General features: G+C 73.0%; 45 protein-coding genes, 1 tRNA gene and 1 riboswitch (1 of these 47 running past the window's edge). Of the genes, 14 read left to right on the forward strand and 32 right to left on the reverse strand.

Annotated elements, in window-relative coordinates; all coding sequences use genetic code 11:
* Nucleotides 1-61 precede the first annotated feature (61 nt).
* Entirely contained in the window at nt 62-1,726 is a 1,665-nt protein-coding gene (hutU, locus tag HN013_RS04490) for a urocanate hydratase (protein WP_171163159.1), read from the reverse strand.
* 155 nt (nt 1,727-1,881) lie between these two features.
* On the opposite strand from hutU, the gene HN013_RS04495 reads away from it, so the two are divergent.
* Nucleotides 1,882-3,243, forward strand: coding sequence for a diaminopimelate decarboxylase (locus tag HN013_RS04495; protein WP_171163160.1), 1,362 nt, complete (start codon nt 1,882-1,884; stop codon nt 3,241-3,243).
* On the opposite strand, the gene HN013_RS04500 is transcribed toward HN013_RS04495, so the two are convergent.
* The 3 genes from HN013_RS04500 to HN013_RS04510 all read right to left on the reverse strand — a co-directional run bounded on the left by HN013_RS04500 (nt 3,227) and on the right by HN013_RS04510 (nt 6,831).
* Nucleotides 3,227-3,826 (reverse strand): hypothetical protein, encoded by a 600-nt coding sequence (locus tag HN013_RS04500; RefSeq protein ID WP_171163161.1) that lies wholly within the window; start codon nt 3,824-3,826, stop codon nt 3,227-3,229. The genes HN013_RS04495 and HN013_RS04500 overlap by 17 nt on opposite strands.
* A 691-nt stretch (nt 3,827-4,517) precedes the next feature.
* Nucleotides 4,518-5,369 (reverse strand): MurR/RpiR family transcriptional regulator, encoded by an 852-nt coding sequence (locus HN013_RS04505; RefSeq protein WP_171163162.1) that lies wholly within the window; start codon nt 5,367-5,369, stop codon nt 4,518-4,520.
* An 85-nt stretch (nt 5,370-5,454) separates the two neighbouring features.
* Nucleotides 5,455-6,831, reverse strand: coding sequence for an AMP-binding protein (locus HN013_RS04510; RefSeq protein ID WP_171163165.1), 1,377 nt, complete (start codon nt 6,829-6,831; stop codon nt 5,455-5,457).
* A 103-nt stretch (nt 6,832-6,934) separates the two neighbouring features.
* On the opposite strand from HN013_RS04510, the gene HN013_RS04515 reads away from it, so the two are divergent.
* On the forward strand, nt 6,935-7,354 hold the full coding sequence (locus HN013_RS04515; RefSeq protein ID WP_171163167.1) for a hypothetical protein: 420 nt from the start codon (nt 6,935-6,937) through the stop codon (nt 7,352-7,354).
* Nucleotides 7,355-7,689: 335 nt separating this feature from the next.
* Here HN013_RS04515 and HN013_RS04520 read toward each other — a convergent pair whose 3' ends face one another.
* Nucleotides 7,690-9,093: a cystathionine beta-synthase gene (locus tag HN013_RS04520; protein WP_171163169.1), complete on the reverse strand. Its 1,404-nt coding sequence runs from the start codon at nt 9,091-9,093 to the stop codon at nt 7,690-7,692.
* Nucleotides 9,094-9,276: 183 nt separating this feature from the next.
* Here HN013_RS04520 and HN013_RS04525 point away from each other — a divergent pair, with 183 nt between their 5' ends.
* The 3 genes from HN013_RS04525 to HN013_RS04535 all read left to right on the forward strand — a co-directional run bounded on the left by HN013_RS04525 (nt 9,277) and on the right by HN013_RS04535 (nt 12,814).
* Nucleotides 9,277-10,323: an SGNH/GDSL hydrolase family protein gene (locus HN013_RS04525; protein WP_171163171.1), complete on the forward strand. Its 1,047-nt coding sequence runs from the start codon at nt 9,277-9,279 to the stop codon at nt 10,321-10,323.
* Between the two features lie 177 nt (nt 10,324-10,500).
* Nucleotides 10,501-11,721 (forward strand): acetyl-CoA C-acetyltransferase, encoded by a 1,221-nt coding sequence (locus HN013_RS04530; RefSeq protein WP_171163173.1) that lies wholly within the window; start codon nt 10,501-10,503, stop codon nt 11,719-11,721.
* Nucleotides 11,722-12,013: 292 nt separating this feature from the next.
* A complete protein-coding gene (locus tag HN013_RS04535; protein WP_212763969.1) occupies nt 12,014-12,814 on the forward strand; it encodes a hypothetical protein in 801 nt (266 codons plus the stop codon).
* A gap of 53 nt (nt 12,815-12,867) precedes the next feature.
* Here the strand turns inward: HN013_RS04535 and HN013_RS04540 are convergent, their stop codons facing one another.
* Nucleotides 12,868-13,194 carry a hypothetical protein gene (locus HN013_RS04540; RefSeq protein WP_171163176.1) on the reverse strand — a complete coding sequence of 109 codons (327 nt, stop codon included), beginning with the start codon at nt 13,192-13,194 and terminating at the stop codon, nt 12,868-12,870.
* 97 nt (nt 13,195-13,291) lie between these two features.
* On the opposite strand from HN013_RS04540, the gene HN013_RS04545 reads away from it, so the two are divergent.
* Nucleotides 13,292-13,522 (forward strand): DUF4287 domain-containing protein, encoded by a 231-nt coding sequence (locus HN013_RS04545; protein WP_004951205.1) that lies wholly within the window; start codon nt 13,292-13,294, stop codon nt 13,520-13,522.
* A 102-nt stretch (nt 13,523-13,624) separates the two neighbouring features.
* On the opposite strand, the gene HN013_RS04550 is transcribed toward HN013_RS04545, so the two are convergent.
* From HN013_RS04550 to HN013_RS04565, 4 genes are all read right to left on the reverse strand, one after another.
* Nucleotides 13,625-14,497 (reverse strand): Bax inhibitor-1/YccA family protein, encoded by an 873-nt coding sequence (locus HN013_RS04550; protein WP_171163185.1) that lies wholly within the window; start codon nt 14,495-14,497, stop codon nt 13,625-13,627.
* A 216-nt stretch (nt 14,498-14,713) separates the two neighbouring features.
* Nucleotides 14,714-15,940 carry a crotonyl-CoA carboxylase/reductase gene (ccrA, locus tag HN013_RS04555; protein ID WP_212763933.1) on the reverse strand — a complete coding sequence of 409 codons (1,227 nt, stop codon included), beginning with the start codon at nt 15,938-15,940 and terminating at the stop codon, nt 14,714-14,716.
* A gap of 66 nt (nt 15,941-16,006) precedes the next feature.
* Nucleotides 16,007-20,047 carry a type I polyketide synthase gene (locus HN013_RS04560; RefSeq protein ID WP_171163186.1) on the reverse strand — a complete coding sequence of 1,347 codons (4,041 nt, stop codon included), beginning with the start codon at nt 20,045-20,047 and terminating at the stop codon, nt 16,007-16,009.
* A gap of 201 nt (nt 20,048-20,248) precedes the next feature.
* The gene (locus HN013_RS04565) at nt 20,249-20,953 is read right to left on the reverse strand and encodes a LuxR family transcriptional regulator (protein ID WP_171163188.1); all 705 of its coding nucleotides are present in this window, start codon (nt 20,951-20,953) and stop codon (nt 20,249-20,251) included.
* Nucleotides 20,954-21,384: 431 nt separating this feature from the next.
* Between HN013_RS04565 and HN013_RS33575 the strand changes: the two genes are divergently transcribed.
* Both HN013_RS33575 and HN013_RS04575 read left to right on the forward strand, forming a co-directional pair.
* A complete protein-coding gene (locus HN013_RS33575) occupies nt 21,385-22,011 on the forward strand; it encodes a TetR/AcrR family transcriptional regulator (protein ID WP_171163190.1) in 627 nt (208 codons plus the stop codon).
* A gap of 83 nt (nt 22,012-22,094) precedes the next feature.
* Nucleotides 22,095-23,159, forward strand: a complete 1,065-nt coding sequence (locus HN013_RS04575) for a hypothetical protein (RefSeq protein ID WP_171163193.1) — start codon at nt 22,095-22,097, stop codon at nt 23,157-23,159.
* A gap of 129 nt (nt 23,160-23,288) precedes the next feature.
* Here HN013_RS04575 and HN013_RS04580 read toward each other — a convergent pair whose 3' ends face one another.
* On the reverse strand, nt 23,289-23,603 hold the full coding sequence (locus HN013_RS04580) for a MazG-like family protein (RefSeq protein ID WP_171163195.1): 315 nt from the start codon (nt 23,601-23,603) through the stop codon (nt 23,289-23,291).
* Between the two features lie 170 nt (nt 23,604-23,773).
* Here HN013_RS04580 and HN013_RS04585 point away from each other — a divergent pair, with 170 nt between their 5' ends.
* Nucleotides 23,774-23,947 carry a DUF397 domain-containing protein gene (locus tag HN013_RS04585; protein ID WP_171163197.1) on the forward strand — a complete coding sequence of 58 codons (174 nt, stop codon included), beginning with the start codon at nt 23,774-23,776 and terminating at the stop codon, nt 23,945-23,947.
* Nucleotides 23,948-23,988: 41 nt separating this feature from the next.
* On the opposite strand, the gene HN013_RS04590 is transcribed toward HN013_RS04585, so the two are convergent.
* Genes HN013_RS04590 through HN013_RS04605 form a run of 4 tightly spaced genes read right to left on the reverse strand, consistent with a single transcriptional unit; the run spans nt 23,989 to nt 28,669 of the window.
* Nucleotides 23,989-24,804, reverse strand: a complete 816-nt coding sequence (locus tag HN013_RS04590) for a cyclase family protein (protein ID WP_171163199.1) — start codon at nt 24,802-24,804, stop codon at nt 23,989-23,991.
* 45 nt (nt 24,805-24,849) lie between these two features.
* Nucleotides 24,850-26,415, reverse strand: coding sequence for an AMP-binding protein (locus tag HN013_RS04595; protein ID WP_171163200.1), 1,566 nt, complete (start codon nt 26,413-26,415; stop codon nt 24,850-24,852).
* A complete protein-coding gene (locus HN013_RS33580; RefSeq protein WP_171163202.1) occupies nt 26,412-27,647 on the reverse strand; it encodes a thiolase family protein in 1,236 nt (411 codons plus the stop codon). The genes HN013_RS04595 and HN013_RS33580 overlap by 4 nt, the downstream gene beginning before the upstream one ends.
* Nucleotides 27,644-28,669: a fumarylacetoacetate hydrolase family protein gene (locus tag HN013_RS04605; protein WP_171163205.1), complete on the reverse strand. Its 1,026-nt coding sequence runs from the start codon at nt 28,667-28,669 to the stop codon at nt 27,644-27,646. Before HN013_RS04605 ends, HN013_RS33580 begins: the two co-directional genes overlap by 4 nt.
* 335 nt (nt 28,670-29,004) lie before the next feature.
* On the opposite strand from HN013_RS04605, the gene HN013_RS04610 reads away from it, so the two are divergent.
* On the forward strand, nt 29,005-29,607 hold the full coding sequence (locus tag HN013_RS04610; RefSeq protein ID WP_171163206.1) for a TetR/AcrR family transcriptional regulator: 603 nt from the start codon (nt 29,005-29,007) through the stop codon (nt 29,605-29,607).
* 93 nt (nt 29,608-29,700) lie between these two features.
* Here HN013_RS04610 and HN013_RS04615 read toward each other — a convergent pair.
* Nucleotides 29,701-29,783: transfer RNA gene (locus tag HN013_RS04615), tRNA-Leu, on the reverse strand.
* 427 nt (nt 29,784-30,210) lie between these two features.
* Here HN013_RS04615 and HN013_RS04620 point away from each other — a divergent pair.
* Both HN013_RS04620 and HN013_RS04625 read left to right on the forward strand, forming a co-directional pair.
* On the forward strand, nt 30,211-30,993 hold the full coding sequence (locus tag HN013_RS04620) for an ABC transporter ATP-binding protein (protein WP_171163207.1): 783 nt from the start codon (nt 30,211-30,213) through the stop codon (nt 30,991-30,993).
* Between the two features lie 59 nt (nt 30,994-31,052).
* Nucleotides 31,053-33,563, forward strand: coding sequence for an ABC transporter permease (locus HN013_RS04625; protein ID WP_171163208.1), 2,511 nt, complete (start codon nt 31,053-31,055; stop codon nt 33,561-33,563).
* A 57-nt stretch (nt 33,564-33,620) separates the two neighbouring features.
* On the opposite strand, the gene HN013_RS04630 is transcribed toward HN013_RS04625, so the two are convergent.
* The 15 genes from HN013_RS04630 to HN013_RS04700 all read right to left on the reverse strand — a co-directional run bounded on the left by HN013_RS04630 (nt 33,621) and on the right by HN013_RS04700 (nt 51,904).
* Complete coding sequence (locus tag HN013_RS04630; RefSeq protein ID WP_171163209.1) at nt 33,621-34,931, reverse strand: cyclopropane-fatty-acyl-phospholipid synthase family protein; 1,311 nt, start codon at nt 34,929-34,931, stop codon at nt 33,621-33,623.
* Nucleotides 34,932-35,169: 238 nt separating this feature from the next.
* Entirely contained in the window at nt 35,170-36,552 is a 1,383-nt protein-coding gene (locus HN013_RS04635; protein ID WP_171163210.1) for an NAD(P)/FAD-dependent oxidoreductase, read from the reverse strand.
* A gap of 422 nt (nt 36,553-36,974) precedes the next feature.
* Nucleotides 36,975-37,943, reverse strand: coding sequence for a Ppx/GppA phosphatase family protein (locus HN013_RS04640; RefSeq protein ID WP_171163211.1), 969 nt, complete (start codon nt 37,941-37,943; stop codon nt 36,975-36,977).
* Between the two features lie 59 nt (nt 37,944-38,002).
* Nucleotides 38,003-38,530, reverse strand: a complete 528-nt coding sequence (locus HN013_RS04645) for a DUF501 domain-containing protein (RefSeq protein ID WP_171163212.1) — start codon at nt 38,528-38,530, stop codon at nt 38,003-38,005.
* Nucleotides 38,531-38,577: 47 nt separating this feature from the next.
* Complete coding sequence (locus tag HN013_RS04650; protein ID WP_171163214.1) at nt 38,578-39,045, reverse strand: septum formation initiator family protein; 468 nt, start codon at nt 39,043-39,045, stop codon at nt 38,578-38,580.
* A gap of 139 nt (nt 39,046-39,184) precedes the next feature.
* Nucleotides 39,185-40,468, reverse strand: a complete 1,284-nt coding sequence (eno, locus tag HN013_RS04655) for a phosphopyruvate hydratase (protein ID WP_171163216.1) — start codon at nt 40,466-40,468, stop codon at nt 39,185-39,187.
* A gap of 345 nt (nt 40,469-40,813) precedes the next feature.
* Nucleotides 40,814-41,542 carry a transglycosylase family protein gene (locus tag HN013_RS04660; RefSeq protein ID WP_171163218.1) on the reverse strand — a complete coding sequence of 243 codons (729 nt, stop codon included), beginning with the start codon at nt 41,540-41,542 and terminating at the stop codon, nt 40,814-40,816.
* A 4-nt stretch (nt 41,543-41,546) separates the two neighbouring features.
* A riboswitch (cyclic di-AMP (ydaO/yuaA leader) is annotated at nt 41,547-41,721 on the reverse strand.
* Between the two features lie 260 nt (nt 41,722-41,981).
* Entirely contained in the window at nt 41,982-42,980 is a 999-nt protein-coding gene (locus tag HN013_RS32675) for a transglycosylase family protein (protein ID WP_283247508.1), read from the reverse strand.
* A 205-nt stretch (nt 42,981-43,185) separates the two neighbouring features.
* A complete protein-coding gene (locus tag HN013_RS04670; RefSeq protein ID WP_171163222.1) occupies nt 43,186-44,469 on the reverse strand; it encodes a cytochrome P450 in 1,284 nt (427 codons plus the stop codon).
* Between the two features lie 62 nt (nt 44,470-44,531).
* Nucleotides 44,532-44,963, reverse strand: coding sequence for a DUF6479 family protein (locus tag HN013_RS04675; RefSeq protein ID WP_171163224.1), 432 nt, complete (start codon nt 44,961-44,963; stop codon nt 44,532-44,534).
* Between the two features lie 79 nt (nt 44,964-45,042).
* Nucleotides 45,043-46,068, reverse strand: coding sequence for a nucleoside triphosphate pyrophosphohydrolase (locus HN013_RS04680; RefSeq protein WP_171163226.1), 1,026 nt, complete (start codon nt 46,066-46,068; stop codon nt 45,043-45,045).
* Nucleotides 46,069-46,118: 50 nt separating this feature from the next.
* Nucleotides 46,119-46,736: a SurA N-terminal domain-containing protein gene (locus tag HN013_RS04685; protein ID WP_171163228.1), complete on the reverse strand. Its 618-nt coding sequence runs from the start codon at nt 46,734-46,736 to the stop codon at nt 46,119-46,121.
* Nucleotides 46,737-46,898: 162 nt separating this feature from the next.
* Nucleotides 46,899-48,503, reverse strand: coding sequence for a protein kinase domain-containing protein (locus HN013_RS04690; RefSeq protein WP_171163230.1), 1,605 nt, complete (start codon nt 48,501-48,503; stop codon nt 46,899-46,901).
* Nucleotides 48,500-49,465, reverse strand: coding sequence for a hypothetical protein (locus HN013_RS33585; protein WP_171162812.1), 966 nt, complete (start codon nt 49,463-49,465; stop codon nt 48,500-48,502). The genes HN013_RS04690 and HN013_RS33585 overlap by 4 nt, the downstream gene beginning before the upstream one ends.
* Before the next feature lie 372 nt (nt 49,466-49,837).
* Entirely contained in the window at nt 49,838-51,904 is a 2,067-nt protein-coding gene (locus HN013_RS04700) for an N-6 DNA methylase (RefSeq protein ID WP_171163232.1), read from the reverse strand.
* Nucleotides 51,905-52,086: 182 nt separating this feature from the next.
* Here HN013_RS04700 and HN013_RS04705 point away from each other — a divergent pair, with 182 nt between their 5' ends.
* Together HN013_RS04705 and HN013_RS04710 are read left to right on the forward strand one after the other, a co-directional pair.
* The gene (locus tag HN013_RS04705) at nt 52,087-52,800 is read left to right on the forward strand and encodes a hypothetical protein (protein ID WP_171163234.1); all 714 of its coding nucleotides are present in this window, start codon (nt 52,087-52,089) and stop codon (nt 52,798-52,800) included.
* Between the two features lie 97 nt (nt 52,801-52,897).
* On the forward strand, nt 52,898-54,346 hold the full coding sequence (locus HN013_RS04710; RefSeq protein WP_171163236.1) for a DUF2079 domain-containing protein: 1,449 nt from the start codon (nt 52,898-52,900) through the stop codon (nt 54,344-54,346).
* Nucleotides 54,347-54,403: 57 nt separating this feature from the next.
* Here HN013_RS04710 and mfd read toward each other — a convergent pair whose 3' ends face one another.
* Nucleotides 54,404-57,671, reverse strand: the 3' portion of a protein-coding gene (gene mfd / locus HN013_RS04715) for a transcription-repair coupling factor (RefSeq protein WP_171163238.1). 260 nt of this gene lie beyond the right edge of the window; 3,268 of the gene's 3,528 nt are visible here — the last part of the coding sequence; its start codon lies off the right edge, out of view — the gene reads right to left on this strand; its stop codon occupies nt 54,404-54,406.

Consider the following 57,671-nt stretch of genomic DNA (forward strand, 5'->3'; position numbering starts at 1 on the left):
CCGGGGTCCGGGGCGGAGCCCCGGTGACGGGAAGGGGCGGGGCTGGGGAAGGAATCGCCGGTCACGCCCGATCACCCTCCCGCATCGGGATGCGGACCCCGCGGTCCTCGGCCACCGACTCCGCGATGTCGTAACCCGCGTCGACATGCCGAATGACGCCCATACCCGGGTCGTTCGTCAGCACACGCCGGATCTTCTCCCCCGCCAGCGGCGTACCGTCGGCGACCGTCACCTGACCGGCGTGGATCGAGCGGCCCATGCCGACCCCGCCGCCGTGGTGGATGGACACCCACGAGGCACCGGAGGCGACGTTGACCATGGCGTTGAGCAGCGGCCAGTCGGCGATCGCGTCGGAGCCGTCGAGCATGGCCTCGGTCTCGCGGTAGGGCGAGGCGACGGAGCCGCAGTCGAGGTGGTCGCGGCCGATGACGACGGGGGCGGACAGCTCGCCGCTCGCCACCATGTCGTTGAACCGCTCGCCGGCCCGGTCGCGCTCGCCGTAGCCGAGCCAGCAGATGCGGGCGGGCAGGCCCTGGTAGTGGACGCGCTCACCGGCCATGGTGATCCACCGGCGCAGGGACTCGTTCTCCGGGAAGAGGTCGAGGATCGCGCGGTCGGTGGCGGCGATGTCCTTGGGGTCGCCGGAGAGGGCGGCCCAGCGGAAGGGGCCCTTGCCCTCGCAGAAGAGCGGGCGGATGTAGGCGGGGACGAAGCCGGGGAAGTCGAAGGCCCGGGTGTATCCGGCGAGTTGGGCCTCGCCGCGGATGGAGTTGCCGTAGTCGAAGACCTCGGCGCCCGCGTCCTGGAAGCCGACCATCGCCTCGACGTGCCGGGCCATGGACTCGCGGGCGCGGCTGGTGAAGTCGGCGGGCTTCTCGGCGGCGTAGGAGGCCATCTCGTCGAAGTCGACGCCCAGCGGCAGGTAGGCCAGCGGGTCGTGGGCGCTGGTCTGGTCGGTGACGATGTCGATGGGGGCGTTCATCGCCAGCAGCTGCGGGACGAGTTCGGCGGCGTTGCCGAGGACGCCGATGGACAGCGGGCGGCGGGCGTCGCGGGCCTCGACGGCGAGCTGGAGGGCGTGGTCGAGGGAGTCGGCCCGGACGTCCAGGTAGCGGTGCTCGATACGGCGCTCGATGGCGCGCGGGTCGCAGTCGATACAGATCGCGACGCCGTCGTTCATGGTGACGGCGAGGGGCTGGGCGCCGCCCATGCCACCGAGGCCGGCGGTCAGGGTGATGGTCCCGGCCAGGGTGCCATTGAACTTCTTCGCGGCGACGGCGGAGAACGTCTCGTACGTGCCCTGGAGGATGCCCTGCGTGCCGATGTAGATCCACGAACCGGCCGTCATCTGGCCGTACATGGTGAGGCCGAGGGCCTCCAGGCGGCGGAACTCCTCCCAGTTCGCCCAGTCGCCGACCAGATTGGAGTTGGCGATCAGGACGCGCGGCGCCCACTCGTGGGTCTGCATGACGCCGACCGGACGGCCCGACTGGACGAGCATCGTCTCGTCCTGCTTGAGCGTCCGCAGGGTGCGGACCATGGCGTCGAAGGAGCGCCAGTCGCGGGCGGCCCTGCCCGTGCCGCCGTAGACGACGAGCTGGTCGGGGTGCTCGGCGACCTCGGGGTCGAGGTTGTTCTGCAGCATCCGCAGGGCGGCTTCCTGCTGCCACCCCAGGGCGTTGAGCTCGGTGCCTCGCGGTGCTCGCACGGGTCGCGGTCCTGACATGGGCCCTGCCTCCCTGACTCCGGACTCCGGAACATGAACGGGAACTGAATAGAACTTCTGCACATACTGGGCCGGTGAATACGTCTAGTCAACAGGTGGCGCGGCGGTCCGCCCGCACCATGGCGCGGCCCCCGCTTCGGTGGTGAAGTAGGAGCGTGAGCCTTGAGGGGAACGGTCCGGCTGGTCCCGGCCCCGCGGCCCGGCGGGACGCCGCCGTCCGGGCGGCGGTGGCCCAGGGGCTGCTCGGGGAGGACGAGCCCGTGGCCGGGCTGCTGGACGTGGCCGGGATCCGGGGCGCGGCGGCCGCCCTCCGGGAGGCGTTCGACGAGGTGCGGACGGGCGACTGCGGGGTGCTGCACGCCTTCGCGGTGAAGGCCGCCTCCCTGGTCCCCGTCCTGCGGCTGCTCGCCGACGAGGGGCTGGGCTGCGAGGTGGCGAGCCCGGGGGAACTGGCCCTGGCCCGCGCCGCCGGCGTGCCCGCCGCGCGCATCGTCCTCGACTCCCCCGCCAAGACCCCCGCCGAACTCCGCGACGCGCTCTCCCTCGGCATCGCCGTCAACCTCGACAGCCGCGCCGAGCTGGACCGGCTGGACGCCCTGGTGGGCCACGGCGGGCCACCCGCCTCCCCGTTGGGCCTCCGGGTCAACCCGCAGGTGGGCGGCGGCAGCATCGGCGCGATGAGCACCGCCACGGAGCGTTCGAAGTTCGGCGTGGCCCTGCGCGACCCGGGCGCCCGCGCCTGGCTGCTGCGGGCGCACGCGGACCGGCCGTGGCTGACCCGGCTGCACGCCCACGTGGGGTCGCAGGGCTGCCCGCTGGAGCTGATGGCCGAGGGCGTGCGGATCGTCTACGAACTGGCCGAGGAGATCAACGAGCTCGCCGGGCGGCAGCAGATCGACACCCTCGACATCGGCGGCGGCCTGCCCGTCAACTTCGCCTCCGACGAGGTGACCCCGGACCACCGGGACTACGCCCGGCTGCTCGCGGCCACCGTGCCGGGGCTCTTCGACGGGCGGTACGGCCTGGTCACCGAGTTCGGCCGGTCGCTGACGGCCAAGCACGGCATGGTGGTGGCCCGCGTCGAGCACACCAAGTCCGCCGGGGGGCGCAGGATCGCGGTGACGCACGCGGGCGCGCAGGTCGCCACCCGCACCGTCTTCGCGCCGGGCGCCTGGCCGCTGCGGGTGGCCGCGTACGACGCCCGGGGGCTGCCGAAGACGGGCCCGCCCGTGGCCCAGGACGTCGCGGGGCCCTGCTGTTTCGCGGGCGACCTGGTGGCGGTCGACCGGGCCCTGCCGCCGCTGGAGGCCGGCGACCACATCGCCCTGCTCGACACCGGCGCCTACTACTTCTCCACCCACTTCGCCTACAACTCGCTGCCCCGGCCCGGGGTGCACGGCTGGCTCGCGACCGCGGACGGGGTGCGCTTCGCGCCCGTCCGCGCCCCGCAGACCCTCGACGAGCTGGTCGCCGAGAGCGGTGGCGCGCACGCGGCGGAGCTCAGCTCGCTGCGCTGACCGCCGTCCGCGCCGCCGGGCGCCGCGCGCCTCCCGGGGCGGCGTCGCCCGCCGCCAGACCGGTCGTCAGATAGCCGCGGACGCCCTTGGCCGCCGGGCTGCCCTTCGCCCACTCCGTCCGCACCCACAGCAGCCCGCCCGTCCGGCGCTCCAGGTCGCCCAGCCAGCGGGCCTTCGCCCACAGGCCCGCCCCCAGGCCGGCCAGCAGCATGCCGCCTGCGGCCGGGACGGCCAGCGACGACGCGACGGCCGCCGGGAAGGCGAGCGCCAGCCACCAGCGGCGGCCGCGCCGCCACGTGCGCGCGGTCACCGCGCGGTCCTGCAGGAAGACCGACTTCCCCGCCCGCGACGCCGCCCGCGCCAGCCTCGCGTACCTCCCGCGGCGCGCCCCGAACGCCGCCGCCGCGGCCACCACGAACAGCGCCGCCCCCGCGTACACCCCAATCCGGCGCCCCGTCAGTCCCGGGAGTGCCGCCCCGATCCCGGCCGCCAGGAGGCCGGCCCACCACAGCCAGCCGGCCGGGGCTCGTACGATCACCGCTACGCGGGCGAGTGTGCTGTTGCCGTTGTTGCTGTTGCCCATTGCGAACCTCCTCACATGGGGCGATTTCTGGGCGCAGGGTAGCCAACGAATCTGAGAAGAAGCTGAGGGTGGGGTGAGAGGGGGGTTGTTGCCCCGGGCCCGCCCTTTCACCATTTCTGCGGGGAGGCCCCGCACCCCCTGAAACCGCGCTCCGCGCGGTTGTCCTCAAACGCCGGACGGGCTGGATGGCGTGCCGCTGCCCCGCGCCCCCGAGCCGCGCTGCGCGCGGCGTCCTCAAGCGCCGGACAGGCTGGGTTTCGCGCCCGGGCCCGCACTTCAGCCCGTTGGGGGTGCCCCCTCTGGGGGAGGTTGAGGACGCGCGCCGCAGGCGCGCTCGGGGGGTGCGGGGGCTTGCCCCCGCAGAAACGGTGAAAGGGCGGGACCGGGGCCCCCTTCATGACCGAACGATGACAACCACGTCATACCCCGGTATCACCCACCACTCCACCCCCCGGTGTGACGTTCCCCCACCCCCACACCCGCTACCGTCGAACCGTCAGCACGGGGGCAAGCACAAGCGAAGGAAGGGCCGAAATGACAGTCGACGGCCGGGGATTAAGGCGGCGAGCCGTAGTGGCCGTGGTGGCGCTGGCGTTGGCGGGGGTGATGGGGTTCCTGGGGTCGGCCACGGAGGCGAGCGCGCACCCGGAGCAGCGGACAACCGTCACAGGAAGCGGCAGCTGACGCGGGGTCACTCCACGAAGAGCCCCCGCGCCGCGGCGCGGGCGTCGAACTCCTCGAGCCGCGCCTGGGCATCGGGAAGCGCGTCGCACATCGCCTCCAGCAGCACCCGCCCCAGCAGCATCGGCGCACAGGCCGTGTCGAAGACCAGGCCGGTGCCCACGGCGGCGGGCAGCAGGAGGTCGCTGTGACGGGCCACGGGCGCGAAGGTGGAGTCGGCGACGGTGACGACGGTGAGCCCGGCGCCCCGGGCGTACTCCAGGGCCTCGACGACCTCGCGCGGATGGCGGGGCAGGGCGAAGCACAGGAGGGCGCTCGCCCCGGCCCGTACCGCGTCGTCGATGCGGTCGAAGAGGAGGCTGCCGCCCTCGTCGAGCAGCCGGACGTCGGGGTGCACCTTGCGGGCGAAGTAGGTGAAGCCGGTCGCCTGGGCGCCGGCGGCCCGCAGGCCGAGCACCGGCAGCGGCCGGGACGCGGCCAGCACGCGCCCGGCGCGGGCGACGGGCTCGGGGTCGGCGAGCAGCGAGGCCAGGTGGCGGAGGTTGTCGATCTCGGCGTGGACGGCCTGCTGGTACGCGTTGTGCGCGTCCGAGGCCGTCACCGGCGCCGCCGGGACCGCCTCGCGCAGGTGGCGGCGGAGCGCCGGGTAGCCGTCGAAGCCGAGGGCCACGGCGAAGCGGGTCACGGACGGCTGGCTGACCCCGGCGAGCTCGGCCAGCTCCACGCTGGAGAGGAAGGGCGCGTCGGCGGCCCGGCGCACCATGCAGTGGGCGATGCGGCGCTGGGTGGGCGTCAGCCGGTGGCCCTCGAAGAGCTTCTGCAGCCGTGCGGTGGCCTCCGGTGCCGCGCCGGTCTCCGTCATCGGCCCTCCCTCTCGGTTCCGCCGGGCCATTCAGCCGGCCCGGCTCTGCATGGAATTATGCAGGCGCGCGGGACGGACCGCCGCCCTACCGTCCTTCCAGGAGCCTCTTCTGCGGCTTGCCCATCGCGTTGCGGGGCAACGCGTCCAGGAAGCGGACGCGGCGGGGCCGCTTGTGGACGGACAGCTGCGCGGCGACGAAGTCGATCAGCGCCTGCTCGGTCACGCCGTCGGCCACCACATAGGCGACGATCTCCTGCCCCAGGTCGTCGTGGGGCACCCCCACCACGGCGGCCTCGGCGACCGCGGGGTGGTCGAGGAGGGCGTTCTCGACCTCCCCGGCGCCGATGCGGTAGCCGCCGGACTTGATGAGGTCGGTGGAGGCGCGGCCGACGATGCGGTGGCCGCCGTCGGGGTCCAGGGCGGCGATGTCGCCGGTGCGGAACCAGCCGTCGGCGGTGTGCGCCCGGGCCGTCTCCTCGGGGCGGCCGAGGTAGCCGGAGAAGAGCGTCGGGCCCGACACCTCCAGTTCGCCGATGCCGCTGCCGTCCTCGACGGCCGCGAGCCGGGTGCGCGTCCCCGGCAGCGGCACCCCGACGCGGCCCGGCAGGCGTTCGCCGTCGGGGCGGGCGGCGACGGTGATCAGCGTCTCGGTCATGCCGTAGCGCTCGACGGGCCGCTGCCCGGTCAGCGCCTCCAGCTCGCGGAAGACGGGCGCGGGCAGGGCGGCGCTGCCGGAGACGAGCAGCCGCGCCCCGCCCAGCCGCCGGGCGGACGAGGGGTCGCGGGCGATCCGGGACCACACCGTCGGCACGCCGAAGTACAGGCTGCCGCCCGCCGCCGCGTACGCCTCGGGGGACGGCCGCCCGGTGTGGACCAGCCGGCAGCCGGTGCGCAGGGCGCCCAGCACGCCCAGGACGAGGCCGTGGACGTGGAAGAGCGGCAGCCCGTGGACGAGGGTGTCCTCGGCGGTCCACTGCCAGACGTCGGCGAGCCCGTCCAGGCAGGCCGCGATCGCACCGTGCGGCATCAGCACGCCCTTGGGCGCCCCGGTCGTCCCCGAGGTGTAGAGGATCAGCGCGGCCCGCTCCGGGTCCCCCGCCGGCACCGGGTGGTCGGCCCGTTCCCGGAGGTCCACCGGGACGTCGACTCCCTCCCCCGCCGCGCCCAGGACGAGCTCGGCTCCGGAGTCCCGCAGGATGTGCTCCCGCTCCACGGGCCCGGCGTCCGGCGGCAGCGGCACCACGGGCACCCCGGCGAGCAGCCCGCCGACGACCGCGACGGCCGTCTCGGCCGTGGCCGTCGCGTGCACGGCGACGGCGGCCGCCCCCGAGATCCGGTGCGCCACGGCACCGGCGGCGCCGAGCAGCCGCTCCCGTGAGAGGACGCGTCCGGCGAAGGAGAGGGCGTCCGGCCGGTCGGGGACATCGCCTCCGGCGAGGGACGACAGGAGGGCGGCGGTCACGGGCTGCTCCTTCCACGGGCCCGCCCGGCGGGGACGGCCCTACGGCGGATACGGGTGCTGACCCCACTGACGCGGGTTCCGGGGCGACCGTACCGTTATGGGTATGACCGGCCATGACCGAGACCTCAAGAAGGAACTCGACGCGACCCTCCAGACCCGCAAGGAGCTGGGGGCCGAGTACGAGGCCGAGCTCGTCGACTCCTTCCTGGAGAAGGTGGAGACCAGGCTCGACAGCGCGGTGGAGCGGCGGATGCGCCGCCAGGCCGCGGAACAGCAGATGACGGCCGCCCGGGGCGGGCGTCCCGGGGGCGAGAGCGAGTTCGGCACCTTCGGCGAGCGCTTCGGCTTCGCCGCGGTGTCGCTGGTGCTGGCGATCCCGCTGTCCGCGATCGGCGCGGCCAACGCGGGGCTGGCCGGCCTGCTGGTGACCTGGGCCGGGATCGTGGGGGTCAACGCGGTGCAGGTGGCCCGGGGGTTCCCGTGGCAGCGGAAGCGCGACCGCGGCGACTCCGAATGGACCTGACGGGCCCCGGGGAGGAACTGCGCGGGGGCCGCCGCACCCCGGCCGAGGCCGGGGTCGGGACGGCGGCGGTCCCCCGCGGGGACGCGGCCCGGGCCGTCGGGCACCGGCCACCGCGTCCGGACGGCCGTGGAGTCCGGGAGCCGCTCCGGAGGTCCTGCCGTCGCACCGAGGTGCCGCCCCGGACGGACCCGTCCGCGCGGCACCTCTCCAGTGTGGCCGCCCGTTGTTAAGTCCGTGCTGCCGTCACGTGACGCATACGTACCTTTTACGGGACGGGCCTTCTACGGGACGGGCGGTGCGGAGACGCCGGCCGCCCTCCGCACCGCCCCGGCGCCCTACTTGCCGCCGTTGCCGCCGTTGCTGCTCTCGGCCAGGAAGGCCAGCAGGTCCTGACGGCTCACCACGCCGGTGGGCTTGCCCTCGACGATGACGATCGCGGCGTCCGCCTGCCCGAGCACGGCCATCAGGTCGCCGACCGGCTCACCGGAGCCGACCTGCGGCAGCGGCGCGCACATGTGCTTCTCCAGCGGGTCGGAGAGCGAGGCACGCTTGGTGAACAGGGCGTCCAGCAGCTCCCGTTCGACGACCGAGCCGATGACCTCGGCGGCCATCACGTCCGGGTGCCCGGCGCCCGGCTTGACGATCGGCATCTGCGAGACGCCGTACTCGCGCAGCACCTCGATCGCCTCGCCGACCGTCTCCTCGGGGTGCATGTGCACCAGCGAGGGCAGGCCGCCGTCCTTGCGCCGCAGCACGTCACCGACGCGGGCGGCGTCGCCCGGCTCCTCCAGGAAGCCGTAGTCCGCCATCCACTCATCGTTGAAGATCTTGCTCAGGTAGCCGCGGCCGCTGTCCGGCAGCAGGACGACCACGACGTCGTCCGGGCCGAGCCGCTCGGCCAGCCGCAGCGCGCTGACCACCGCCATGCCGCAGGAGCCGCCGACGAGCAGCCCCTCCTCGCGGGCGAGGCGGCGGGTCATCTGGAAGGCGTCCTTGTCGGAGACCGCGATGATCTCGTCGGTCACCGTGCCGTCATAGGCGGTCGGCCAGAAGTCCTCGCCGACGCCCTCGATCAGGTACGGACGGCCGGAGCCGCCGCTGTAGACGGAGCCCTCCGGGTCCGAGCCGACGACCTTGACCCGGCCCTCGCTGACCTCCTTCAGGTACCGGCCGGTGCCGCTGATCGTGCCGCCCGTGCCCACGCCCGTGACGAAGTGGGTGATCTTCCCCTCGGTCTGCTCCCAGATCTCGGGGCCCGTGGAGTGGTAGTGCGAGAGCGGGTTGTTCGGGTTGCTGTACTGGTCGGGCTTCCAGGCGTTCGGAATCTCACGCACCAGGCGGTCGGAGACGTTGTAGTACGAATCCGGGTGCTCGGGATCGACGGCGGTCGGGCAGACCACGACCTCGGCACCGTAGGCCCGCAGCACGTTGATCTTGTCCTGGGACACCTTGTCCGGGCAGACGAAGACGCACTTGTAGCCCTTCTGCTGGGCCACCATGGCGAGGCCGACCCCCGTGTTGCCCGATGTCGGCTCGACGATGGTGCCGCCCGGCTTCAGCTCCCCGGACTTCTCGGCGGCCTCGATCATCCGCACGGCGATGCGGTCCTTCACCGAACCGCCGGGGTTGAAGTACTCGACCTTGGCCAGCACGGTGGCCTGAATGCCTTCGGTCACGCTGTTGAGCTTCACGAGCGGGGTATTGCCGATGAGCTCGAGCATCGAATCGTGATACTGCACGGTGATCTCCGCGGTCGGGGGCACTAGCGGTTCGTCGCGTGCCCGTACAACCAGCCTATTCGGACGATTCGAGGGCCGAGTGCACGAGTCTCGCGTTGAGGTCGCCCGCGCTCGGGGCACGTAGCTATCAGCACGGTCGAGCAAGGGTGCACAGCGCTCGTGGAGCGGGAGGAGACCCGCCTTATGTCCATGTCGAGGGCGAGGGCCGCGCGACGGATCGCGGCGGCGGCGGCGTACGGAGGCGGCGGCATCGGGCTGCTGGGCGGGGCGGCCCTGGGGCTGCTGCTCACCGAGGTGGCGCTGGCCAGGCGGGTCGTCGGCGGCAACAACGACACCCCGCCGCCGGCGGACGGCCGCTACGGGTCGGCGTTCGTCCACCGGACGGGGAACGAACCCCTGTTCCTCGGCATGCTCGGCGACTCCACGGCCGCCGGGAAGGGCGTCCACCGGCCCCGGCAGACGCCCGGCGCCCTGCTGGCCTCCGGGCTGGCGGCCGTCGCCGAGCGGCCGGTCGAGCTGCGCAACGTGGCGCTCTCCGGCGCGCAGTCCTACGACCTGGAACGTCAGGTCACCCTGCTGCTCGCCGGGCACGAGCGGGCGCCCGACGTCTGCGTCATCATGATCGGCGCCAATGACGTCACGCACCGGGTGCCGGCCGCCCGGTCCGTCCGGCTGCTGGCCGAGGCGGTGCGCAGACTCCGCGAGGCGGGCTGCGAGGTGGTGGTGGGCACCTGCCCCGACCTCGGCACGATCGAGCCGGTGTACCAGCCGCTGCGCTGGCTGGCCCGGCGGCTCAGCCGCCAGCTGGCGGCGGCGCAGACGATAGGGGTGCTGGAGGCGGGCGGACGCACCGTCTCGCTGGGCGACCTGCTCGGTCCGGAGTTCGAGTCCAACCCGCGCGAGCTGTTCGGGCCCGACAACTACCACCCCTCGGCGGAGGGCTACGCGACGGCTGCGATGGCCGTGCTGCCCACGCTGTGCGCGGCGCTCGGCCTCTGGCCGGAGGACGAGGAGCGGCCGGACGCCGCCCGCCGTGAGGGCATCCTGCCGGTGGCCAGGGCCGCCGCCGAGGCGGCCGCCGAGGGCGGCACCGAGGTGACGGCCGCCCGCGGCCGCTGGGCCCTGCTCAAACACCGGCGCCGCCGCCAGCTCCCGTCGGCGGAAGGCCCGGAGGGGCCGGGGGACGACGGGCCGGAGCGGCACCACGTGTGGCACCGGGTGGGGCGGTGATGCGGGTACCCGCGGACACTCCCCGCGGGTACCGGCCGGCGCGACAATGGTCCTCCGGACCACCGGAACGCACGCTTCCGTCGCATGAGTCCCGCATCACAGCCGCGGGCCCGTGACCTCGACCTTACGTGCGGGTAACTTCACCGGAGTCCTGCCGTCGCGCCGACTGGAGCCGTGATGCCCGAAGCCGTGATCGTCTCTGCCGCCCGCTCCCCCATCGGCCGGGCCTTCAAGGGCTCGCTGAAGGAAGTGCGGCCGGACGACCTGACCGCCACGATCATCCGGGCCGCCCTCGACAAGGTCCCCGGCCTGGACCCGCGCGACATCGACGACCTGATGCTCGGCTGCGGCCTGCCCGGCGGTGAGCAGGGCCACAACCTCGCCCGGATCGTCGCCGTGCAGATGGGCATGGACCACCTGCCCGCCACCACGATCACCCGCTACTGCGCCTCGTCCCTCCAGACCTCGCGCATGGCCTTCCACGCGATCAAGGCGGGCGAGGGCGACGTCTTCCTCTCGGCCGGCGTCGAGACGGTCTCCCGCTCCGTCAACGGCTCCTCCGACGGCATGCCCGGCACCCACAACCCGTTCTTCGCCGACGCCGAGGCGCGCACCGCCGCCCGCGCCGAGCAGGGCGGCGAGGGCTGGCACGACCCGCGCGAGGACGGCCTCGTCCCGGACGCGTACATCGCGATGGGCCAGACCGCGGAGAACCTGGCCCGGCTGAAGGGCATCACCCGCGAGGAGATGGACGAGTTCGGCGTCCGGTCGCAGAACCTCGCCGAGGCCGCCATCGCCAAGGGCTTCTGGGAGCGGGAGATCACCCCCGTGACCACCCCCGACGGCACGGTCGTCAGCAAGGACGACGGGCCGCGCATGGGCGTGACCATCGAGGGCGTCCAGGGTCTCAAGCCGTCCTTCCGGCCGGACGGCCTGGTCACGCCGGGCAACTGCTGTCCGCTCAACGACGGCGCCGCCGCCCTCGTGATCATGTCGGACACCAAGGCGCGCGAGCTGGGCCTGACGCCGCTCGCCCGCATCGTCTCCACCGGCGTCTCGGCGCTCTCCCCCGAGATCATGGGCTACGGCCCGGTCGAGGCGACCCGCCAGGCGCTGAAGCGGGCCCGCATGACCATCGACGACATCGACCTCGTCGAGATCAACGAGGCGTTCGCCGCGCAGGTGATCCCGTCCTACCGGGACCTGGGCATCGACATCGACAAGCTCAACGTCAACGGCGGCGCCATCGCCGTGGGCCACCCGTTCGGGATGACGGGCGCGCGGATCACGGGCACGCTGATCAACTCGCTGCAGTTCCACGACAAGCAGTTCGCGCTGGAGACGATGTGCGTGGGCGGCGGGCAGGGCATGGCGATGGTGCTGGAGCGGCTGAGCTGAACCGCAGCGGAGCGGAGGTGAGGCTCAGCGCGACCGACAGAGGTGTGCGGCTGAGCTGAGCTCCCTTTACTGCAACGAGCAATCCTGTTCGTGACCCAATCTCCCCCAGGATGTGACCAACGTCCCGGGGGAGATTCGTTTCCGCAGGTCAGATATGTTGAAGGAACAACCTCCGGGCCCTAAGTCCCGCCGGTTTCATGACGTTTTGCACTGGGGACCGGGGAAGACGCGCGCGAAGCTGAGGTAGGAATTCGGGGGATCCATAGCAACCGGGAGTACGTCAGTGAGCGCCATGTCCCTTGCCCTGCTGCTGGCCGCTGCCACTGCCACCGCCGCGGGCGCCGCCGCCCTGTGGACGGCCCGCGGGCTGCGCCGCCAGATCCACGACCTGCGCGCCGACCTGGCCACGGCCACCGCGGAGCGCGCGACGGTCCCTGCCGCCCGGACGGCCCCCGCGGACACCGCGGGGATCGGGATCCCGGAGATACGGGCCGCCGTCGCCGACGCGCTCGCGGACGAGCGCGAGCGGGAGCTCGCCGAGGCCCGGGCGTTCTGGGCCGCGCAGGAGGCCCTCGACCTGAGCGGCGCGGCCGACGCGCCCCTGCTGTCCGGCCTGCCGGGCGTCCCGGACGAGGCGGCCGTCGCCGAGGGTCCGTACGGCCCGTTCCCCTCGCTGCCCCGCCAGGCGGACCCGGTGGACGAGACCGCGGCCGGCCATGAGTCCCCGGAGCTGGCCGCGGCCCGCCGCCGGCACCCCTCGCACCCCGACTTCTCGCCCGCCGGCGCCCCGGTGGGCGACCACGAGCGCACCGTCGAGCGGCTCGCCGAACTCGCCGAGGCCGGTGTCCCGCTGGCCGACGTGCGCCCCGGCCCGCTCGGCACCCTCGACGTCTATGTGTTCGCCGACGGCACCACCGTCTGTATGACGCCGGGCCACCGTGAGACCGCCGAGAGCCTCGCGCACGCGCTGCGGACCGGTGAGGCTCCCGTGCTGCTCGGCGGTTCCGGGGTGGCGGGCGCCTACGCCCTCACGTTCGGCTGCGCCACGGGCAACGTCTACGTCCTCGCGGACCGCGTCATCGCCTCGCTCTGAGCCGGCCCCTCCGGCCCCTCCGGCCCCTCCGGCCCCTCCGGCCATAGGGGCCGCTACAGCCCGCAGCGTCGCGCCGCCTCCTCGACCAGCTCGACGGCTTCCGTCACCCCGGCCCCCCGCGTCCCGCCGGCGGCCAGCGCCTCGGCCAAGTCGTGTCCCGCGACGGCCACTTGGTCGGCCACCGCGAAGATCCCCGCCTCGGGCATCTCCCGCGGCGCGGCGCCCTCCGGCTCCTCGATCCGCTGGGCCCGGGCCGCCAGCTCGCGGGCGAGGGTCAGCGCCTCGGCGGCGGCACCCCGGCTCAGCCGGGACTGGGGCAGGGTGCGCAGGCGGTCGGCGAAGGTGTCCACGGCGGCCAGCAGAGGCGTCACATCATCCACGTCCCGAGACTATGCGGCGCCCACCGACTGTTGCCAATGGCTGAACACTCGGGCACGGTGACATGAAGGACCATCACCGACGCGTCCGGAGGCGCCGATGTCCTACGTCATCTCCGACGAAACCCACCGGAACCTGCTCTCCCGAATCCCCCACTGCACCGGCCGAGAAGTCGCCGACTGGCTGCGCACGGTCGACGAAGGCCCATCCCTGTCCCGGTTCGAGGAGAAGGTGAGCTGGTTGCGCGGAGAGCACGGCCTCGCCTACGGCCACGCCAAGGCGATCGTTCACGAGTACGACCTCCGACGGGCCGCGCGCAGGCTCCTGTAGCAGCCGCCGCGGCACCCGAAGCGGTCCCGAACGGGGGGACACAACGGGGCAGGGCCCGGGAAGACGATGTCTTCCCGGGCCCTGCCGTCACGTCGTCCGCGACTAGTCGTCGCTCATCACCAGGGCGATGACCCGCAGCAGCTCGGTGTAGATCCACACCAGCGACAGCGTCAGGCCGAACGCGGCCGTCCAGGCCTCCTCGCGCGGGGCACCGTACTGGATGCCGTCCTCGACCTGCTTGAAGTCGAGCGCCAGGAACGCGGCACCGATCAGCACGCCGATGACGCCGACGAGGATGCCCACCGGGCCGGTGCGGAAGCCGAGGCCGTCACCGCCGCCGAAGGCGGCGAACAGCATATTGACGGTCATCAGCAGCAGGAAGCCGATCGCGGCACCGGCCACGAAGCGGTAGAACCTGCGGTTCACGTTGATGATCCGGGCCCGGTACGCGACGAGCACACCGACGAAGACGGCCACCGTGCCCAGCACCGCCTGCATCGGGGCGCCCTTGGCGACCTCGTTGTAGACCTGGCTGATGACACCGAGGAACAGGCCCTCGAACACCGCGTAGGCCAGGATCAGCGCCGGGGTGGGCCGGGCCTTGAACGACTGGATCAGGCCGAGCACCATGGCGATCAGGCCGGCGCCGAAGCCCACCGCGACGGGCAGCTCCATGGCCCACGCGACGCCTGCCGCGACGACGACGGCGCCCAGCGTGATGCCGGTGCGCGAGACGACGTCGTCCATCGTCATGGCGCCCGGACGGGCCGGGGCCTGCGGCATCCCCTGCTGGAGATCCGGCGAGCCCTGCGCGTACGGGTTGTTCGCGTACGGGTTCGTGGGCTGCGCGTACGGGTTGTCCGCGTAGGGATTTCCCTGCGTCGCGGACCCGGACTGCGGTGCCGCGTTGAAGTTCGCGTAGCCGCTTCCGGGAGTGAACCCCCGTCGCGAGAAGACCGGGTTCCTGCTCCTCATTTCACTCCTCCATGGCCACCCTGCGCGGCCTTGCCGTCAAGGGTAATAGGTAGGCAAAAGAATGGCTCTCGTGCTGTGGGACGATCTTTTGACGTACACCTCTCCTACCAGAGAACGCGATACGCAAACGACGGGTTCCGCCGTGCGGGCAGCGAAAAGCCGGACGGCCCGCCCGCAGACGGCCCGCCCGGCCCTGTCACGCCCTCCGTACCCCGGTCAGCCCTCGACCGCGTTCACCCGGACGGCCATGTTCCCCGAGGGGTGCTTGTTCTCGTACATCAGCTGGTGCGCCCGGCCGGTGTCGGCGAAATCACCGGTCCAGGACAGGCAGGGGTCGAGTTTCCCGCTCGCGGCGAGCTCGATGACCTGGCGGCACTGCCGGAGGTTGGCGAAGTGGGAGCCCTGCAGCCGCTTCTGCCGCATCCACAGGAATCGCAGGTCGACGTCGCCGTTGTAACCGGTCGTGCCGCCGCAGATGACCACCATTCCGGCGGTGTCGCACAAATACATCGAGGTGGGAATGGTGTTCTGTCCGCTGTGCTCCAGGATGATCCGCGGTGCCCGGCGCTCACCCAGGATCTCCCAGAACCTGTTGCCGAAGGCCCGCGCGCCTTTCATCCATTTCGCGGTGGCCGCGTTGTCGGTGGTGTCGGGGAGCCGCCCCCAGTGGTCGAAGTCGTTGCGGTTGATGAACCCCTCCGCGCCGAGCTCCAGGCAGTACTTCCCGCGCTCGTCGTCCGAGACCACGGCGACGGGGACGCCGCCGCGGATGCGGGTGATCTGGATCGCCATCGAGCCGAGGCCGCCCGCGCCGCCCCAGATCAGCACCGGGTCACCGGGCTCCACGGTGTGCGGCGCCCAGCCGCACAGCTGGCGGTAGGCGGTGGCGCCGGTCAGCAGGAAGCAGGCCGCCTCCTCCCAGGAGAGGTTCTTCGGCTTGGGGTGGCACTGGAAGTCCTTGACCAGGGCGTACTGGGCGAACGTGCCGTAATTGGTCTCGTAGCCCCAGGCCTTCTGGGTGACGGAGGTCATGGGGTCGGCGCCCAGCCGGATGTCCTCGGAGGTCTCGTCCCAGGTGCAGCCGGAGAGGGTGACCTCGTCGCCGACCTTGACGGAGGTGACGCCCTCCCCCACGGCCCAGACGATGCCGGACCCCTCGGAGCCGCCGATGTGGAAGTCCTCCGGCTCCCCCTTCTTCTGCCGCCCCTTCACGACGTCGTACGGGTAGCCGAGGGAGGCCCAGACGTTGTTGTAGTTGATCCCCGCGGCCATGACGTAGACGAGCACCTGGCCACGTCCCGCCTTCGGCACGTCCACGACCTCCATCGCGAAGCCCTGCGCCGGCGGCCCGTAGCGCTCCGGGCGGATGACCGACGCGTGCATCCGCGCCGGCACCTCGCCCAGGGGCGGCATCTGGCCGATGTCGTACAGGTCCTTGGTCAACTCTTCCTCCACGTCAGGTGACTTACGTCACATGCGTCATGTGGTTCGTGGGACGGCCGGGCGCGTTCAGGCGACCGGCTGTGCATTTCCTGCCGACTGCTGTTCGAGGTCCTGTTCCAGCTCACGCGCCAGGGAGGCGGTGGTGGTGCCCTTGACCAGGCGGGCCACGGGGAGCGAGATCCCCAGCTCCCGCTCCAGGCGCTTGCGCAGCTCCGTGGCCATGAGCGAGTCCATGCCGAGCCGGTGGAACGGCTTGTTGACGTCCAGCCGGGCCACACGCATCCCCAGCACCTCCGCGACGTGCCCGGCCACCCGCTCGGCGACCGGACGGTCCGCGGCGGCGGGCGCCGCGGGTTCGGCCGCGGTCGCGGGCGCCGGGGCCACCGGCGTGGGGACGGGTGCGGGCGCCCGAGCGGGCGCGGGTGCCGTCACCCGTGCGGCGGCGGGGACGGGAACGGCGGGAGCGGCGGCCGGCGCCCCGGGACCGCCCGCCGTCGAGATGCGCAGGCTGCCGCGGAGTTCGATCACGAACCCGCTCGCCGGGTCCGTCAGCCGCAGTTCGCCGGTCAGTTCGACGCCCTGGTCCAGGGCGGCCGCCGGGGCCTGCCGTACCCCCGGTTCGTCCGCCCTCGTGTGCTCGGCCGTCATCGTCCCGTCCCGGTCCATGGCGTTCGTGTGCTCCGTTCCGTTCTCCGGCCCGTTCTCCCCGGCCGTCCGGCCGACGGGCATGCCCCTCGCCTCGGCGACGGCCCGCTGCGCGTCGTCGAAGAGGACGGTGTCCAGGGCGAGCGCCCCGTCGGCGCCCTCCGTGATCCGGCAGACCGTCCACAGCTCCTCCGTCGCCTCGCCCGTCACGGCGAACCCGGTGAGGTGCGGGGAGAGCAGCGACGGGTCGGGCAGCAGGGCCAGGGCCGGCTGGTAGGCCGAACGGACGAGCTCCGGGTGGACGGGGTGGCCGGGCCGGGGCTCCGTCCCCGCGGGGCGGCGCAGCCGGGCGACGGCCTCGCCCTGTCCGAGCCATACCTCCTCCAGGACGGGCCGGAGGGCGCCGGCCGCGGGGACGCGCCGCCGGAAGGCCGCGCCGTCCAGGTGCTCGGGGCAGCGGGCGAGTACCGCGGCGGGCGGTTCGTGGCCGCCTTCGGCCGGCCCGGGCAGTGCGGTGGCGGTGCCCCGGGCGCGCCCGGTCCACTCCCCCGTGCCGTCGCCCGGCCCGCTCTCGACCGTGAACTCCCAGGAGCCGTCCGCCGCGCCGGGGGTGAGGGCGACCCGCAGCACCGGCGCCTCCCCGGGCGGCACGAGCAGCGCGTCCCCGATGTCCGCGCCGGTCAGCCGCACGTCCTCGGTGCCGGCGGCGCGGGCCACGGCGGCCCGGGCGGCCTCGACGCACTCGGGGCCGTGCACGACGACAGGCCCGCCGTCCGGGGCGTCCGGCAGGAACGGCGTCCCGGGGGCGTCCAGCGGGAACGTGTGGATCTGGGGCAGGGCGTCCAGGTCCTCCACCCAGTAGCTCTCGCGCTGCCAGGGGTAGGCGGGCAGCGGGACGCACCGGCCGTCGCCGTACAGGGCGGTCCAGTCGACGGCGGCCCCCGCCTCGTACACCCGGCCCAGGTGAGTGAGGAGCGTCTCGCGCTCGGGCTGTTCGCGCAGCAGGGAGCCGACGGCGACGCCCGGCAGTCCGGCGTCCGCCAGGGTCTCCTGGACGGCCTTGGACAGCACGGGGTGCGGGCTGATCTCGACGAAGACGGTCTCGCCCTCGCGCGCGGTGGCGAGTACGGCCTCGTGGAAGTGGACGCGGCCGCGGATGTTGCGGGTCCAGTAGGAGGCGTCGAGGCCGGAGCCGTCCACGAGGTCGCCGGTGACCGTGGAGCGCAGCGGGACCGTGCCGGCGCGCGGCGCGATCTCCTTGAGCTCCTCGGCGAGTTCGCCGAGCAGCGGGTCCATCCGGGAGCAGTGGGAGGCCGCCTCGGCCTTCATGACGCGGCAGAAGACGTCCCGGGCGTCGAGCTCGGCCTTGATCTTCTCGATGCCCTCGACCTCGCCCGCGAGGACGGTGGTGCGGGGCCCGTTGCTGGCGGCGACGGAGACGTCGACGGCCAGTTCGGCGATGAGCCGGTCGGCCTCGTCGGCGGTCAGGGCGGCCACCGACATGGTCCCCTGGCCGGCGACGCGGTCGCGGATGAGCCGGGCGCGGCGGCAGACGACGGCCGCGGCGTCGGCGTGGCTCAGCGCGCCGGCGACACGGGCGGCGGCGGACTCGCCCATGCTGTGGCCGAGTACGACGTCCGGCTCGACGCCCCAGGCGCGCCAGGTCTCGGCGAGCGACACCTGGACGGCCCACAGGACGGGGTGGACGACGGCCACGGTCTCGTTCACCAGGTCGGTGCCGTCGGTCAGCCGGTCGATGACGGACCAGCCGGTCTCGGCGCGCACGGCCTCGTCGCAGCGGATCAGGGACGCGCTGAACGCCGGGGAGACGTCCATGAGTTCGCGGGCCATGCCGATCCACTGGGAGCCGTGGCCGGAGAACACGAAGGCGACGCGGGGGCGGCCCGCGTAGCCGGTGTCCTCCGCTTCCTCGGCGGCCTCGCGCAGCCGGGCGGCCAGGGTCTCGTGGCTGTCGCCGACGACGGTGGTCCGGCAGTCGTGGTGGGCGCGGCGGACGGCGGCGGTGTGGCAGAGGTCGGCGAGGTCCGCGGTGCGGCCGGCGCCGCCCGGTCCGAGGTGGGCGGCCAGGTCGAGCAGGCGCTGCCGCAGTGCTTCGGGGGAGGCGGCGGAGACGGGGAGGAGGTGTTCGCCGGTGGCGTCCTCCCGGGCGGGGCCGGTGCCGGGGGGCGCCTCGGTCAGCACGATGTGGACGTTGGTGCCGGAGACGCCGAACCCGCTCACGCCGGCGGTCAGCGGCCGTCCCTCGGCGGCCAGCGGCAGCGCCGAGGCGTGCGGGAGGTCCAGCCCTGCGGCGTCCCAGTCGACGGCGGGGGTGCGCTCGGTGACGTGCAGGGTGCGCGGGACCGTGCGGTGCCGGAGGACGAGGACGGTCTTGATCAGCCCGAGCACTCCGGCGGCGGCGCCGGTGTGCCCGATGTTGCTCTTGACCGAGCCGACGAGCAGCGGCTTCCCCTCGCGGCGGCCGCCGAGGACGGCGGCGACGGCACCGAGCTCCACGGGGTCGCCCGCGCGGGTGCCGGTGCCGTGCGCCTCGACGTAGTCCACGTCGGTCACCGGGATCCCGGCGTGCTCGTAGGCCAGTTCCAGCATCTGCCGCTGGCCGCTCAGCGCCGGGTTGATCATGGTGTCGCTGCCGGCGCCGTCGTTGTTCACGCTCCAGCCGCGGATGACCGCCCGGACGGGGTCGCCGTCGGCGAGCGCGCGGTCCAGCGGCTTGAGGACGACCGCGCCGACGCCCTCGCTGAAGACGAAGCCGTCGGCGGCGGCGTCGCCGAAGCGGCAGTTGTCCGAGAAGACGTTCGCGTCCACGAAGCCGTGGTTCTCGGTGTTGGTCAGCAGCAGCTGCGAGCCGCCGGCGATGGCGACGGTGGACTCCCCGGCCCGCAGGCTCTGGCAGGCGAGGGCGATGGCGGTCAGGGACGACGAGCAGGCGGTGTCGACGGAGAGGCCGGGCCCGGTCACGTCCAGGGCGAAGGAGACGCGGCCCGTGGTGGTGGAGCGGGAGCCGGCGCCGAGCGAGGCGTGGATGTCGGGGTGGCCGACGGACTGCTGGAGCTCCCAGTAGTGGACGTTGGTCGTGCCGACCCAGACGCCGGTGCGGGTCCCGGCGAGCTTCGCGGTGTTCTGGCCGCCGTCCTCCAGCGCCTCCCAGACGGTCTCCATGAAGAGCCGCTGCTGCGGGTCCATGCCCGCCGCCTCGCGCGGGGAGATCCCGAAGAACTCGGCGTCGAAGCGGTCCACGTCGTCCAGCAGCCCGGACCGGACGCGCGCTCCCGGGACCTCGTACGGCCGCCCGAAGCGGAGCGGCGGTACGTCACGCACCGTGCAGGCCTCGTCCGTCAGCAGTCGCCAGAACGCGTCCGGGCCGTCGGCGCCGGGAACCCGGCAGCCGATGCCCACGACGGCTATGGGAGCGGGCCGCGCCCCGTCGTATTCGCCCATGGTGTACGTGACTTCCTCGATTCCGGGGAGTCCGCGCGGCTTGCGTCCGACGCGGTTCGGCCTCCGACTCTCGGTCAGGTCACGAGCGGGGTTCAACGGGCCGGTCAGGAAACTGCCGGGCGGTCCGCGGGATGTCCTGAATTCCCCGGCGGGCGTGGCAGCTTCCTGCCTCTACGTCACATGGATGTGACACCCATGTACTTATGCGCGCAACAATCCGGCGCCGGCCGCGTAGAGGCCCGCCTGGAATCGGGAGCGCGCGCCGAGCAGCCGCATGATGTCGGCGACGCGGCGGCGGTAGGTGCGGACGGAGATGTCGAGTTCGCGGGCGGCGACCTCGTCCGTGTAGCCCTCGCCGAGCATGCGCAGGATGCGCGCCCCGGAGTCCCGGCGGAGGCATTCCTGGAGCCGCTGGTAGCGGTTGAGCGGGGCGGCCCGGCACCAGGCCGTCATCAGGATGTCGTAGAGCGCCCGGACCACGCTGGGCGCCCGGACGAGGGACGCCTCGGCGCCGAACACGGTGGCCTCACCGGCCCTGACCAGCGCGACCCGCTGGTCGACGACCACCGCCGCGTGGCGGACGCCCGCGGCCAGGCGGACCTCCACACCGTCGAGCAGGGTGGTGAGCCCGGCCAGCCGGCGGTCCGCGGCCAGTTCCGGCGGGGCGAGGACCCGCACCCGGGCGTCCTCGGGGTGCCGGTCGGCCAGGGCCTCCAGCGCCTCGGTCACCAGGCGCAGGGCGTCCGCCGCGGGCGGGACGAGCAGGGTCACCGACAACTCCGCCTGGCGCACGAGGCTGTTCAGCGCGTCGACCGCGACGGCGCGGTCGCCGATGACCGCGAGGCTGGATTCCTCGAGTGCGCGGATCTGTGTGTTGTTCACCACGGATTCGATGAGCGGACGCATCTGTAAGAGCACCTGGTCGACGTCTCCGGCCGGTGCCCCGCCCCCCGCCCGCGGCACTTCGTCGGCGATCCGCTCGCACGGATCCGGGACCATGTAAAGGGAATTGGGAATACGCATGCACGCCCCAGAGAGTTTCTTTGCACCCCGTCCGGATGGCGGGCCGCGGACTCGACGGCCGGGGGAATACCGGGAACCCGGAAAGCACGGGAAAACACCGTGCGCACCGGCCGGTCCTCCCCCGTCCCGCCCCCTTCAAGATCGCAACCCTACCGATCGGTAACGCTACATACCGTAGTGGCGCAGCGTCAACGCGGGTCGGGAGGCGGACAGTTGACATCCGGCCACGCGGCCGACGAACGCCTCGCCAGAGCCCTGTTTCTTGCGCGTTACGAAAATTTGCGGGCCACGCAGGTTTCTGTATGGTGGGCCGCATGAGCACCGCAGCGCAGCAGGACCCGGCGCGGACGACCGCCGCCGCCCCCGGCCTCCGGGAGCGGAAGAAGCAGGCCACCCGGACGGCGCTCGGCCTCGCGGCCCTGCGGCTCGCCGCGGAGCGCGGCTGGGAGGCGGTGCGGGTGGAGGACATCGCGGCCGAGGCCGGGGTGTCGGCCCGCACGTTCAACAACTACTTCTCCAGCAAGGAGGAGGCCGTCATGGCCTCCGGCACCGAACGGGCCGAACGCGTCCGTGAGGAACTCGCCGCCCGGCCCCCGGGGGAGCCGCTGTGGGACGCCCTCGTCCACGCCTTCGTCACCGCGCTGGAGGAGACGCCCTCCGTCGACCCGGGCACCCTCCTGCGCGCGCGGCTGGCCCTGACCCACTCGCAGCTCGCCGCCGAACAGATGCGGTTCGAGGCGTCGATGGCCGCCACCCTGGCCACCGAGATCGCCCGGCGCACCGGCACCGACCCCGAGCACGACCTGTACCCGCGGCTCGCCGCCACGATCGCCTTCACCACCACCCGGCTCACCTTCGAGCACTGGGTGCGGAGCGGTTCGCGCACGCCCGTCGCGGAGGCCGTGCGCCGGGAGCTGGAGCGCGTCCGCGTGGACCCCTGACCGGCCGCCCCGGCCGGAGACGGCCGGTCACCGCACAAGCACGGCGCCAGGAGCACGTCACCCGCACAGAGGGAGAACTCCCCATGTCCCGTACGCCTGCCGGTACCGACCCCGCCGCCGCGGCGGCGGGATGGCGCAAGGTCCCGGTCCTGATCGTCGGCCTCACGGTCCTGATGGCCGCCATGCTGACCGCCTTCGCCCTGCCGGCCGTCAACTCCGGCCCGCACAAGGTGCCGATCGCGGTCGCCGGGCCCAGCCAGGCCGCCGACGCGGTCGCCGCGAAGCTGGCGGAGGCCCGGCCCGGCGCGTTCCGCGTCACGAAGGTGCCGGACGCCGACGCCGCCCGGCAGCGCATCGACGACCGCGACGCCTACGGCGCGATCGTCCTCGGCACCGCCCCGGGCGGCAAGCCCGAGGTGCTGGTCGCCACCACCGCGGGACCGTCCGTCGCCGCCACCCTGCGCGCCCTGGCACCGTCCCTCGACCCGACCGCCCCCGCCTCCGCGGTGGCCGTCCGCGACCTCCACCCGCCCACGGAGGACGACCCCAACGCGACCGGTCTCGCGGCCGGCGCCCTGCCCCTGGTGCTCGGCGGCTACCTCGCCACGGTCGCCGTCGTGATGGTGCTCCGGCGCCCGGCCCAGCGCGCCGCGGCCGCCCTCGGCTTCTCGGTCCTCGCCGGCTTCACGCTCAGCGCCATGCTCCAGTACGGCTTCGGCATCACCGACGGCAACTACGCGCTGATCGCGCTGGCCGTCACCTTCAGCACGGCCGCCACCTCCGTGACCATCATGGGTCTCCAGTCGCTCCTGGGCGGCCCCGGCCTCGGCCTGGGCGCGGCCATGATGATCTTCCTCGGCAACCCGCTGTCCGGCCTCGCCTCCGGCCCCGAGTGGCTGCCCTCCGGCTGGGGCACCTTCGGCCAGCTCCTGCCCCCCGGCGCGGGCGGCACCCTCCTGCGCTCGACCGCCTTCTTCGACGGCGCCGGCAGCACCCGCGCCCTGATCGTCCTCTCCTGCTGGCTGGTCGGCGGCCTCGCCCTCTTCGCCGTCGGCTCCGCCCGCGCCGCCCGGCGGAACGGACCGGACGCACCCGACGCGACCGCAGCCGACCGCGCGGCGCGGACCGAGGCCGTCGCGGCTTCCTGATCCTGGACAAGACGTAGAGGACGAGTGAGCCGACAACACGCGCAAGACAAGTGTTCGTAGGCGCACGGCGCCCCGGTCACTTCCCCCGCGGGAGTGACCGGGGCCGGGTGAGGTGCCGCGTTCGGCCGGCTAGTGGCTGAGCGATCGCTCGGCGACGTGCGCGAGCCTGCTTTCGAATACCTTCGCCGCATCCGGCGTGATCGTCTTGAGCGCGACCATGCTCGTGAGAATCACGTCGCAGAGTTCGGTCTGTACGTCGTCCCACGTGTGGCTGTTGCCCTTGCGCGGGTTGGAGCCGGTGACGCCGTGGACTGCCTCGGCGACTTCGCCGGCCTCCTCGCTGATCTTCAGTACACGCAACAGACGTGCCATCTCCGGTGAGACGGTGCTTTCCGCGTCGAGCCATTCGACGAGCCGCTCGACGGTGTCCCAGGTCTCTTGCACGTCGTGCTCCGAGTTCTGTATCAGCGGGTGCGGTCATGGGTGCGGGGTGGGCCTGGTGGTGACGCTACCGGGGGTGCCGGGATGGCGGCGGCGATTCGTGCGGCTGCATCCGACGGGGTGCTGCCGGCCGTCTCGACAGTGAGCACCGTGACGCCCATGTCCCGGAGCGTATGCGCGGCCGGACGGTACAACTCGACCTCGCGGGTCGGCGCGGCATCGTGAGCCATGACGAGCAGGTCGTCGCGATACGCGACAGCAAGAACCCGGCCGGCCCGGCCCTGCTGTTGACCTACGACGCGCTCGCCGGCCTCGTGGGCGCGCTCCAACGTGGCGTATTGCGGTAACGAGGTACGGACCCCCGGTGCGCGCACCGGGGGTCCGCGGACTACGAAGCGTCGGCGGCCTCGTCGACGAAGGCGACCGCCCGCGCAGGGGCCGCGCTCGTCCCCGTGAGCTTCAGTGGGAAGAAGCCGACCATGAAGCCGGTCAGCGGCAGCGTGCCGAGGTTGACCAACTGCTGGACGATCAGCGCCTCCTTGTCCTGGATCGCGTAGTGGCCGTCCCAGATGTGCCCGGGGTCGCCCGTCTCCTGGAAGGCCCGGCGCATCGCGGGGATCGGGCGGTCCCAGCCGATGGCGTCGGTGCCCAGGACGGTGGCGCCCAGGCCGGTGAGGTAGCGGGTGCCCGCGCCGGACATGCCCGGGTAGGCGAAGTACTCGGGGTCGCCGAGCTTGTAGCGCTCCTGGCCGGTCCGGACGAGTACCGCGTCGCCGGGCTCGACGTCGCGTCCGGTCGCCGCGATCGCCTGCTTCAGGGCCTCGACCGGGATGGCCTCCCCCGGCTTCGCCCAGGGGCGCACGTCGAGGACCATGCCCGGCCGGTACAGCTCCTCCAGGTCGATGTCGCTCAGGGTGCGCGCCGGGCGCCCCTCGCACAGCCGCCCGCTGTGCAGCGGGGCGTCCACGTGGGTCCCGCAGTGGGTGCTGATCTCGCGCATGACCTCGCCGGCCGGGCCCTCGCGCCCGGGGAGGTCGTCGGGGTCGCACCCGAAGGAGGCGACCATGAAGTCCAGCCCCCACTCGTCGTGCGTGTGGTAGTCCATCTTCGGGGCGACCACCAGCGCCAGGTCAGGCATGCTCTCGGGGATCAGTTCGAGGTCACGGGGGTCGAGGGGGGATGTGAGGTCGACGATGCGGCTCATGTCGCAGTACCCAGCTCTCCGGTTTCCGGGGAAACCTTCTGACGTTCAGGAGTCGGCTTCCGGGGACCGGCCGATCAGCCCCCGTAGTTCGGTCTTCAGCACCTTTCCGTAGGAGTTCTTGGGGAGCGCGGCCACGAACAGGAAGCGCCGCGGCCGCTTGTAGCGCGCCATGTGGCCGAGGCAGTGCGCGTCCAGCTCGGCGGCGAGGGCCGCCTCCCCGGGGCCGTCACCGCCGTCCGCCCGGACCACGAAGGCGACGGGCAGTTCGCCCCACTCGGGGTCGGCCGCCCCGACGACCGCGGCCTCGGCCACCGCGGGATGGCGCAGCAGTCCCTCCTCCACCTCCCGGGGGTAGATGTTGGAACCCCCGGAGATGATGAGGTCCTTGGCGCGGTCGACGAGCGTGAGGAAGCCGTCCGCGTCCATCCGTCCCAGGTCGCCGGTGTGCAGCCAACCGTCTTGCAGGGTCCGGGCGGTGGCCTCGGGCGCGTTCCAGTAGCCGGTCATCACGGTGGCCCCGCGGACCAGGACCTCGCCGGTCGTCCCGGCCGGCACCTCCCGGCCGTCCGGGTCCGCCACCCGCACCTCGACGCCGGTCCGCGCCCGGCCGACGCCCGCCAGCCGGCGGGCCAGGCTCCCGGGATCGTCCCCCGCGTGGTCCTCCGGGCGCAGGTGGGTGATGGTGCCGGGCGACTCGCCCTGCCCGTAGCCCTGCCACAGCCGTTCCGGGCCGAAGCGGGCGATGATCCGCTCCAGGTCCTCCCCGTACATCGGCGCGCCGCCGTAGAGGATGCGGTGCACCCGGGGGACGAGCTCGTCGGGCAGCAGGGCGGGGTCGAGCAGGCGGCGCAGGATCGTCGGCACGGCGAAGAACGTCACGGGGCCGAAGGCCCGCAGCGCCTCCGCCAGGGTGTCCGCGTCCACGCGCCCGCCCCGGGGGAAGACCTGGGCCCGGCCGCGGGCGACGTGGGCGAGGCCGAAGAGGCCGCCGGCGTGCGACATGGGGGCGATGTGCAGCATCGACGCCTCGACGCCGGCCCCGATGTCGGTGAGGGCGCTGTCGGTGGCCGCCGTCAGGTTGCCGTGGGTGAGCGTCGCGCCCTTGGGGCGGCCGGTGGTGCCGCTCGTGTAGAAGAGCCACGCCGGGTCGTCCGCCGCCACCTCGGCGGGCGGACGGGCGACGCCGCGCCCGTCGGCCTCCGTCGGGTCGGCGGCCTCCGTCAGATCGGCGACGGACACCAGCGCGGTCGCGCCGAGCCCCTGGTCGTGGAGCGGGCCGGTCAGTTCGTCGGTGGCCACGCAGAGCCGCGCGCCGCAGTCCTCGGTCAGCTGCGCGAACTCCTTGGGGTGCAGGCGGGCGTTCATCGGCACGGGCACCAGCCCGGCCCACCAGACGCCGAACAGGACCTCGGGGTAGACCGGTGTGTTCCGCATGGCCAGCGCGACCCGGTCGCCGGGGCGCAGGCCGTGGGTGCGGAGCAGTGCGTCACCGATCGCCTGCGCGCGGCCGGCCAGGTGCCGGTGGTCGCGGAGGACCGTCGCCCCCTCGCACACGGCGGGGGCGGACGGGGCGGTGAGGGCCGCCCGGTACAGCAGTTGTGCGATGTTCACGCGTCCCTCCCCGGTGCCTCCAGCACGACGACCGCCGCGGCGGCCTCCTCGAAGCCCAGGAACCCGCCGCCGTTCTCTGCCACTCCGATCCGGGCGCCCGGCACTTGACGGTCGCCCGCCTCGCCGCGCAGCTGGGTGACCAGTTCGTGGATCTGCCCGACGCCGGTGGCCCCGACCGGGTGGCCGTTGCTCTCCAGCCCGCCGGAGGTGTTCACCGGCAGCCGGCCGCCGAGGGCGGTCGTGCCGCGCTCGGCCGCCGTGGCGCCCTCGCCCGGCGGGACCAGGCCCAGCGCCTCCACCTGGAACACCTCGCCGATCGCGGTGGCGTCGTGCACCTCGGCGAGCGAGACGTCGGCCGGGCCGAGACCGGCGCGTTCGTAGGCGGTGGCCGCGGCGAGCCGGGTGATCCGCCGGGCCTCCTCGTCGAGCGTCCGCCCGGTGCCCGAGGCGACGACGCTCGCCCGGATCCGTACGGCCCGGCCGGCGCCGAGCCGGCGGGCCGCGGCCGGCGAGCAGACCAGGGCCGCCGCGGCGCCGTCCCCGATGGGCGCGCACATCGGCTGGGTGAGCGGCGGGACGATCGTGCGCGCGGCCAGTACCTCGTCGACGGTGAGCGCCTCGCGGCGGGCGGCGCGGGGGTTGAGCGCCCCGTGCCGCCGGTTCTTGGCGGTGACGGCGGCGAGCCGGCGGGGGGTGCAATCGGGGTGGCGGCGCCGGTAGTCGGCGGTGAGGGCGGCGTAGACGTCCATGAACACCGAACGCCGACCGTCGGGAGCCGCGTCGGCCCCGGCCGCCTTCCGCAGGGACGCCAGCCCCTCCTCCCAGCGGGCGACGTCGAGCCCGCCGTGGAAGGCCGCGCGCAGCCGCTCCTCGTCGGCCCCGTACATCCGCTCGGCGCCGATCGCGAGCGCGATGTCCATCTCGCCGGCGCGGACGGCGGTGGCCGCGAGGTGCAGGGCGGCGGTGCCGGAGGCGCAGGCGTTCTCGACGTTGAACACCGGGACGCCCTCGACGCCCGCGTCGCGCAGGGCCGCCTGTCCCCTGATCAGGTGCTGTCCTTCCAGGGCGCCTTGGGTGGCGTTGGCGAAGAACACCCCCTCGACCGCTTCGAGTCCGACGCCCGCGTCGGCGAGGCACAGGCCGAGTGCCTCGCCCGCGAGCCCGCCGACGGTGCGGTCGGGGAACCGGCCGTACGCGGTACGGCCGACACCCAGCACGTACACGTCGTTCATGACCGGCCCGGACCCTGCGGGCCGTGCCCCGCGGGCACCCGGACGGTGTTGCGCAGGACGCCGATCCCCTCGACCTCCAGCTCGACCACGTCCCCGTCCTTCAGGTGCCGCCCGAGGTCGAACCCCGTGCCGGACGGCACGGTTCCGGAGCCGATCACCTCGCCCGCGTGCACCGCGCGGTCCCTGCTCAGGTGCACGACGGCGTCCTCGAAGCTGTGCTCCATCCCGTCGGTGCTCCCGCGCGACCACTCCTCGCCGTTGACGCGGGCGGTCATGGTGAGGGAGTACGGGTCGGTGAGCTCGTCGCGGGTGACGACGCACGGCCCGAGCGTGTTGGAGCCCGCGAAGTCCTTGCCCTCGCACGGCCCGACGCCGGCCCGCATCAGGGCGGCCTGGAGGTCGCGTGCGCTCCAGTCGTTGAAGACGGTGTAGCCGAAGATGTACGCGGGGGCGTCGGCGGGCTTCACGTCCCGGCCGGTCCGGCCCAGCACGGCCGCGAACTCCAGTTCGAAGTCGAGCTCCCGGGACCCGGTGGGCGCGGTGATCTCGTCCTCCGGCCCGCTCACCGCCAGGTGATCGGCCGTGTAGTACATGACGCGCTCGCGGAAGAGCGGGCTCAGGTCGAACTTCCCGCTGGCCATCAGCCGGTCGAACTCCGCGGCCGGGTCCTCCGCCGCCGCGGCCTGCCGCCGGGCCAGTTCCCGCAGGCCGCTCTCCAGGTGGGCGATGAACAGCCCGCAGTCGCGCAGCCGTACCGGCCGGGGCAGCGGCGCCAGCAGCCGGACGCCGTCCCGGGCGAGCAGGGCCTCGCCCGGGCGTCGCTCGCACAGCTCCCGCACCCGGTCCAGACCGGCCTCGCCGGACTCGATCAGGGCCTGGAGCGAGGCGAGTCCGGGGTCGCCGGGCGCGGCGGCGACCAGGTCGAGGACCACCGCGCCCTCGTCCAGCAGGACTCCGGCGCGGGGCGGTCCCGGCGGGGTCCCGCCGACGGGATTGGTGCTCTCGAATGTGACCAGGCGCATGACGGCTCCGATCGTGCGGTCGGTGATGGTCCCGGACAGGACTGCGGGAACGCGGGGAGGCCCGGGAGTGGCGTGAATCAACCGGTGGGCAACCGGTGAAAAGCGGTGCGGGAGGCGTGCGGCTCGGAACGGGTACCGCCACTTCTGCGGTACCAGGCGCCGTGAACCAGGACATTCAAGGCCCCCGACGCCGTCCACCCGTGGAAACTGGACGGTGGTCCAATCGTTGAACGCGCGGCACAGGCCGTCAAGAGCCTTGCCGGGATTGGTTTTCCGGACAGCTCGTGGCGTCCGACCCCTTCGATCGCCACCCGGCCCGTGGAACAATCACCCGCATGACTGGTCGTCGCGAGGAGTCCGCCCGGGAGAGCCGCCGGCGGCTGCTGGAGGCGGCGACGGAGCTGGTCGCCGAGGGCGGCCCGCGGGCCGCCTCCGTGCAGGCGGTCGCCGGCCGCGCGGGCATCAGCCGCGGCTCGGTCGCCTGGCACTTCGGCTCCAAGGAGGGCCTGATCGTCGAAGTGATCGCGCAGGCCTTCCGCAGCGCCGAGGAGGAGTACCGCCGACAGCTCCCGGAGACCGGCCCGCTCTCCTTCGACGCCCTGGTCGACGCCCACCTCACGGTCGTCGACGCCCCCTGCGGCCGGGTGTTCGCGACCGTGCTGCCGGACGTCATGGGCGGCCCGGGACCGCTGCGCGACGCCTATGTGCGGGGGTACGAGGGGACCCGCCGGGTCTGGGTCGGCTATCTGGAGCGGATCACCGCCCACGCCCCCGGCCTGCCGGACGCCAAGAGCCTGGCGTCGATCGTCTTCGGCAGCGGTGTGGGGGTGAACACCCTGCACGGACTCGACGGCCTGGTGGACCGAACCGAGGCGTTCACCGCCCTCAAGACGCTCTTCCAAATGGCCGGCGGAGCCACGGCGGAACGCGCCGGCTGAGGGCCGGGCCGGGCCACGTCCCGGGGCGGCCCGGGACGCGCCCGTCGCCGGGCACCGACGCCCGCCCACGGGCGAACGGCGTACGTGCGGATGTGCCCGGAGCCGGACTCGAACCGGCACGGCCCGAAGGGCCAGCGAGGTTTAAGCTCGCCGTGTCTGCATTCCACCATCCGGGCGGGCCCTCGGGCCACGCGTGCACGTACGCGCGCGCGGGTTCCCTTGAGGAGAACAGGATGAGCCTATCCGGGTGGCGCCCCCCAAACAGCGGAACACTGACCAGAGGTTGTCTTATTTTATGGGCAACTGAGCGCCTGTCAGTACAGCAATGACGCCATAGGCACATGCCAGCGGCCGATCCACCCCGTTCACCACTTCACCACCCCACCGGGGCACTCCCCCGGAATTGTCGCAATCTCGACGTCCCGCTCTCTTCCGGGCCCCCCGAGGCCCCCGCGGCCGCCGTCATACCCGAGGATGACCCGGCCCGCGGCCCGTACCTCTGGAGAGTGGCCCGGGAACGGGAGCCTGGGCTGATCCCGGCGGGGCAGACGGACAGGACCATGGAATCACGCCCCGATCCACGTCCGAACAGGAGTGCCCTCCGTGACCACCAGCCCCTACGGCACCCAGACCGCCGTCCGCACCGCCGCCGTGGCGGCCCGCGCCACGGATCTCACCAAGGTCTACGGCCAGGGTGAGACCCAGGTGGTCGCGCTGGACGCCGTCTCCGTGGACTTCCGGCAGGCCGAGTTCACCGCGATCATGGGCCCGTCCGGTTCGGGCAAGTCCACGCTGATGCACTGCATGGCCGGACTCGACTCGGTCTCCGGCGGCTCGGCCCGCATCGGCGACACGGAGCTGACCGCGCTCAACGACAAGAAGCTCACCCAGCTCCGCCGGGACAAGATCGGCTTCATTTTCCAGGCGTTCAACCTGCTGCCCACGCTCAACGCCCTGGAGAACATCACGCTGCCGATGGACATCGCGGGCCGCAAGCCCGATCAGAAGTGGCTGGACATGGTCGTCGACACCGTCGGCCTCTCCGGGCGGCTCAAGCACCGGCCGAACCAGCTCTCCGGCGGCCAGCAGCAGCGCGTCGCCGTCGCCCGCGCCCTCGCCGGCCGCCCCGAGATCATGTTCGCCGACGAGCCCACCGGCAACCTCGACTCCCGCTCCGGCGCCGAGGTCCTGGGCTTCCTCCGCAACTCGGTGCGCGAACTCGGCCAGACCGTCGTCATGGTCACCCACGACCCGGTCGCGGCCTCCTACGCGGGCCGCGTGGTCTTCCTCGCCGACGGCCGCATCGTCGACGAGATGTACGAGCCGACCGCCGACGCCGTCCTGGACCGCATGAAGGCGTTCGACGCCAAGGGCCGGACCAGCTGACCGCCCGGCAGCCAAAAGCCGACGTCAGCCGACTAGACCACCCGAACCCAGGACCACCTATGTTCCGTACCGCTCTGCGCAACGTCCTCGCGCACAAGGCCCGGCTGTTGATGACCGTCCTCGCCGTGATGCTCGGCGTGGCCTTCGTCTCCGGCACCCTGGTCTTCACCGAGACCTTCTCCAACGCCCTCCAGAACAGCTCGCAGAAGGGCTACTCCCACGTCGACGTCGCCGTCCAGCCCGACAAGGAGGACGACGACAAGGGCAGGCCCGGCGCCGCCCCGCTGCTGACCCAGCGTCTGCTGGACAAGGCCGCCACGGTGCCCGGCGCCGCCTCCGCGACCGGCATCGTGGACGGCCACGCCTACCTGTCCGGCAAGGACGGCGAGCTGGTGGGCCAGGGCTTCTCCCGGATCGGCTCCAACTACTTCCCGGGCAGGGACGGGAAGGACGCCCGCTACCCGCTGACGTCCGGCCGGGCGCCGCAGCGCGCCGGTGAGATCGCCGTCGACACCAAGACCGCCGAGCGCGCGGGCCTCAAGGTCGGCGACACCGTCCGGCTGTCCGTCAAGGGCCCGGTCCTCACCCAGAGGATCACCGGCATCGTCACCACCGACCGGGGTCAGGTCACCGCCGGCGGCACCCTCGCCCTCTTCGACACCGCCACCGCGCAGAAGCTCTTCGCCAAGCCCGGCCAATTCCACGAGATCGACGTCAAGGCGGCCCCCGGTACGTCCCAGGACCGGCTGAAGTCCGCGATCGACAAGATCCTGCCGCGCGATGCCGAGGCCACCACGGCCAAGAAGCTCGCCGACGACGAGGCCGAGATCATCGCCCAGGGCATGAACGGCATGAAGACCGGTCTGCTGGTCTTCGCCGGCATATCGCTGTTCGTCGGCATCTTCATCATCGCCAACACCTTCACCATGCTGATCGCCCAGCGCACCAAGGAGCTGGCCCTGCTCCGCGCCGTCGGCGCCAGCCGCCGCCAGGTCACGCGCTCGGTGCTCGTCGAGGCGTTCGTCGTGGGCGCGGTCGCCGCCGTCGCCGGTCTGCTGGCCGGCATCGGCATCGGCGCCGGGATGCAGTCGCTGATGCCCGGCGACACCCCCGACGGCCCGCTCATCATCCCCCCGAGCTCGATCGCCGTCTCCCTGGCCGTCGGCATCGGCGTGACGATGCTGGCCGCCTGGCTGCCCGGCCGGCGCGCCGCGAAGATCCCCCCGGTCGCCGCGATGAGCAGCGTCCACGCCGTCGCCACCACCCGGTCCCTCGTGGTCCGCAACACCATCGGCGGCCTGTTCTCCGCCGCGGGCGTCGCGGTGTCCCTCGGCGCGGGCGACGAGAAGGGGCTGGGCCTCGGCGCGGGCCTGCTGCTCATCGGTGTGTTCGTGCTGACCCCGCTGCTCTCCCGCCCGCTGATCGCCGCCGCGGGGCCCCTGCTGCGCCTGTTCGGGATGGCCGGGAAGCTCGCCGGACAGAACGCGGTCCGCAACCCGCGCAGGACCGCCGCGACCGCCTCCGCGCTGATGATCGGCCTCACCCTGATCACCGGCCTCACGGTCATCGCCTCCAGCGTCCAGCGGGGCGTGGACAAGATGGCGGCCGACTCCCTGAAGGCCGACTACGCGGTCGTCATGGCCAACCAGAACGACCTCTCGCCCGAGGTGGCGAAGAAGCTCGCCGCACAGCCCGGCGTCACGGCCGTCGGCGCGATGCGCGAGGGCGCCTCCCGCATCGACGGCGACAACGAGTACCTGAAGGGCGTGGACGCGGGGACCGCAGGCAAGCTCCTCGGGCTCGACTTCACCACCGGCTCGTTCGCCGGCCTGTCCGGCACCCGCGTGGTCGTCGACGAGGACACCGCCAAGAGCCACCACTGGAAGGCCGGTTCGTCCTTCGAGGTCACCTACGAGGACGGCAAGCGCGGCCGGCTCTCGGTCGGGGGCGTCTACAAGGGCAACGACATGTTCAACGGGATCATGGTGGACAACCGCACCCTGACCCCGCACCTGTCCGAGGCCGTCGACAAGCGGGTGCTGGTCAAGACCGCGAAGGGGGAGAGCGCCGAGACCAAGAAGGCGCTGCGCAAGGCCCTCGGCGACAACCCCGCGATCCAGGTCCAGAGCAAGGAGGACATCTCCCGCGAGGTCGCCCAGATGATCAACCTGATGCTGAACGTCCTCTACGGGCTGCTCGCCATGGCCGTGATCGTCGCGGTGCTGGGTGTCGTCAACACCCTGGCGATGTCGGTCTTCGAGCGCCGGCAGGAGATCGGCATGCTGCGGGCCATCGGCCTGGACCGCACCGGCATCAAGCGGATGGTCCACCTGGAGTCGCTGGTCATCTCGCTCTTCGGCGGGGTGCTGGGCATCGGCCTCGGAGTCTTCTTCGGCTGGGCCGCGGGCAAGCAGATCGCCACCCAGATGGCGACCTACGAACTGGCCCTGCCCTGGGGCCGGATGGCGCTCTTCCTGGTGCTGTCCGCCGCGGTCGGCATGCTGGCCGCCCTGTGGCCGGCGGGGCGGGCGGCCCGGATGAACATGCTCGCCGCCATCAAGGCCGACTGACGGCAGCCGTCACGGACGGGCCCGGCTCCCCCGCGGAGCCGGGCCCGTCCGTCGTCGTCAGGCCCGCCACTCCCGGGTGCGAAGCGGCAGTCCGGGATCACCGGATCCGGGGGTCCGTAGCGCCAGCACCTGGTTGACGCCGATGCGGTTCCGCTCGAAGGACAGCGCCGAGGCGGCCATGTAGAGCCGCCAGACCCGGGCCCGCCCCGGCGAGGTCAGCCGCACGGCCTCGTCCCAGTGCGCCTCCAGGTTGGCCACCCACCGCCGCAGCGTCAGGGCGTAGTGCTCGCGCAGCGCCTCCACGTCCCGGACCTCGAACCCGGCCTCCTCCAGCTGGGCCACGGTCCGGCCGACGGGCGCGAGTTCGCCGTCCGGGAAGACGTAGCGGTCGATGAACTCGTCGACCTTGTACGCCTCCTCGTCCCGCAGGGGCCGCCGGGCGATCTGGTGGTTGAGCAGCCGGCCGCCGGGCCTGAGCAGGGCGTACAGGTCGGCGGCGTACTCGGCGTAGCGCTCGCGGCCGACGTGCTCGGCCATGCCGATGGAGGAGATCGCGTCGAAGGGCCCGTCGGAGATCTCGCGGTAGTCCTGGACGCGGATCTCCACCCGGTCCGTCAGCCCGGCCTCGGCGATCCGCTTGCGGGCGTAGCCGGCCTGCTCCTCGGAGAGCGTGATACCGACCGCGGTCACCCCGTACTCGCGGGCGGCGTGCAGCACCATGGAGCCCCAGCCGCAGCCGACGTCGAGCAGCCGCATGCCGGGGGCGAGGCCGAGCTTGCGGCAGACGAGGTCGAGCTTGGCCCGCTGGGCGTCCTCCAGGGTGCCGCCGTCCTCCCAGTAGGCGCAGGAGTACACCATCGAGGGGCCGAGAACGCGCTCGTAGAAGGCGTTGCCGACGTCGTAGTGGTGGCTGATGGCCTGCTTGTCGCGGCGCAGGGTGTGCAGCGGCCCGTTCGTCCCGCGGGCCTCCTCCGGGGGCGGCGCGGGGGGCGTCCAGGGCCCGGTGAGCCTCAGCAGCTCCCGGCCCGCGGCCCGCAGCCGCGGGTCGCGGAGGGCGTCCAGGGCGGCCCGGGGGCCGGAGCGGCGGGCGGGTTCCTCGCCGCGCTCCCAGATCGACTCCGCGAGCAGGTCGAGGGCCGCGTAGAGGTCGCCCTCGACGTCGATGTCCCCGGCCACCCAGGCGCGGGCCAGGCCCAGTTCGCCCGGCTTCCAGAGCAGCCTGCGGAGGGCGCGGCGGTTGCGGATGACGAGGACGGGCGCGCCGGGCGGTCCTGCCTCGCTGCGGTCCCAGGCGCGGAGGCGGACCGGGAGCGGTGCCCCCAGTACCTGTTCCGCGAGGTCGGCGAGCCGTCGGGCGGCCTGGGCCATGTCGCACACCTCCATGATGAAGCGTCAGAAGATTGATTCATCTGACACCTAAACACCGGCGAGCCGTGCAGTAGTCCTTCCCTCCCGTACTGCGTCACCTTCACCCCGACGAGGCGAAATCGTCACGACGGCCGAGCGTCACCCGTCGTCCGGCCCGGCCCCGGGTACGCCGAAGGGCGGCCACCCCACGGATTCGGTGGACGCCCTTGTGCGGATGCCGTGCGCTGCCGGCGGGACCTCAGCCGGCCTTGGCCTTCTGGGTCGGTACGGCGTCGGCGGGCCGCGGAGCGGGCTTGGCGGCCTCGTAGAACTCCTCGCGGGGGTTCTCCATGGCGCCGAGCGAGACGACCTCGCGCTTGAGGAACATGCCCAGCGTCCAGTCGGCGAGGACGCGGATCTTGCGGTTCCAGGTCGGCATGGCCATGCCGTGGTAGCCGCGGTGCATGTACCAGGCGAGACGGCCCTTGAGCTTGATCTTCATCTTGCCCATGACGATCATCGCGACGCCCTTGTGCAGGCCGAGACCGGCGACCGCACCCTTGTTGGCGTGGCTGTACTCCTTCTGCGGGAAGCCCCGCATACCGGAGATCACGTTGTCGCCGAGGACCTTGGCCTGGCGCAGCGCGTGCTGGGCGTTGGGCGGGCACCAGGCGTTCTCGTTGCCCGCCTTGCGGCCGACGAGGTCCGGCACCTGGGCGTTGTCGCCCGCGGCCCAGATGTAGTCGGTGCCCTGCACCTGGAGGGTCGCCTGGGTGTCCACGTGGCCGCGCGGGCCCAGCGGCAGGCCGAAGCGGGCCAGCGCCGGGTTGGGCTTGACGCCCGCGGTCCACACGATCGTGTTGGCGTCGACCTCGAGGCCGTTCTTGAGCACGACGTGGCCGTCGACGCAGGAGTCCATCGAGGTGGAGAGGTGGATCTCGATCCCGCGGCTCTCCAGGTGCTCCTTGCCGTACTGGCCGAGCTTGGGGCCCACCTCGGGAAGGATCTTGTCCGCGGCGTCGACCAGGACGAAGCGCATGTCCTCGCGCTTGACGCTCCGGTAGTGCTTGGCCGCGTCACGGGCCATGTCCTCGACCTCGCCGATCGTCTCGGCGCCGGCGAAGCCGCCGCCGACGAAGACGAAGGTGAGCGCCTTGCGGCGGATCTCCTCGTCGGTGGTCGAGTCGGCCTTGTCCAGCTGCTCCAGGACGTGGTTGCGCAGCCCGATGGACTCCTCGATGCCCTTCATGCCGATGCCGTTCTCGGCCAGGCCGGGGATCGGGAAGGTACGGGAGACCGCGCCCATCGCGATGACCAGGTAGTCGAAGGGCAGCTCGTACGCCTCGCCGACGAGCGGCGCGATCGTGGCCACCTTGCGGTCCTGGTCGATGGTGGTGACGCGGCCGGTGAGGACCTCCGCCTTGGGGAGCACACGTCGCAGCGGCACCACGACGTGACGCGGGGAGATGCTCCCGGCAGCTGCTTCGGGGAGGAAGGGCTGGTACGTCATGTACGAGCGCGGGTCGACGACCGTGACGGTCGCCTCTCCGTACCGCATCTTCTTCAGGATGCGGCGCGCCGCATACAGGCCGACGTACCCACCGCCTACTACGAGGATCCGTGGACGCTCCGTGGTGCTCATGTTTCGAGTATCCAGCACACCCCGAAGGGGTGCTCGTGCGCCCCTTCACAAGACGCGGGGTGGTATCTGCTACACTGCGCCGCCCACGTGACCCACGCCATACCCCTCCGGGGGAACCACCGGGCCGGCGTGAGCGTTGATCACCCCCGCTGAGCTGGCCTTGCGTCCCTCGGCGCCACTGGACCAGGGCATCGCGACGGAGTGCCGGAACGTTCCTTCTCACCTGACAGAGCAAGGCCGTTCACGCTCATCGGGGCCACTCCGCACCCGGATGGGGGCCGGACGGCCCTGTTCCACGGCTCCGGGGCCATTTTTTCATGTGAAGGATTTCACGAACTTTTTCCGGACGCCGTCGGCGGCGCGTTTCCATGGGCGGCATATCAGGCGATATCGACGCCCTCGCCGGCGGCCCCGGACCCGCGTCAGGACCGCGCCGCGGCCTCCGCCTGCTCCGCCGTCCGCCACGCGATCCCGTCCAGGATGTCGTGCTCGCTGACGACCACGTCCCGCGCGCCGATCCGCTCCATCACGCACTGGAGCACCAGGGCCCCGGCGGCGATGACGTCGACGCGGCCCGGGTGCATCACCGGGATCGCCGCGCGCTCGTCGTGGGTGGAGGAGAGGAGGTGCGCGGTGATCTCCCGGACCCGCTCCAGCGGGATCCGCGCGTGGTGGATCGCCGTCGAGTCGTACGCGGACAGGCCCAGGGCGATGGCCGCCACCGTGGTCACCGAACCCGCCAGGCCCACGAGCGTCCGCGCCTCGCGCAGCGGAACCGTGCTCTCCGCCAGGTCGAGCGCCGCCTCGACATCGGCCTTTATCGCGGCGATCCGCTCGGGGGACGGCGGGTCCACGACCCGTCCGCCGGCGACGAGGTGACGCTCCGTCATCCGCACACAGCCGACGTCGACGCTCCGGGCCGCCCGGACACGCGTGTCGCCGACCACGAACTCGGTGGAGCCGCCGCCGATGTCCACCACGAGGAACGGCCGCTCCAGGTCGTCCCGTCCGGCCAGTTCCCTCGTCGCGCCGGTGAACGAGAACTCCGCCTCCAGGTCACCGGTGATGACCTCGGGCTCCACGCCCAGGACCGCCACGACACCGCGCACGAACTCCTCGCGGTTCGCCACGTCCCGGGACGCGGAGGTGGCAACGAACCGCACCCTCTCGGCGGCGAGTTCACGGATCACCCCGGCGTACTCGCGGCACGCCGCGAACGTCCGCTCCAGCGCCTCCGGCGCGAACCGCCCGGTGCGGTCCACGTCCTGGCCGAGCCGGACGATCGTCATCCGCCGGTCGAGCTCCTCGAACGCGCCGGTGGCGGGGTCGAGGTCCGCGACGAGCAGACGGATCGAGTTCGTACCGCAGTCGATCGCGGCAACGCGGGTCATGCGCACTCCAGCAGTCGGGGTCGGGCGCCGGGAGGCGCCGGGGAGAGAAAGAGGGGAACCTACTCCTCGGTGCCGCACGGCGTGACGCACGGCCCCTTGCGCCACCACTCCGGCAGCATGGCGATCGCCTCGTCGCCCAGCGGGTTGACCCCGGGCCCTGCCGCCAGCGAGTGGCCCACCAGCACGTGCAGGCACTTCACCCGGTCCGGCATGCCGCCCGCGCTGGGGAAGCCCTCCAGCACCTCGATCGCGTCGCGCCGCCGGATGTAGTCCTCGTGGGCGGCGCGGTAGGCGGCGGCCAGCTCCGGGTCGCTCTGCAGCCGGGCCGTCATCTCCTTCATCACGCCCTCGGCCTCCAGCGTGCCGATCGCGGAGGCCGCGCGGGGACACGTCAGGTAGTAGAGCGTCGGGAAGGGCGTGCCGTCCTCCAGCCGCGGAGCGGTCTCCACGACGTCCGGGTTGCCGCAGGGGCAGCGGTGGGCGATCGCCCGCAGGCCGCGCGGGGGACGGCCGAGCTGCTCCTCGAACGCGGCGATGTCCGCGTCGTTCGGCTCGGTGGGCTCGGTCTGGGGAGGAGGGGTGTCCATGTACTCGCTCGTGCTCGGTGGGTCGGATGGGCGGGCGGGTGGCGGGGTCAGCGGTGGCCGTCCGAGGAGTCCACACCGTCCCAGAGATTGATGTACCACGGCCGGTCGGCGGCGCCCTGGTCCCGGCGGTGCCGGTCCTTGCCGCTGCCGTCCACCACGGTGTAGCCGGTCTCGCCGGGCCGGACGTAGTGCAGGTGCTCGCGCGCCTGCTGCTCCACGTAGGCCGGGTCCTCCAGCCGCGCCTTCTCCTCGCGCAGCCGCTTCACCTGCTCCCGGGCGCGCTCGGAGCGGTGCCGCTGGTCGTCGATGTCCGAACGCTGGGTGACCCACTGCCGCATGGGGTAGGCCAGGGCGACGATCAGGGAGCAGACGACCAGCGCCAGCAGCGCCGCCCGGCCGGTGAGCCGGCTGCGCCGGGGCGGGCGGGTGCGCCGGCCCCTGGCGTCCGGCCCCTTGACGAGCGCCGTGCCGATCGCCTTGAGCCTGGTCGCGGTGGAGAACCGTTCCGCCGCCACATCGCCTCCCCGCTGCTCGCCTCACCGAAGCCGAACCGAAGCCAAAACCGTCCCCGGCCACGGTACGGGACCATGGCCGGGGACGGGGTGAAGGCGTGAGGCTTTGTCAGCCCCGTCCGCCCTGCTCGGCGCCGGGCGCTCAGCCCTGGCGGAAGCGCGGGAACGCGCTGCGGCCGGCGTACACCGCGGCGTCGTCGAGGATCTCCTCGATGCGCAGCAGCTGGTTGTACTTGGCGACGCGCTCGGAGCGGGCCGGGGCGCCGGTCTTGATCTGGCCGCAGTTGGTGGCGACGGCCAGGTCGGCGATGGTGACGTCCTCGGTCTCGCCGGAGCGGTGGGACATCATGCACTTGAAGCCGTTGCGCTGGGCCAGCTCGACGGCGTCCAGGGTCTCGGTCAGCGAGCCGATCTGGTTGACCTTGACCAGCAGGGCGTTGGCGGCGCCCTCCTCGATGCCGCGGGCGAGGCGCTCGGGGTTGGTGACGAACAGGTCGTCACCGACGAGCTGGACCGCGTCGCCGAGGCGCTCGGTGATGGTCTTCCAGCCGTCCCAGTCGTCCTCGAACAGCGGGTCCTCGATGGAGACCAGCGGGTACGCCTCGACGAGCTCGGCGTAGTAGTCGGTCATCTCGGCGGCGCTGCGGCTCTTGCCCTCGAAGGTGTAGACGCCGTCCTTGTAGAACTCGGACGCGGCGACGTCGAGCGCCAGGGCGATGTCCTGGCCGGGGGTGTAGCCGGCCTGCTTGATGGCCTCCAGGATGAGGTCGAGGGCCTCACGGTTGGAGCCGAGGTTCGGGGCGAAGCCGCCCTCGTCGCCCAGGCCGGTGGAGAGGCCCTTGGCCTTCAGCACGGCCTTGAGCGTGTGGTAGACCTCGGTGCCCCAGCGCAGCGCCTCGGAGAAGGACTCCGCGCCGATCGGCGCGATCATGAACTCCTGGATGTCCACGTTGGAGTCGGCGTGCGAGCCGCCGTTCAGGATGTTCATCATCGGAACGGGCAGCAGGTGCGCGTTCGGGCCGCCGAGGTAGCGGAAGAGCGGGAGGTCCGAGGCCTCGGAGGCGGCGTGCGCCACGGCGAGGGAGACGCCCAGGATGGCGTTGGCGCCCAGGGAGCCCTTGTTGTCGGTGGCGTCCAGGTCGAACATGGCCTGGTCGATCAGGCGCTGCTCGGTGGCGTCGTAGCCGACGAGCTCCGGGCCGATCTGCTCGATGACCGCGAGCACGGCCTTCTCGACGCCCTTGCCCAGGTAGCGGTTCTTGTCCCCGTCACGGAGCTCGATGGCCTCGAAGGCACCGGTCGAGGCACCGGACGGCACCGCGGCGCGGCCGGTGGAGCCGTCGTCGAGGCCGACCTCGACCTCGACCGTGGGGTTGCCTCGCGAGTCGAGGATCTCGCGAGCTACGACGACGTCGATGGACGGCACGAGGGTCTCCTTGGTGTGTGTCCGGGTACTCCAGCGTTCTGCAGCACGAGCCTAACGGGCGGCGGAGGGTCCACCCGCCCTCGGACCGCCACCCCGCCGGAAAAATGGCACAAACGCCGAGATGAAGGGATGAATGGGCGGCTGTTCGCTCAGCGGGGAACGGTTCCGGGAACCGGCGGGACCGGCCGCGGAAACGGCGGAGCCCCGCTCCGGTGCGGCCCGGAGGGGGGTCGGGCGCATCGGAGCGGGGCGGTCCCGCTGCGGCCGGGAGCGGGGCTCCGCGGGCCGGTGGTGTGGCGGGGAGGCGCCGGACCCCGCGCGTACGGCGGGGTCCGGCGTCCGTCCTCAGCTCAGGTGGAGCTTCTGGCCGGGGAAGATGAGGTCGGCGCTCTCCACGATGTCCTTGTTGCGGTCGTAGAGCTTCTCCCAGCCGCCCTTGACCTTCTTGGCCTCGGCGATCTTGGCGAGGGTGTCGCCTTCCTTGACCTCGTACTCGCCGTCGCCGACCTTGACGGTCTTCGGGGCGGCGTGCTTCGGCGCGGCCGGCTTGGCGGCCGGGGCCTCCTCGGCGGTCCGCTGGGGAGCGGCGTGCTTCGGCGCGGCCTTGCGCTCGCTGCGGTCGACGTGGCTCTTGCTGGAGCGCTCGCCGGTGGTGGTCTTGGTGGAGACCTTGCCGGAGCCGGAGGTGTCCACGTTCGCCTTGGCGCCGCCGGACGTCAGGCCGCCGGCACCGGCGCAGCCCCAGGCACCCGGGCCCTGCATGGCGAGGAGCTTCTCGGCGACGGCGATCTGCTGGCCCTTGGAGGCCAGGTCGGCGCGCGGGGCGTAGGCGGTACCGCCCGCGGCCTGCCAGGACGACTGCGAGAACTGCAGGCCGCCGTAGTAGCCGTTGCCGGTGTTGATGTGCCAGTTGCCGCTGGACTCGCACTGGGCGACGCGGTCCCAGGTCTCCACGGAGGCGGCGTGGGCGGAGGTGGCCATCATCAGCGGGGCGGCGACAGCGGCGCCGGTGACACCCGCGAGCGTGGCGATGCGAACGGCCTTGTTCGGACGACGGTGCTTGCCCTTGGACATGACTCGGTTTCCTCACCGGCGCCTACGAGGTGAGCTGTCGGGTTCGGGCGTGAGTTGCCCGGCCCGGTGCGTACACCGGGCTTCACCCCAAGCCGTTCCGGCACTCCGGTCGTTGACCGACGAGCCGTACCGGCGACCTACCTTGGTTCCCCCGCTCCTGCCTACGGCGCTTGCGCGACGACTCCCCCGGGCGTCGGCAGGATTCGGCGTGACGACCGTGGTGCTCGCGATGGCGAGCGGTGACGACGTTAAACACAGACGGCCGACGGGTTCAAACCCTCCTTTTCAGCCACCACCTGTGCCACCCACCCCCGGGAACTCACTGTTTCCGCAGGTGGGGGTTGATTCCCGGCATTCTGACGAGCCGTCTCCGCGCGGATGTCAACGAGACCCATGTCTCACTTTCATCCGGAACGGACATTCGACGCGAACCTTCCCGTCATTTCTTCAGTTCGAGTTGCTGGCCAGGGTGGATGAGGTCCGGATCGGCCCCGACGGCCTTCTTGTTGTCCTGGTACACCTTGTGCCAGCCGCCCTCGACACGGTGCTCCTGCGCGATCTCTGACAGGTTGTCACCGGGGCGCACGGTGTAGTCGTGAGCGGCGGGCCGCTCCGCACGCCCGCGCTCGGCACCGCGCGACGCGCGCTCCTGGTCCGAACCCGACGGCTCCGCGCGGTGTTTGCCGGTTGCCGCGCTCCCCTCGTCCGCTCCCTCGCGCTTGTCGTCCGCGCCGGGCGCACCGGTCGTGTCGGACGTACCCGGCGTGCCCGTGGGAGTGCCTGAGGGCTCAGGCGTGGACGGGGGCGTGGACGGGGACGTGGGAGAGGGCGTGCCGGACGGGGCCGGGGTGCCGCTGTCGGGCTTGCGGTGCTTGCCGCCGGACGGCTCGGGGGTCTCCGAGGTCTTGTCGGCGGACTTGTCGGAGGTCTTCCCGGAGGACGGGTCCGAGGACGGGTCCGGGGTTCCGCCGGACGGCTTCTCCGGCGTCTCCTTCTTCTCCTCTCCCTTCCCCTGGTCCTTCTCCTTCTCCGACGCCTTGCCGGGCGCCTCCTCCGACCGCTCCGGAGCCGGCTTCCCCGAGGACGGCGTGCGGGCCGGCTCCGGCGTGTCCTCCATGGCGCGGCCCGGGTTCACCTCGGGCGCCGGACCGGTCTTGGTCAGGTCCGACTTCACCGCGCAGGCGGGCCAGGCGTAGGGGCCGCGGGCCTCCAGGATCCGTTCGGCGACGGTGATCTGCTGGGCGCGGCTGGCCTGGTCGGGGCGCGGGGCGAACTCCGTTCCGCCATGCTTCTCCCACATCTCGTGGGTCATCTGGAGTCCGCCGAAGAACCCGTTGCCGGTGTCCGCGCTCCACAGCCCGCCGCTCTCGCACTGGGCGACGCGGTCCCAGGTGTGGACGTCCGCGGCGTCGGCGGTGGTGGCCCCGAGCAGGGGCATGGCGATTCCGGCGCCCGTCACTCCCGCGGCGACGACGGCTGCGGGCAACTGACGGGGGCGGCGATGTCGACCTTTCCCGGAGAGCATGCGACGACCTCTCGTGTGGCTGCTGCTGAATATGACGGTCGAACATAGCGACGGCCTTCAGGAGCCACAACCCACCGCCGTCAGGCCCCCGGGACGGTCAAGCCGAGTTGACGTATAGTCATGTGCCCGTCTGCCCGGGCTCCGGTGTGAAGCCGACGGGCAGCGTCCGCAGGCCCCGCATGATGAGCCCGCCGCGCCACCTCAGCTCGTCCGGATCAACGGAAAGCCGCAGGTCGGGGAGGCGCCGCAGCAACGTCGCGAGAGCCGTCCGGCCCTCCAGCCGCGCCAGCGGCGCGCCGAGGCAGTAGTGGATGCCGTGGCCGTAACCGAGGTGCTGATTGTCACTGCGGGCGAGGTCGAGCGTGTCGGGGTCGGCGAACCGCTCCGGGTCGCGGTCCGCCGCGGCGAGGACGACGAGCACGGGGTCGCCCTCGGCGACGCGCTGCCCGCCGATCGTCAGGTCCTGCGTGGCGAACCGCCAGGTGGCCAGCTCCACCGGACCGTCGTAGCGGAGCAGCTCCTCGATGCCCGTGGTGAGGAGGCTCTCGTCGCCGGCGGCCAGGGCGCTCTGGAGACGTGCCCGCTCGCCGGGGTTGCGCAACAGGGCGTACATCCCGTTGCCGATGAGGTTCACGGTGGTCTCGAAGCCGGCGAACAGGAGAATGAAGGCCATGGCGGCGGCCTCGTTCTCGGTCAGGTGCTCGCCGTGGTCACTGGCCCTGATGAGACCGGAGATGAGGTCGTCCCCCAGGGCCTCGCGCTTCCGGTGGATGAGCTCGGCCAGATAGGCGCGCATCTTCTTCACCGACCGCGCCACCCCGCCGCGCGGCCCTCCGCCGTGCCGGATCATCATCCCCGCCCAGTCCCGGAAGTCGTCCTGGTCCTCCGGCGGGACGCCGAGCATGTCGCAGATGGCGTAGATGGGGAGCGGGAACGCGAACTCGTGGATGAGGTCGGCCTCCCCGCGCGCGGCGAACCCGTCGATCAGCCGGTCGGTGAGCTCCTGCACGCGGGGCGCGAACTCCGCGACCCGCCGGGGCGTGAACGCCTTCGAGACCAGACGGCGCAGCCGGGTGTGGTCCGGCGGGTCGATGTTGAGCAGGTGCGTCATGAGGTTGGCGCTCCGCTCACCCGGAATGCCCACCTTGCCCTTGCCGTGCGCCGTCTCGGAGTGGTGCACGGGGTTCTTCGACAGCCGCTGGTCCGCCAGCGCCTGCCGGGCGTCGGCGTACCGGGTGACCAGCCAGGCCTCGACGCCGCTCGGCAGGGCGGTGCGGTGCACGGGCGCGTGCTCGCGGAGCCAGGCGTAGGCGGGGTACGGGTCGCTCGCGAACTCCCACGTGAAGAGGGGAGGGGTGGGGCCGGCGGCGGGGGCGGTGTGGTTGTCGTTCTTGTCGTGCACGTTCCGACGCTACTAGGCGGGCGCGGCGCCGGGGGCGCCCCGGTGGCGCGCCCGGCGGTGACTCAGTGGTGGCCGCCCCCACCGCTGCCGAAGGCTCCGCTGCTCCCCGGATTCCACTTCTTCCGCTCCTCCGTGAGCTCCTCCTCGTGGCTCCCGGGGTTCTTGATCTCGTGCGGCAGGACCCGCTCCCCCGGCCCCTCCGTCCGCAGGTGGTCGGCCTCCCGGTGCTCGGTGACGTAGCCGACGGAGTCGTCGTTGTCGTCGTGCCCCGGCCCGTGGTCCGGCGAGGAGGGGCCCTTGTCGTACTCCTCGCGCGTCTGCCACGCGCCCTGCCGCCGCTGCGGCTGGCTCGGCGGCGGCGGTTCCTTGTCTCGCCAGCGCCGTCCGTACGCGAAGGCGAGGAGGAGCAGGGCTCCGACGCACAGCCCCACGACGAAGGGGGCGATGCCGCCGACCCAGGCGGGCAGGGCGAGGACCATCTGATCGGTGCGCATGGAATGCGGGTACCCGGAGGGCGCCCGGACAAGACCGTCACTGAGCCGAACGGGTGTCCGGGAGCCCGGGACCGGGCGGTTACGTCTCGGGCGTCTCTGCGGCCTCCGCCGCCTCTGCCGCCTCTGCCGCCCGGATCGCGTCGCGGTAGGTCCGGGCGGCGGCCCGCAGCGCGGTCTCCGGTTCGACGCCGTCCGCCTCGGCCCGGACGGCCATGGCCAGCAGCGCGTATCCGACGCCCTCGCCGGCCGGGACGGCCACGTCGAGTCCCTCGGTCCGCACCCGGGACGCGAGTTTCGCGGCGAGCGCCAGGGCGGGCTGCCCCAGCGGGACGCCCTCGGTCACGGACGCGCGCCGCTTCTCGGCGGCCTTGGTGCGCAGCCAGTGCGCCTTGACCTCCTCCGGCGTCCCGGCCGACTCGTCGCCGAAGACGTGCGGGTGCCGGTGGACGAGCTTGTCGACGATGGTGCCCGCGACATCGTCGATCGCGAACGGCTCGTCGGGGTCGTCCTGGGCGATGCGGGCGTGGAAGACGACCTGGAGGAGAACGTCGCCGAGCTCCTCGCGGAGCGCCTCGCGGTCACCGGTCTCGATGGCCTCCAGGAGTTCGTACGTCTCCTCCAGGCCGTATTTCCCCAGGTCCTCGTGGGTGCGGATGCCGCTCCACGGGCAGGCGGCCCGGATCCGGTCCATGACCTGGACCAGGTCGAGGAGCCGGGCGCCGGGCAGGTCGTACGAACCGGGCAGCAGCTCCAGCGCGGGCATCTCCTCCCGGCCGGAGCCCGCCATCCGGGCCAGCCCGTCGGTCAGGGCCGACTCCCCGGCCGCCGAGGTGATCACGACGACGGTGCGGCCCCCGGACCGGCAGTGCTCGACGAGCTCCCGGGCGTCGAAGGAGGGGGACGCCGGGGACGCCTCCGGCGTCTCGGCGGTGACCCCCGCCTCCCGGAGGTAGGGCAGCAGCGGGTGGCCGGGGTCGGCGCAGAGCACCCGGTCGGCGGCGCGCAGCGTCTGCCACGCCGGCCAGGACAGCAGTCCGGGCGCGACGCGGTGGCTGGTGGTGAGCAGGACGATCCGGCCGGCCGCCGGGGACGCAGAGTCGTTCACCCTGTCGAGCGTAGGGGACGGCGGCCGGGGCGGGCCCCGAGGGGCCGTCGCTACACCGGGCTCTCGGCGTCCGGCAGCGCGGCGGGCCGCAGCCAGGGCTCCTGCACCGGGCGGGCGGTGCCGCGCTTGGCGTCCCAGGTGCCGTAGCGGGGGTTGATGTCGACGCGCAGGGCCTCGGAGGTCTTCATCAAGACCTCGTTGGTGCGGGCGGCGCCGAGCTTGCCGTCCAGTTTGGTGCGGACGAGGTCCATGGCGAGGGCCCGGTCGATCTGCGAGGGGGCGATGCCGAGCGCCAGGAAGCGTCCCTGCACGGCCTCGGCGCCCCCGTTGGCCCGCTCGACCTGGGACCGCTCGTCCTGGAGCTCGTGGCGGGTGACGTCGACGCCGTTGTCGTGGCCTGCCTTCTCCACGATCCGGTACTGGACGAGCCGGATGAGGGTGTCCTGGCTGAGCCGCGCGCTGTTCGCCGTCAGCTGCTCGCCCTGCGGGGACGTCTCCTGCGCCTCCCGCACGTCCTCCACCTGGCGCTGGAGCTGCGCCACGGTGATCCGGTCGTCGCCCACGACGGCGGCGGCGCCGGGATGCGGGGTGGACCCGCAGGCGGTGAGCAGGGGCGTCGCGGCCAGCAGCCCTGCGGCGGCGGAGAGCGCGGTCCTTCGGCGGATCATGAAGCCTCCCGGCAGTGATCGTGCGGCGGTGCGTCGATCGACCTGGCGTTGATCGATGGTAGGGAGTCCGTGTGGCCGAGGCCACTGATTCGACCAACGATTCGCCGGCAACCGGGATGCGCGGGCCGCCGAGGCGCCCGCGCCGGGCGGGACTTCAGCGGTTCATGCCCTGACCTCGCCCAGCCAGCGGAGGGTGTGCCGGACCTCCACGGGCAGCGGATGGTGCGGGCCGTGCACCCGCTCGGCGTCGAAGAGCAGGGCCACCAGCGTCTCGTGCGCGGCGTGCCGGTCACCGAGGGACAGCAGGAGGTGGCCGGTGCGCCGGCGTATCTCGAACGCGGTGGCCAGGTCGTCCGGATCGAGCTGGAAGTGCGGCAGCAGCGCGCGGTACTCGTCGAGCGCCCCGGCCGCCTCGCCCAGTTGCTCCAGGCACTGGGCGGCGTCGTACCGGAAGCGCAGCACCTGCCGGGCCGCGTGCGGCCCCGACTCGGCGGCGTACTCGTCGACCAGAGCACGCAGTTCGGGGAGGGCTCGCCGGTACTGGCCGTCGTCCATGAGCGTCGCCGCGTACTGCTTGCGCAGGCTCCGGACGATCCCGGAGCGCTCGCCGTGCTCGGCCGCGGCGGCCGGGAGTATGGCGCCGAGGATGTCCACGGCCTGGGTGATGCCGCCCTGGTCCAGCAGGCGCTTGACCTCCTCGACGGCCTCGGCGACGTCGGGCCCGCCGCCCGCGGCCGGGGCCGGCGGGCCCGCGGGGGCGCCGACGGGCACTCCGGCGACGGGGGTGGCGGCGGGGGTGGGGACGGGCACCGCGGCGGGGACGGTCGCGGACCGGTCGGGCCATGGGGCGTGGGGCAGCAGGAAGGGGCGCGTGGGGTTCATGGGGCCTATGGCCCCTCCCCCGTGGTGGTCGGCCAGGGCCTGGCCGGGCGTCGGGAGCAGCGGCGCGAGGGCCCGGTACGCCTCCTGGGCATCGGCGGGCCGGTCCTGCGGGTCCTTGGCGAGCAGGCGCAGCACCAGCTCCTCCAGGGCCGGGGGCACCTCGGGGCGGATGCGGCGGACCGGGATGGGCGGCTCGTAGAGGTGCCGGTGCAGGACGCCGAGCGCCGTCGACCCGGCGAACGGCACCTCCCCGCTGAGCAGTTCGTACATCAGCACGCCGAGCGCGTACAGGTCGGTGTACGGGCCGACCGCGCCGCCCATCGCCTGTTCCGGGGCCATGTACGCGGGGCTGCCGATGGGGGAACCGGTCCGGGTGAGGCGCGTGGTGTCGGCGTCCATGACGGAGGCGACCCCGAGGTCCAGGACCAGGACGGAGCCGTCCGGGCGCACCATCACATTCCGCGGCTTGAGGTCGCGGTGGATGATCGGCACGGCGTGCACCGCGGAGAGCACCGAGCAGAGCTGGGCGGCCACGGAGGCGGCCCAGGGCCAGGGGTAGGGCTCGTGTTCGGCGAGGTGGTCGGCGAGGTCGGCGCCCTCGACGTACTGCATCACGAGGTAGAGGTCGTCGCCGTCGCTGCCCGCGTCGTGGACGGTGACCAGACCGTGGTGGTCCACCTGGGCCGTCACCCGGCACTCGCGGACGAAGCGGCGGCGCAGCTCGTCCCCGCCGTCCTCGGTACCGGCCATCCGGTCGGGACGCAGCAGCTTCACGGCCACGCGGCGATCCAGCCGCCGGTCGTAGCCCGTCCACACCTGGCCCATGCCGCCCTGGCCGATGACCGTCGCCAGTTCGTACCGGTCGGCGATGACACGCCCGTTCACTGCTCCTGCCCCCTGTGGTTCCTGGGCTCCTTGCGAAGGAGGTCACTCAACTCGTCCAGCTCGGCCCGTACTTGGTCGATGCGCTGCGGCGGCCGCGCCCGGTCCTGATGAGCCGGCGGCCGGGGCTGCTGGTGGCCGGGGTCCTGCCCGCCCGGGTGCGGCGGGGGGTATCCGTAGCCCTGCCCGGCCGCCTGCGGCTGCGGCGTGGCGGCGGCCGGGGGGTAGCCGTGGCCCGGGGGCGGAGCGGGGACGGGCGCCTGCCCCTGAGTCGGCGTCATATACGGGTCCCGGTCCTGATCCGGGGCCGGACGGGCGTGCCGCGGCCGGTACGGGCGCTCGGGGGCGGGGTCCGCCGGGGCGGCGGGGACTCCCGGGTGGCCCACCGGAGGTCCCGCCACCGGCGGGTGGGCGTAGGCGGTCTGCTGCGCGGCGAAGGCGGCCGGGTCGTAGTACGGCGGCGGGAGTTGGCCGGGGTGAGGCTGCTGTCCGACGTGCTGCGGCGGCGGGAAGGAGCCGGGCCCGGGCTGATGCCCGGCAACGGCCGGCGGGTAGCCACCGGGCCCCGCGGCCACCGGCGGGTAGCCGGCCGGGACGGCACCGGCCGGATACCCGCCGGGCCGCGGGGGCGCCATCGCCCGGTAGTGGCGGATGTCCGTCCACAGGTAGTAGCCGATGGCCGACAGGCCCGTGCAGATCGCGCTGATCATCCCCACGGTGGGCCAGACCGTCCTGGACAGCCGCTCCGCCATCATGAACAGCCAGGCCACGGAGGCCACGAGCACGACCCAGAACCGCACCCAGTCGGCAGCCCTGCGCCGGACGATGGCGACCCGCAGCATCGGCACCCAGCTCACCAGGAAGGCCGTGCAGACGGTGATGGCAACGATGACCACGCGGATGGTGACGGCCATGGCGCGGCCCGGGCGGTGAGGCTGCGGTGGTCCGAGGCCGGGGCCATTCATTGCTGCTCCTGGGATGCGGGATGTGACAGAGCCTATCCATCGACCCCGGAGCGCCCCCGAGGGTTGCACGGATCCGGAAAACGGCGGGAATCTCCGGCCGGGCGGGCGGACGGCCCACAGGCGGCCCGCTCACCCGGCGGCCCGTCGGTCCCGTTCCCGGGACCACCCGTCCGAAGGGCCGCCGGTTCGGGCCTGCGGACCACCGACCGGCGGTGGGGCGAGCATCCGGGCCAGGGACGCTCACCACCTGACGGCCCGTCGGCCGGACCTGCGGGGCCGTCGATCCGACCGCCTGCCCCGGCCGGGAGGCCGGGAGGCCGGGAGGCCGGGAGGCCGGGAGGCCGGGAGGCCGGGAGGCCAGCCGCCCGGCCGTCAGTCCGGCCGGACGGTCCCGTCGGTCAGCCCGTCGTACAGCCCTTGGACGAGCTGTTCCCCCAGCCGCTCGGTGAGCCGCAAGGCCTCCTCGAACGCGGCCAGGGCCTGGAAGCGGGCGCCGTAGCGGCGCTGGTCCGCGAGGGGCAGCCGGGGCACCTGGAGCCTGCGGACGTCGAGCCGGGTCGCCGTGGAGGCGTAGCTGCTGGCCTGGCGCTGGTTGGCGGTGCCGCGCAGGAAGCCCGCGAGGAACCAGGCGTCGAGCGCGGCCGGATCGGGCCGCAGGAGGAAGAGCCCCCGGCCGAGCGCCGCCCCCGCCGTGGCCTCGTCGACGACCCGGGCCGCGGTGACGTCGCCGAGCACGGGGACGACGACGTCGCCCGTCTCCACCAGCACCGGCTCCTCGGCCGGCCCTTCGGGCAGCACCCCGGACGGCGGGCCGCCCGCCTTGACGTCGTAGTCCGTGAGCACCGGGGGCGCGCCCGCCCCGGTGGCGGCACCGGGGCCGCCTGCCCGGAGGACGAGGGCGCCCGCGCGGGCGAGCTCCCCCACGGTGGTCGCCGGCCAGCGGGCCCCGCCGGGTGACTCCTCCGGCACGGCGGGGGCGAGCTCGGCCGCCCGGCCCAGGGCGACGGTGAGCCGGTCGTGGACGTCCACCAGGTCGGCGACGCCGCCGGCCGAGGCCGGGGGCGGGAGATGGCGGGCGGGGGCGAGGTCCACGTCGTCGTCGAGGAGGTCGATGACCGGCAGCGAGCGGTGCTGCCCCGGTTTCTCCTCGACCGTGCCGAACCGGTCGAAGTCCTCCCATGCCTCCAGCACCGCCGCGCTGACGGTCTGCCAGGGCAGCTTGTCGCGGCCGGCGGGGGCGAGGTCGGCGGTGTCGACGAGCAGCACGTGCGGGGTCGGGGACTGCTGGGCGCCGGGGCGCCGCAGCACCCACAGGTGCAGGGGGATGCCGTACGGCGGCGCGGCACCGGCCGGCAGGGAGATCACGGCCCGCAGCGCGCCGCGGCGCAGCAGGTCGGCGCGGATGCGGCGGCCGGACCGGCGGGAGGCGGCGGCGGGGGGCATCAGCAGAACGGCGGTGCCGCCCTCGCGCAGGCGGGCGAGGGCGTGCTGCACCCAGGCGAGCTCCGACTCGGTGCGGGCGGGGAACCCGTACTCCCAGCGCGGGTCGTACGCCAGCTCGTCGTGGCCCCAGTTGCGTTCATTGAAGGGCGGGTGGCACAGGACGGTGTCGGCGGCCAGCTCCGCGAAGGCGTCCCCGCGCAGGCTGTCGCCCGGGCGCACCCGCACCTGGGCGTCGGAGTGCAGGGCCAGGCGCAGGGCGGTGAGCGCGGCGAGGTCGGGATCGATCTCCTGACCGAGGACCGACAGCCGCTCGGCCGGGCCGACCGCACCGGCCGCGCTCAGCAGGCTGCCGGTGCCGCACGCCGGGTCGAGGACCGTACGGGTCCGCCGGTCCAGGGGCCCCCGGCCGAGGGCGGCCATCAATTCGGCGGGACCGGGCGGAGTGAGGGAGAACTGCCGGGGGTTGGCGTCGAGGTGGCGCCCGAGCAGGAACTCGTAGGCGGGGCCGGCGCCGCGTACCGAGGCGAGCTCGGCGGTGCCGCGCACCAGCGCGGAGGAGATGGCGAGCTCGGCCGGGCTGGGCACGGCGACGGCGTGGTGCTCGCCGAGCCGGGCGGCCAATGCGGCTTCCAGGGCGGTGGGCAGTGCCTCGGCGAGCCCGACGTCGGGGAGCTCGGCCAGCTCCAGCCAGCTCGTGGGCCGGTCCCGGACCAGGAGCAGCACGGATCCCGCGTACCGGAGGGCGGTGACGGCACCGGCCGGGTGGCCGACGACCTGCTGCCAGACCCGCTCCCGCAGCGGAACTTCGGCGATCTTGCCCTGGTGACGGAGCCATTGCTCGACGTCACCCAGGTAGAAGGTCGGGCTGGTCTCGGTGCCCCCGACGGGCTGGGGGAAGTCCATGTGGCGGCGGCGCCAGTTACTGACCGCCGCGCGTCCCACTCCGGCCAGCCGGGCGATTCCGGCCGCGGTCACCTCCGCTGCGCTGTCCGACACCTGACTCCCCTCCCTCGTCGCGTTCCGCCCGTTCGATGTGTGCCGAGCATACCCCCGGACGCCTCGCCCACCGCTTCACAGGCGTGAACTCACCCAATCTCGTGAACCCCGTTGACCCGGTTAACAGACTCTGATGTCATTGACTCGTCGGATCACAGATCTCGCGTCGAAAGGCGTTCCTCATGTATCAGCACGCCCAGCAGAAGCAGCGGAACTGGTTCGCGCGCCACAAGGTGCTCACCGCAGCCGGAGCCCTCGTCGTGGTCGTGGGCGCGGGCGCGGCGCTCACGGGAGGGGGCGACGACGGGGACAGCGCCTCCGGCAAGGTCGTGACCGCCGACCAGGGCGCGAAGGGCAAGGGTTCCGGCGGCGGCGAGCAGAAGGCCGGGAAGGCGGACATCTCCGGGAGCGGAACCTTCCAGGTCGGCTCCGACGTCAAGCCGGGCACGTACCGGAGCCTGGGCAACAAGTCGGGTGACAACTGTTACTGGGAGCGCGCCAAGAACGCCGAGGGCGACCCCGACTCGATCATCGCCAACGACAACGTCACCGGTTCCAGTTACGTGACGATCAAAGCCGGCGACAAGATCTTCAAATCGGAGGGCTGCAAGGGCTGGGAGCGCGTCCCCGAGAAGAAGAGCGGCACCCCGAAGAGCACGACGGTGTCCGGCAACGGCATGTACCGCGTCGGAGTTGACATAGCCCCCGGCACCTACAAGTCCGCGGGCAACAAGGCGGACGGCAACTGCTACTGGGAGCGCGCCAAGGACGCCCTGCACGGTACGGACTCGATCGAGGCGAACGAGAACGTCACCGGCAACGGCATCGTGACGGTCACCCCGCGGGACGCCTACTTCAAGACCAGCGGCTGCACCGACTGGAAGAAGACCGGCTGAGCGGGCCGGGCGACGGCGTCACCTGCCTCCGGTGGTTCCGCGTATCTTTTCGACAGTCGCCCCCCGAACCGGATATCCACAGGAGGAGAGGACCGTCATGGATTCGGCCGCAGCCGCCGTCTCGGCGCCGGGCCCCGAAACGGCCGGCACCCCGGCCGAAGGCCGCACCTGGACCAGCGCCCTGCGGGCACCACGGCTCGACCCGTACTGGGTGGCCGGGGCGCTCTTCGTCCTCTACGCCACACTCTCGGTGACCCGGCACCTCCGGATGCTGACCATCTCCTGGGACCTGGGCATCTTCGAACAGGCCATCCGGACCTACGCCCACCTCCAGGCACCCGTCGCCGACCTCAAGGGCCCCGGCGCCAACATCCTCGGCGACCACTTCAGCCCGATCACCGCCCTGGTCGCCCCCTTCTACCGGCTCTTCCCCACCCCCCTCACCCTGCTCGTCGTCCAGGCCGCGCTGTTCGCGCTGTCCGCCGTGCCCGTCGTCCGGCTCGCCGCCGGGAAACTGGGCCGGGCGCGCGGGCTGGCCATAGGAATCGCCTACGGCCTCTCCTGGGGCATACAGCGCGCGGTCGACTTCGACTTCCACGAGATCGCCTTCGCCATGCCGCTCCTGGCCTTCTCCCTGGAAGCCGTGGTCGCCAGGCGCTGGCGGGCGGTGCTGTGGTGGGCCCTGCCCCTCGTCCTGGTCAAGGAGGACCTGGGAGTCACCGTCGCCGCGATCGGCGTGGCGATACTCGTCCGTGAACGCCGGAACCGGCGCGGCACCCCGGCGGCACCGACCGCCTACGGACTCATCGCGTTCGGCCTCGCCGCCAGCGCCCTCGCCCTCTGCGTCGCCATCCCGGCCTTCAACAACAGCGGCTCCTACGACTACTGGAACAAGGTCGACGGCGGCTCCACCGCCACCATCCCCCTGCTGACGGCGCTCCGCACCCTACTGTGGATACTGCTGCCGACCACCGGTCTGCTGGCCCTGCGGTCACCCGTGGCGATCGTCGCCCTGCCCACCCTGGCCTGGCGATTCATCTCCCACGACGACCACTACTGGGGAACGGACTGGCACTACAACGCCGTCCTGATGCCCATCGTCTTCATCGCGCTGACCGACGCGCTCGCCAAGGCGCACCGCAGCCCGCGGGGCTGGCTGCGCCGGTACGCCCGTCAGCTGCCCGCCGCCGTGGCCGGCGCGGCCCTGGCGTTCAGTGCGGCCCTGCCCCTCTACAGCCTGACCGAGCCCGCGACCTACCGAATACCGGAGAGTGTCCGGGCCGCCGAGCGGCTCCTGGCGCGTATACCGGACGACGCCACCGTCGAGGCGTCGGACGTCACCGCCATAAGCCGGCTGACCGGCCGCTGCCGGGTCTTCTGGGCCGGGGGCACCCAAGGGATCACGCCCGACTACATGGCCCAGCACGCCGGTGACGGCAGGCCCGTCAAGGATCTCCTCGCCGACGCGGCCCAGGCACACCCGGGGAGCCGGTACGAGCTGCTCGGCGCCGAGGGCACGATCGTGGTGCTCAAGCGCGTGGCGTGACCCGTCCGCCGGGGAGGGCGGCCGGGGCGGCGGGGCGGCGGGCCGGCCCGGGATCGTTCAGCCCAGGATCGTGGTGAGGAACTCGCCCGTCCACGCCAGGAGTTCCCTGCCGACCAGCGGCTTGCCGCCGATGGGGCGGGTGGCCGGGCGCGGCACCAGGATCTGCCGGTTGGCGGGCTTCATGACCGTACGCGGGTGGAGACGCTTGAGCCGCAGCTCCTGCGACTCGCGCAACTCCACGGGGCCGAAGCGGATGTTGGACCCCTGGAGAGTGATGTCGGAGACGCCACAGGCACGGGCGAGCATCCGCAGACCCGCGACCAGCAGCAGGTTCTCCACCGGCTCGGGCAGCTTGCCGTAGCGGTCGGTCAGCTCCTCCCGGACGGCCCTGATGTCCTCCTCGCTGTTGGCCGAGGCGATGGCGCGGTACGCCTGGAGGCGCAGCCGCTCCCCCGGCGCGTAGTCGTGCGGGACATGCGCGTCGACGGGCAGTTCGATCTTGACTTCCAGCGGCGGCGGCTCCTCGGCGCCGCCGGCCTCCAGGGAGGCGCGGTAGTCCGCCACGGCCTCGCCGACCATACGGATGTAGAGGTCGAAGCCGACGCCGGCGATGTGCCCGGACTGCTCGCCGCCCAGAAGGTTGCCCGCGCCGCGGATCTCCAGGTCCTTCATCGCCACGTACATGCCGGCGCCCATCTCGGTGTGCTGGGCGATGGTGGCGAGGCGCTCGTGGGCGGTCTCGGTGAGCGGCTTCTCCGGCGGGTAGAGGAAGTAGGCGTACCCGCGCTCGCGGCTGCGGCCCACGCGTCCGCGCAGCTGGTGGAGCTGGGAGAGGCCGAAGTTGTCGCCGCGCTCGACGATCAGGGTGTTGGCGTTGGAGATGTCGATGCCGGACTCCACGATCGTCGTGGAGACCAGCACGTCGAACTTCTTCTCCCAGAAGTCCACCACGACCTGCTCCAGCGCGTTCTCCGACATCTGGCCGTGCGCCGTGGCGATCCGTGCCTCGGGCACGATCTCGCGCAGCCGCGCGGCGGCCCGGTCGATGGACTCGACCCGGTTGTGGATGTAGAAGACCTGCCCCTCGCGCAGCAGTTCACGCCGGACGGCGGCGCCGATCTGCTTCTGGTCGTAGGGCCCGACGAAGGTGAGGACCGGGTGGCGCTCCTCCGGCGGAGTGGTGATCGTGGACATCTCGCGGATGCCCGTGACCGCCATCTCCAGCGTCCGGGGGATCGGCGTCGCCGACATGGTGAGGACGTCCACGTTGGCGCGGAGCTTCTTCAGCTGCTCCTTGTGCTCGACGCCGAAGCGCTGCTCCTCGTCGACGATGACCAGACCGAGGTCCTTGAACCTGGTCTCGGAGGAGAACAGCCGGTGGGTGCCGATGACGATGTCGACCGACCCGTCCCGCAGCCCCTCCAGCACCGCCTTGGCCTCGGTGTCGCTCTGGAAGCGGGACAGCGCCTTCACCACGACGGGGAACTGGGCGTACCGCTCCGAGAAGGTGCCGAAGTGCTGCTGGACGAGGAGCGTGGTGGGCACCAGCACCGCCACCTGCTTGCCGTCCTGCACCGCCTTGAAGGCCGCGCGGACCGCGATCTCCGTCTTGCCGTAGCCGACGTCGCCGCAGACCAGGCGGTCCATGGGGACGGACTTCTCCATGTCCTCCTTGACCTCGGCGATGGTGGTGAGCTGGTCGGGCGTCTCGGCGTAGGGGAAGGCGTCCTCCAGCTCCCGCTGCCAGGGGGTGTCCGAGCCGAAGGCGTGGCCGGGGGCGGCCATCCGCGCCGAGTAGAGCTTGATCAGGTCGGCGGCGATCTCCTTGACCGCCTTCTTGGCGCGCGCCTTGGTCTTCGTCCAGTCGGCGCCGCCGAGCCGGTGCAGGGTGGGGGCCTCGCCGCCCACGTACTTGGTGACCTGTTCCAGCTGGTCGGTGGGGATGTAGAGCCGGTCCCCCGGCTGGCCGCGCTTGGCCGGCGCGTACTCGACGAGCAGGTACTCGCGGGTGGCGCCCTGGACGGTGCGCTGGACCATCTCGATATAGCGGCCGACGCCGTGCTGCTCGTGCACGATGTAGTCGCCCGCCTGCAGGGTCAGCGGGTCGATGGACTTGCGGCGCCGGGCCGGCATCCGGCCCATGTCCTTGCTCGCGGACTTCTGGCCGGAGAGGTCGGTCTCGGTGAGGACGGCGATCTTCAGCGCCGGGTCGATGAAGCCGTTGTCGAGGCTCGCGCAGGAGACGTGGACGAGGGCCGGGGAGAAGTCGTCCAGCTCGGCGTCGAGCCGGGCCGCGATGCCCTCGCCGCCCAGCACCTCCACCGTACGCGCGGCCGGACCGTGCCCCTCGGTGAGGAACAGCGTCCGCCAGCCGTCGGCCAGCCACCCCTTGGTGTCGGCCAGGGCGCGGGCGGTGTCGCCGCGGTAGGTCTCGGGGGCGTGCATACCGAGCGTGAGGGTGTCGCTGTCGAGGTCCTCGTCGGCGGCGAAGGGGCTGACGGACCACCACATCATGCCCAGTTCACGGGCGTGGTCGCGGACGTCGGCGATGCTCCACAGCGACGCGGCGTCCACGTCGATCGGGGCCTCGCCGCCGCCCGCCGTCGCCGCCCAGGACGCCTGGAGGAACTCCTGCGAGGTCGCGACGAGGTCCGCGGCGCGGGTCCGCACCCGCTCCGGGTCGCAGACGACCGCCATGCTCCCGGCCGGGAGGACGTCGAGCAGCAGCTCCATGTCGTCCACCAGCGCCGGCGCGAGCGACTCCATGCCCTCGACCGCGATGCCCTCGGCGATCTTCCCGAGCAGTTCGCCGAGCTCCGGGTGGTCCTCGGCGAGCGCGGCGGCCCGCTCCCGTACGGCGTCGGTCAGCAGCAGCTCGCGGCAGGGCGGCGCCCACAGGCCGTGCTCGGCGACCTCCAGGGACCGCTGGTCGGCGACCTTGAAGTAGCGGATCTCCTCGACGTCGTCGCCCCAGAACTCCACGCGCAGCGGGTGCTCCTCGGTGGGCGGGAAGACGTCGAGGATGCCGCCGCGCACCGCGAACTCGCCGCGCTTCTCGACCAGCTCGACCCGGGCGTACGCGGCGGCGGCCAGGGCCTCGGTGACCTCGCCGAGATCGGCGCTCCGCCCCCCGCGCAGGCTGACCGGCTCCAGATCGCCCAGCCCCTTGACCTGCGGCTGGAGCACGGAGCGGATGGGTGCGACGACGACGCTGACGGGCCCGGCGGCGGGGTCGTCCGCGCGGGGGTGGGCGAGGCGGCGCAGCACGGCCAGCCGGCGGCCGACGGTGTCCGAGCGGGGGGAGAGCCGCTCGTGGGGCAGCGTC

The sequence above is a fragment of the Streptomyces sp. I05A-00742 genome (assembly GCF_013055795.1).
GTDB lineage: Bacteria > Actinomycetota > Actinomycetes > Streptomycetales > Streptomycetaceae > Streptomyces.

Excerpts from the sequence above, each read along its gene's own strand:
- hutU (WP_171163159.1), bottom strand. The coding sequence starts at position 1,726 with ATGTCAGGACCGCGACCCGTGCGAGCACCGCGAGGCACCGAGCTCAAC.
- HN013_RS04500 (WP_171163161.1), bottom strand. The coding sequence starts at position 3,826 with ATGGGCAACAGCAACAACGGCAACAGCACACTCGCCCGCGTAGCGGTG.
- HN013_RS04505 (WP_171163162.1), bottom strand. The coding sequence starts at position 5,369 with ATGACGGAGACCGGCGCGGCACCGGAGGCCACCGCACGGCTGCAGAAG.
- HN013_RS04515 (WP_171163167.1), top strand. The coding sequence starts at position 6,935 with ATGACCGGCCATGACCGAGACCTCAAGAAGGAACTCGACGCGACCCTC.
- HN013_RS04525 (WP_171163171.1), top strand. The coding sequence starts at position 9,277 with ATGTCCATGTCGAGGGCGAGGGCCGCGCGACGGATCGCGGCGGCGGCG.
- HN013_RS04530 (WP_171163173.1), top strand. The coding sequence starts at position 10,501 with ATGCCCGAAGCCGTGATCGTCTCTGCCGCCCGCTCCCCCATCGGCCGG.
- HN013_RS04535 (WP_212763969.1), top strand. The coding sequence starts at position 12,014 with ATGTCCCTTGCCCTGCTGCTGGCCGCTGCCACTGCCACCGCCGCGGGC.
- HN013_RS04545 (WP_004951205.1), top strand. The coding sequence starts at position 13,292 with ATGTCCTACGTCATCTCCGACGAAACCCACCGGAACCTGCTCTCCCGA.
- HN013_RS04550 (WP_171163185.1), bottom strand. The coding sequence starts at position 14,497 with ATGAGGAGCAGGAACCCGGTCTTCTCGCGACGGGGGTTCACTCCCGGA.
- HN013_RS04560 (WP_171163186.1), bottom strand. The coding sequence starts at position 20,047 with ATGGGCGAATACGACGGGGCGCGGCCCGCTCCCATAGCCGTCGTGGGC.
- HN013_RS04565 (WP_171163188.1), bottom strand. The coding sequence starts at position 20,953 with ATGCGTCCGCTCATCGAATCCGTGGTGAACAACACACAGATCCGCGCA.
- HN013_RS33575 (WP_171163190.1), top strand. The coding sequence starts at position 21,385 with ATGAGCACCGCAGCGCAGCAGGACCCGGCGCGGACGACCGCCGCCGCC.
- HN013_RS04575 (WP_171163193.1), top strand. The coding sequence starts at position 22,095 with ATGTCCCGTACGCCTGCCGGTACCGACCCCGCCGCCGCGGCGGCGGGA.
- HN013_RS04585 (WP_171163197.1), top strand. The coding sequence starts at position 23,774 with ATGCGCGGCCGGACGGTACAACTCGACCTCGCGGGTCGGCGCGGCATC.
- HN013_RS04590 (WP_171163199.1), bottom strand. The coding sequence starts at position 24,804 with ATGAGCCGCATCGTCGACCTCACATCCCCCCTCGACCCCCGTGACCTC.
- HN013_RS33580 (WP_171163202.1), bottom strand. The coding sequence starts at position 27,647 with ATGAACGACGTGTACGTGCTGGGTGTCGGCCGTACCGCGTACGGCCGG.
- HN013_RS04605 (WP_171163205.1), bottom strand. The coding sequence starts at position 28,669 with ATGCGCCTGGTCACATTCGAGAGCACCAATCCCGTCGGCGGGACCCCG.
- HN013_RS04610 (WP_171163206.1), top strand. The coding sequence starts at position 29,005 with ATGACTGGTCGTCGCGAGGAGTCCGCCCGGGAGAGCCGCCGGCGGCTG.
- HN013_RS04625 (WP_171163208.1), top strand. The coding sequence starts at position 31,053 with ATGTTCCGTACCGCTCTGCGCAACGTCCTCGCGCACAAGGCCCGGCTG.
- HN013_RS04630 (WP_171163209.1), bottom strand. The coding sequence starts at position 34,931 with ATGGCCCAGGCCGCCCGACGGCTCGCCGACCTCGCGGAACAGGTACTG.
- HN013_RS04635 (WP_171163210.1), bottom strand. The coding sequence starts at position 36,552 with ATGAGCACCACGGAGCGTCCACGGATCCTCGTAGTAGGCGGTGGGTAC.
- HN013_RS04640 (WP_171163211.1), bottom strand. The coding sequence starts at position 37,943 with ATGACCCGCGTTGCCGCGATCGACTGCGGTACGAACTCGATCCGTCTG.
- HN013_RS04645 (WP_171163212.1), bottom strand. The coding sequence starts at position 38,530 with ATGGACACCCCTCCTCCCCAGACCGAGCCCACCGAGCCGAACGACGCG.
- HN013_RS04660 (WP_171163218.1), bottom strand. The coding sequence starts at position 41,542 with ATGTCCAAGGGCAAGCACCGTCGTCCGAACAAGGCCGTTCGCATCGCC.
- HN013_RS32675 (WP_283247508.1), bottom strand. The coding sequence starts at position 42,980 with ATGCCCCTGCTCGGGGCCACCACCGCCGACGCCGCGGACGTCCACACC.
- HN013_RS04675 (WP_171163224.1), bottom strand. The coding sequence starts at position 44,963 with ATGCGCACCGATCAGATGGTCCTCGCCCTGCCCGCCTGGGTCGGCGGC.
- HN013_RS04685 (WP_171163228.1), bottom strand. The coding sequence starts at position 46,736 with ATGATCCGCCGAAGGACCGCGCTCTCCGCCGCCGCAGGGCTGCTGGCC.
- HN013_RS33585 (WP_171162812.1), bottom strand. The coding sequence starts at position 49,465 with ATGAATGGCCCCGGCCTCGGACCACCGCAGCCTCACCGCCCGGGCCGC.
- HN013_RS04705 (WP_171163234.1), top strand. The coding sequence starts at position 52,087 with ATGTATCAGCACGCCCAGCAGAAGCAGCGGAACTGGTTCGCGCGCCAC.
- HN013_RS04710 (WP_171163236.1), top strand. The coding sequence starts at position 52,898 with ATGGATTCGGCCGCAGCCGCCGTCTCGGCGCCGGGCCCCGAAACGGCC.